This is a genomic window from Lachnoclostridium sp. An196 (assembly GCF_002160135.1).
GTDB classification, from domain to species: Bacteria; Bacillota; Clostridia; order Lachnospirales; family Lachnospiraceae; genus Hominiventricola; species Hominiventricola avistercoris.
This window is the reverse complement of record NZ_NFJZ01000001.1, coordinates 230,686-288,356: the sequence shown is the minus strand read 5'-3', so window position 1 is coordinate 288,356 and position 57,671 is coordinate 230,686. Positions and strand designations below refer to the sequence as shown.

44 protein-coding genes and 1 pseudogene (2 of these 45 only partly in view) are annotated in these 57,671 nt (G+C 41.9%); 3 read left to right on the top strand and 42 right to left on the bottom strand.

The window, feature by feature from the left end:
- The 25 genes and pseudogenes from B5F29_RS01275 to B5F29_RS01160 form a co-directional block, all read right to left on the bottom strand.
- Positions 1 to 700, bottom strand: the beginning of a protein-coding gene (locus tag B5F29_RS01275) for a polysaccharide biosynthesis protein (RefSeq protein ID WP_087152862.1). 1,157 nt of this gene lie to the left of the window's left edge; the window shows 700 of its 1,857 coding nt (coding positions 1–700); the start codon lies at positions 698 to 700; its stop codon lies beyond the left edge, outside the window.
- Between the two features lie 114 nt (positions 701 to 814).
- Complete coding sequence (locus B5F29_RS01270; RefSeq protein WP_087152861.1) at positions 815 to 1,759, bottom strand: hypothetical protein; 945 nt, start codon at positions 1,757 to 1,759, stop codon at positions 815 to 817.
- Positions 1,756 to 2,655 carry an ATP-grasp fold amidoligase family protein gene (locus tag B5F29_RS01265; RefSeq protein WP_162608329.1) on the bottom strand — a complete coding sequence of 300 codons (900 nt, stop codon included), beginning with the start codon at positions 2,653 to 2,655 and terminating at the stop codon, positions 1,756 to 1,758. The genes B5F29_RS01270 and B5F29_RS01265 overlap by 4 nt, the downstream gene beginning before the upstream one ends.
- A 5-nt stretch (positions 2,656 to 2,660) precedes the next feature.
- Positions 2,661 to 3,806: a glycosyltransferase family 2 protein gene (locus B5F29_RS01260; protein WP_087152859.1), complete on the bottom strand. Its 1,146-nt coding sequence runs from the start codon at positions 3,804 to 3,806 to the stop codon at positions 2,661 to 2,663.
- A 24-nt stretch (positions 3,807 to 3,830) separates the two neighbouring features.
- Positions 3,831 to 4,802, bottom strand: coding sequence for a glycosyltransferase (locus tag B5F29_RS01255; RefSeq protein WP_087152858.1), 972 nt, complete (start codon positions 4,800 to 4,802; stop codon positions 3,831 to 3,833).
- A complete protein-coding gene (locus B5F29_RS01250; protein ID WP_087152857.1) occupies positions 4,799 to 5,770 on the bottom strand; it encodes a glycosyltransferase family 2 protein in 972 nt (323 codons plus the stop codon). The genes B5F29_RS01255 and B5F29_RS01250 overlap by 4 nt, the downstream gene beginning before the upstream one ends.
- Positions 5,771 to 5,773: 3 nt before the next feature.
- Positions 5,774 to 7,000: a hypothetical protein gene (locus B5F29_RS01245; protein WP_143449100.1), complete on the bottom strand. Its 1,227-nt coding sequence runs from the start codon at positions 6,998 to 7,000 to the stop codon at positions 5,774 to 5,776.
- 9 nt (positions 7,001 to 7,009) lie between these two features.
- Positions 7,010 to 8,662, bottom strand: a complete 1,653-nt coding sequence (locus B5F29_RS01240; RefSeq protein ID WP_087152855.1) for an ArnT family glycosyltransferase — start codon at positions 8,660 to 8,662, stop codon at positions 7,010 to 7,012.
- 2 nt (positions 8,663 to 8,664) lie between these two features.
- Positions 8,665 to 9,960: a hypothetical protein gene (locus tag B5F29_RS01235; protein WP_087152854.1), complete on the bottom strand. Its 1,296-nt coding sequence runs from the start codon at positions 9,958 to 9,960 to the stop codon at positions 8,665 to 8,667.
- Between the two features lie 150 nt (positions 9,961 to 10,110).
- Positions 10,111 to 13,509, bottom strand: coding sequence for a GH25 family lysozyme (locus B5F29_RS01230; protein WP_162608328.1), 3,399 nt, complete (start codon positions 13,507 to 13,509; stop codon positions 10,111 to 10,113).
- A gap of 176 nt (positions 13,510 to 13,685) precedes the next feature.
- Complete coding sequence (locus tag B5F29_RS17120) at positions 13,686 to 13,880, bottom strand: SEC-C metal-binding domain-containing protein (RefSeq protein ID WP_242955546.1); 195 nt, start codon at positions 13,878 to 13,880, stop codon at positions 13,686 to 13,688.
- A 101-nt stretch (positions 13,881 to 13,981) separates the two neighbouring features.
- On the bottom strand, positions 13,982 to 15,529 hold the full coding sequence (locus B5F29_RS01220; RefSeq protein ID WP_143449099.1) for a hypothetical protein: 1,548 nt from the start codon (positions 15,527 to 15,529) through the stop codon (positions 13,982 to 13,984).
- Between the two features lie 583 nt (positions 15,530 to 16,112).
- Positions 16,113 to 17,399, bottom strand: a complete 1,287-nt coding sequence (locus B5F29_RS01215; protein ID WP_087152851.1) for an IS110 family transposase — start codon at positions 17,397 to 17,399, stop codon at positions 16,113 to 16,115.
- A gap of 331 nt (positions 17,400 to 17,730) precedes the next feature.
- Positions 17,731 to 18,894 carry an SIR2 family protein gene (locus B5F29_RS01210; RefSeq protein WP_162608327.1) on the bottom strand — a complete coding sequence of 388 codons (1,164 nt, stop codon included), beginning with the start codon at positions 18,892 to 18,894 and terminating at the stop codon, positions 17,731 to 17,733.
- Between the two features lie 156 nt (positions 18,895 to 19,050).
- The gene (locus tag B5F29_RS01205; protein WP_087152849.1) at positions 19,051 to 20,127 is read right to left on the bottom strand and encodes a hypothetical protein; all 1,077 of its coding nucleotides are present in this window, start codon (positions 20,125 to 20,127) and stop codon (positions 19,051 to 19,053) included.
- Positions 20,128 to 20,157: 30 nt separating this feature from the next.
- Positions 20,158 to 20,323 (bottom strand): annotated as a pseudogene (locus tag B5F29_RS17115) (AAA family ATPase); the annotation flags it as partial.
- A gap of 180 nt (positions 20,324 to 20,503) precedes the next feature.
- The gene (locus B5F29_RS01200; RefSeq protein WP_087152848.1) at positions 20,504 to 23,443 is read right to left on the bottom strand and encodes a hypothetical protein; all 2,940 of its coding nucleotides are present in this window, start codon (positions 23,441 to 23,443) and stop codon (positions 20,504 to 20,506) included.
- A complete protein-coding gene (locus B5F29_RS01195; RefSeq protein WP_087152847.1) occupies positions 23,424 to 26,564 on the bottom strand; it encodes a hypothetical protein in 3,141 nt (1,046 codons plus the stop codon). Before B5F29_RS01195 ends, B5F29_RS01200 begins: the two co-directional genes overlap by 20 nt.
- A 114-nt stretch (positions 26,565 to 26,678) precedes the next feature.
- Positions 26,679 to 26,984 carry a hypothetical protein gene (locus B5F29_RS01190; protein ID WP_087152846.1) on the bottom strand — a complete coding sequence of 102 codons (306 nt, stop codon included), beginning with the start codon at positions 26,982 to 26,984 and terminating at the stop codon, positions 26,679 to 26,681.
- A 135-nt stretch (positions 26,985 to 27,119) separates the two neighbouring features.
- Positions 27,120 to 28,046, bottom strand: a complete 927-nt coding sequence (locus B5F29_RS01185) for a CBASS cGAMP-activated phospholipase (RefSeq protein WP_087152845.1) — start codon at positions 28,044 to 28,046, stop codon at positions 27,120 to 27,122.
- Positions 28,047 to 28,058: 12 nt separating this feature from the next.
- Positions 28,059 to 29,990, bottom strand: coding sequence for an N-acetylmuramoyl-L-alanine amidase family protein (locus B5F29_RS01180; RefSeq protein ID WP_087152844.1), 1,932 nt, complete (start codon positions 29,988 to 29,990; stop codon positions 28,059 to 28,061).
- Between the two features lie 22 nt (positions 29,991 to 30,012).
- The gene (locus B5F29_RS01175) at positions 30,013 to 30,540 is read right to left on the bottom strand and encodes a hypothetical protein (RefSeq protein ID WP_143449098.1); all 528 of its coding nucleotides are present in this window, start codon (positions 30,538 to 30,540) and stop codon (positions 30,013 to 30,015) included.
- A 190-nt stretch (positions 30,541 to 30,730) separates the two neighbouring features.
- On the bottom strand, positions 30,731 to 31,048 hold the full coding sequence (locus B5F29_RS01170) for a DUF6618 family protein (protein ID WP_087152842.1): 318 nt from the start codon (positions 31,046 to 31,048) through the stop codon (positions 30,731 to 30,733).
- Positions 31,045 to 31,863, bottom strand: coding sequence for an ExeA family protein (locus tag B5F29_RS01165; protein ID WP_087152841.1), 819 nt, complete (start codon positions 31,861 to 31,863; stop codon positions 31,045 to 31,047). The genes B5F29_RS01170 and B5F29_RS01165 overlap by 4 nt, the downstream gene beginning before the upstream one ends.
- Positions 31,856 to 33,265 carry a DDE-type integrase/transposase/recombinase gene (locus tag B5F29_RS01160; protein ID WP_087152840.1) on the bottom strand — a complete coding sequence of 470 codons (1,410 nt, stop codon included), beginning with the start codon at positions 33,263 to 33,265 and terminating at the stop codon, positions 31,856 to 31,858. The genes B5F29_RS01165 and B5F29_RS01160 overlap by 8 nt, the downstream gene beginning before the upstream one ends.
- Before the next feature lie 312 nt (positions 33,266 to 33,577).
- On the opposite strand from B5F29_RS01160, the gene istA (B5F29_RS01150) reads away from it, so the two are divergent.
- Positions 33,578 to 35,140: an IS21 family transposase gene (gene istA, locus B5F29_RS01150; protein ID WP_087152838.1), complete on the top strand. Its 1,563-nt coding sequence runs from the start codon at positions 33,578 to 33,580 to the stop codon at positions 35,138 to 35,140.
- Positions 35,137 to 35,913 carry an IS21-like element helper ATPase IstB gene (gene istB / locus B5F29_RS01145; protein WP_087152837.1) on the top strand — a complete coding sequence of 259 codons (777 nt, stop codon included), beginning with the start codon at positions 35,137 to 35,139 and terminating at the stop codon, positions 35,911 to 35,913. Before istA (B5F29_RS01150) ends, istB begins: the two co-directional genes overlap by 4 nt.
- On the opposite strand, the gene B5F29_RS16595 is transcribed toward istB, so the two are convergent.
- The 17 genes from B5F29_RS16595 to B5F29_RS01055 all read right to left on the bottom strand — a co-directional run bounded on the left by B5F29_RS16595 (position 35,901) and on the right by B5F29_RS01055 (position 55,785).
- Positions 35,901 to 36,437 carry a DUF6431 domain-containing protein gene (locus tag B5F29_RS16595; RefSeq protein ID WP_206414155.1) on the bottom strand — a complete coding sequence of 179 codons (537 nt, stop codon included), beginning with the start codon at positions 36,435 to 36,437 and terminating at the stop codon, positions 35,901 to 35,903. The genes istB and B5F29_RS16595 overlap by 13 nt on opposite strands.
- A 283-nt stretch (positions 36,438 to 36,720) precedes the next feature.
- Positions 36,721 to 37,074: a hypothetical protein gene (locus B5F29_RS01135; RefSeq protein WP_087152836.1), complete on the bottom strand. Its 354-nt coding sequence runs from the start codon at positions 37,072 to 37,074 to the stop codon at positions 36,721 to 36,723.
- The gene (locus B5F29_RS01130; protein ID WP_087152835.1) at positions 37,061 to 37,855 is read right to left on the bottom strand and encodes an ATP-binding protein; all 795 of its coding nucleotides are present in this window, start codon (positions 37,853 to 37,855) and stop codon (positions 37,061 to 37,063) included. Before B5F29_RS01130 ends, B5F29_RS01135 begins: the two co-directional genes overlap by 14 nt.
- The gene (gene istA, locus B5F29_RS01125) at positions 37,852 to 39,411 is read right to left on the bottom strand and encodes an IS21 family transposase (RefSeq protein WP_242955545.1); all 1,560 of its coding nucleotides are present in this window, start codon (positions 39,409 to 39,411) and stop codon (positions 37,852 to 37,854) included. The genes B5F29_RS01130 and istA (B5F29_RS01125) overlap by 4 nt, the downstream gene beginning before the upstream one ends.
- A 788-nt stretch (positions 39,412 to 40,199) precedes the next feature.
- Positions 40,200 to 40,973 carry a radical SAM protein gene (locus B5F29_RS01115; RefSeq protein WP_087152832.1) on the bottom strand — a complete coding sequence of 258 codons (774 nt, stop codon included), beginning with the start codon at positions 40,971 to 40,973 and terminating at the stop codon, positions 40,200 to 40,202.
- A gap of 57 nt (positions 40,974 to 41,030) precedes the next feature.
- Positions 41,031 to 42,476 (bottom strand): flippase, encoded by a 1,446-nt coding sequence (locus B5F29_RS01110; protein ID WP_087152831.1) that lies wholly within the window; start codon positions 42,474 to 42,476, stop codon positions 41,031 to 41,033.
- Between the two features lie 13 nt (positions 42,477 to 42,489).
- A complete protein-coding gene (locus B5F29_RS01105; protein ID WP_087152830.1) occupies positions 42,490 to 44,490 on the bottom strand; it encodes a pyruvate formate lyase family protein in 2,001 nt (666 codons plus the stop codon).
- Positions 44,490 to 45,461: a glycosyltransferase gene (locus B5F29_RS01100; protein WP_087152829.1), complete on the bottom strand. Its 972-nt coding sequence runs from the start codon at positions 45,459 to 45,461 to the stop codon at positions 44,490 to 44,492. The genes B5F29_RS01105 and B5F29_RS01100 overlap by 1 nt, the downstream gene beginning before the upstream one ends.
- On the bottom strand, positions 45,458 to 46,612 hold the full coding sequence (locus B5F29_RS01095; RefSeq protein WP_087152828.1) for an O-antigen ligase family protein: 1,155 nt from the start codon (positions 46,610 to 46,612) through the stop codon (positions 45,458 to 45,460). The genes B5F29_RS01100 and B5F29_RS01095 overlap by 4 nt, the downstream gene beginning before the upstream one ends.
- 18 nt (positions 46,613 to 46,630) lie before the next feature.
- Positions 46,631 to 47,170 carry an acyltransferase gene (locus B5F29_RS01090; protein ID WP_087152827.1) on the bottom strand — a complete coding sequence of 180 codons (540 nt, stop codon included), beginning with the start codon at positions 47,168 to 47,170 and terminating at the stop codon, positions 46,631 to 46,633.
- Positions 47,157 to 47,897 (bottom strand): glycosyltransferase family 32 protein, encoded by a 741-nt coding sequence (locus B5F29_RS01085; RefSeq protein ID WP_087152826.1) that lies wholly within the window; start codon positions 47,895 to 47,897, stop codon positions 47,157 to 47,159. The genes B5F29_RS01090 and B5F29_RS01085 overlap by 14 nt, the downstream gene beginning before the upstream one ends.
- Positions 47,898 to 47,900: 3 nt before the next feature.
- A complete protein-coding gene (locus B5F29_RS01080) occupies positions 47,901 to 48,788 on the bottom strand; it encodes a glycosyltransferase family 2 protein (RefSeq protein ID WP_087152825.1) in 888 nt (295 codons plus the stop codon).
- A gap of 9 nt (positions 48,789 to 48,797) precedes the next feature.
- Positions 48,798 to 49,853, bottom strand: coding sequence for a glycosyltransferase family 1 protein (locus tag B5F29_RS01075; protein ID WP_442911267.1), 1,056 nt, complete (start codon positions 49,851 to 49,853; stop codon positions 48,798 to 48,800).
- 22 nt (positions 49,854 to 49,875) lie between these two features.
- Positions 49,876 to 50,925, bottom strand: a complete 1,050-nt coding sequence (locus B5F29_RS01070; RefSeq protein WP_206414154.1) for a glycosyltransferase family 4 protein — start codon at positions 50,923 to 50,925, stop codon at positions 49,876 to 49,878.
- A 593-nt stretch (positions 50,926 to 51,518) separates the two neighbouring features.
- Positions 51,519 to 53,006 carry a hypothetical protein gene (locus B5F29_RS01065; RefSeq protein ID WP_087152822.1) on the bottom strand — a complete coding sequence of 496 codons (1,488 nt, stop codon included), beginning with the start codon at positions 53,004 to 53,006 and terminating at the stop codon, positions 51,519 to 51,521.
- 12 nt (positions 53,007 to 53,018) lie between these two features.
- On the bottom strand, positions 53,019 to 54,443 hold the full coding sequence (locus B5F29_RS01060) for a sugar transferase (RefSeq protein WP_087152821.1): 1,425 nt from the start codon (positions 54,441 to 54,443) through the stop codon (positions 53,019 to 53,021).
- Between the two features lie 91 nt (positions 54,444 to 54,534).
- Entirely contained in the window at positions 54,535 to 55,785 is a 1,251-nt protein-coding gene (locus B5F29_RS01055) for a nucleotide sugar dehydrogenase (RefSeq protein WP_087152820.1), read from the bottom strand.
- Positions 55,786 to 55,992: 207 nt separating this feature from the next.
- Between B5F29_RS01055 and B5F29_RS01050 the strand changes: the two genes are divergently transcribed.
- Positions 55,993 to 57,671, top strand: partial view of a DUF5722 domain-containing protein gene (locus B5F29_RS01050; RefSeq protein ID WP_087152819.1) — the 5' portion only. The gene runs 2,992 nt beyond the window's last position; the window shows 1,679 of its 4,671 coding nt (coding positions 1–1,679); the start codon lies at positions 55,993 to 55,995; the stop codon falls past the right edge of the window.

Sequence of the window (57,671 nt, the reverse complement as noted above, 5' to 3'; positions counted from 1 at the left end):
GAAGCTCCTGTATCTCCCCATGCGGCGCTGAAGGAATCGCAATCATGATCTCATCAATATCATATTCTTCTGCCAAACGGCAAATATCATTCCGTGTCCCTTCTACAGGTACACCACGTAAGTATTTTCCCTGTTTCCCTGGATCATCATCCACCAGACAGCATACATATTGTTCACTGAAACGGCTATTCTGGAGTTCTTTGAGCAATGTATTTCCCGCTTCCCCAGCACCCACTATCATCGTATTTTTTTTCCCTGTACGAATCAGTCCTTCTTTTTTCTGCTGAACATATCCCAAAATGCGGTACATGAAGCGAAATACAGATATGCCAAAAGTCAGTATAAAAAAATACATAAACGGATAACTTCTCGGATAATCCAGATGCATCAACCACATGCCAACCGACTGTGTTACAGCAGAGACCAGACATGCCACTATAATATTGACCAGATCGGAAGCACTGGCATATTTCCAAATTCCCTGATATAGGCGGAAAACGTAAAAAGTCCCTATCGTAATTATCAGATTGATAGGCAGATATCTAAATATATTTTCAATAAATTCTATAGCACGAGCTTCGAAAAAAAGATTATAACGTACATAAATTGCCAGCGGACCGGATAATGTGATAATCAGCATATCCACCAATATCAACAATATTATCCGATACGTCATTTTTTTACTTCTATTCTTAAACATAAAATGCTCCTAAAGCAATCTGTTTATATTCTGTATTAGTTTAGCACCTTTATTACGGTTTTACAAGCATTGTAATAATTGCACTATTCTGTCTGGAATACTATCCACAACTCTTTATCTGTTCATTCTCATTAACACTTTACATTCTTCTTTTAAAAATCTGTCTATACTAGGGTACTGATCCAACATATTCTTAAACTGAATCCAAAACAAACCTTCTCCCCGATCATTATTGCTGGACAAAGTCGGTCCTTCCTGCGTATTTTCTACATACTGAACTTGCGATATATTATTCAAAGGAACATTTACCTTTATTCCATTCAAAACAGCCATCAACCAAAACCAAATATCATCGTTTGTAGCACATATACTCATAAATTTATTTTCTTCGATGACATCCGGATAGAAGCATTTTGGAGGATACAGCACTCCCCCGCATCCCACTAATTTGTAAAGATATGATGCCCTTGGTTTTCTCACATGCTTGCGTCCGGTTGCTTCATACTTGCCCTCTTTTATAGAAAACTCCGTAATAATATGTGCCTGGATGTAAGATGGATTTTTTTTATATTCCTGGTATAAAATATGCAGCCAGTTTCTGGGATAATATATATCATCATCTGCTGTCACGATTATTGACTCTGGATATTCCACTAATGCTGGAACAAGTTTTTTAAACGACTTAATATCATGATACCAGCCAATGGATAGTCCGTTCCTTTTTAATGTTAAAAGCCGTTTCGGCAAATTTTTTTCTTTCTCGGGAAATTGTTCTTCTGCCAACCACAAAATAACCTTGTCCGGCTTTTCCGTCTGCGATAGTAATGACCGGATTGTCCTGTCTACTGTATCAATTCTTGCGGGAAAAGAGGTTAAAGAAACTATTAACTCAGGGGCATGCAAAACTTTTGAAAGCCCGCTTTGCCCCAAAATTTCAAATTTCAAATACCATTTTAGCCTTCTCAAACCTTTAAAAAATTTTTCAGCCAGTCCAAATACCCATCTTTTAAATTTCAATAATACTGTTACTCTTTTTAATCTTTCTATAACCTTTTTCATTTATCCTCCAAACGAAGCCATTTACCCCATTCTATATCCGTTCCTTCTGGTTCTAAATGCATATATCCTCCCGTCGGCACAAAGGTATACTCAGACAAATAAACTCTCCCTTTTACGCTATATAAATCTATCCGTACAAATGGGAAATCCCTGCATAGTTGTGTAGCTATGGACTTCATTTGTTCAAAATTATCCGGCATTTCAATGTCTCCCGGAAAATGGTCATGTCCCATCAAATAAGTCGCCTGACGATTCCATTCCATGTCAAAATAATCATAATATTTGTCATATTCACCATTTTCTCCGTTGGATGAAACATAACATGTTTTGGGGACGCCATTAAAACAATAGAATTTATACGTATGAATGTTATCTCCCAAATATTCTTCAATTAAAATCTTCTTTTTTATATATTTATACTGCGGTTCCGCAAAATAAGTCCAATAGTCAAGACGCATCCATTTTTTCAGCTGTTTAATGGCACTTTTTCTATCAAATTTTTTCTTATCCGGGCATAAGATGTTCAATCCACATCCGTGATTACACTTTACCACAAATTGATCTGGAAGACTCTCCCAGTCAATATCCTCCGGTCGATCATATACTCCATACAATTTTGCTGCCAAATTACCGAATCCAATTTCTTTCAAATATTCTTTTACTTGGTATTTGTCTATACAAGTCGTCACAATTGGATTATTATAATATTGATTCAACTTTAAATATTGTAATTTTTCATTTATTGTAACAGGGTTTTCTAAATCCAACGGTTTAGAGAAGCCCGAATTATAACATTCTGTCACGGCTTTAGTTATATTTATCCTGCACAACCAAGATCTTCGCCAATGTCTCAAATGATGCTTCAGCCTACTGTATGCATTATTTTGCTTATTCATATTTTTCATCCTCTTTTCCAAATTTTAAATTTCATTTTCTCTAAACTCCAAATCAACAAATCACGACCATTTATTATACCATACCCATACTCCAAAAATTTAATTTTTTCTTTTTTGTTCGAAGAGAAATCGTCTGTCCTTTTGCTTGTATCGTACAAATAAATTTCATTACCCTTTATGCCTTTCATAATATTTAGTTCTAAAGGTTTCATGCACATAGAAAACTTCCTTACAGATAAATACGGTCTTTTACAACAAGTCAGTAAATATTTTTTATAAGCGCCTTCTTGTTTCCTTCCCCAAAAGTCACACGTCAAATCTTCATCAGATATTCCAAGAGTTTCCCCCAGCCCTATCGGTTCTCCATAAATATCATATTTTACACCATCCTCGAATTCCGGCATCCGATATTCTTTCGTTCCATAAAACAATACAGACTGAAACGCTGAAGAATCATGATTAAAATGTTCTCCCGCATCTCCAAAATTTGTCGTAAGAGAATCATAACTAAATACATAATATTTGTTCCGCTCCACTACATATGTCTGGTAATACTTTGCCCAGGAAGTATCCGGATAATGAAGAATTGTTAATGGAACATTTACACTTTGGGGCAACGTCTGATTTTGCTCATACCAGCTTTTAAAGTCCTTCCACATCCTCAAATTCCATACTTGTCCCCAGGAAGAAGCAAACTGTTGAAAATATACATCATATCCTGTATGAAGCGGATAAAATGGATACGGGCTTTCCAGAAGTTCCTTTCTTGTATTCAATGAGATTCCGGCAATCTGCGGATGATCCCCATACTTTTCCAAAGCCTGCATCGCATAATTATAAAAGTCTGGCGAAACATATAAATCATCTTCCAGAATCATTACCGCCCCGTATTCTTCTGTCAAATCCCCACAGGAGATAATGTGATTGCGTAGTCCCAAACGTTCCGGGTGATACACAACTTTTTTCTTCCCATAAGTCCATTCAAAATTTTCAGCAACTTTAATAACTTCTTCATTGCCTCCATGATCAATGCTGATCCGAAGCACAATATCTGTATAATTATACGTTGCTTCTGCCAATGACTGCAAAATTCTTTTCATAGAATCAGGACGATTATATCCCACCACAATTATCGCGATTGTACCTTTCATACTCTGAGTCTTCCCTTTCCATGTCTAAAAACTCTTTGGCAACTTTTTAGAAATATCATTTATTTTACAATATAAATGTACATTCAAAAAACAAAGCAAAACACGCATTCGGTTATACACAGTAGCTGCTTTTCCAAACAAAAAACGCTTATCGATGTATTTTCTATATCTTGCCTGGTACATACGTGTTTCATATATCATATTTAGATAACTGTTCAAAACGGCATTCTTCATCCAAAGACACAATTCTCTGTCCTGTTGCTCTGCCAGCACATTTAACTTTTCAAGTGTTTGAAACAAATCCTTAATATTTTTTTCTTTATTTTGTGATGTACTGATCGAATCTCCTCTTACTACATAATGATATAACGTATCCGATATCTCTGCCACTTGATCCGCCGCCAGTATAGCTCTCGGAGTAAATTCAACGTCCTCATGCAAAATTCCTTCTCGAAACCGCAGATTGTTCTTATCCAGAAAATCTTTTTTGTACAAGTACAGGCATGCCTCCACACTCAAAGTTCTGTTCTTATAATGTTCAAGTAAGTAATCTCTGCCAGATACACAGTGACCGCTCAGAGAAGTTTTACCCCGCATGACTTTACAGTTCTTTTCATTATCTTCCATCCCATCAAAAACTATAGCATCTATCATGGGGTATTTTTTTAATGTCTTTTCAAGGGCATTCACTGCCATACATTCTATATAATCATCCGAGTCTACAAACATTACATAGTCCCCCGTTGCCACAGAAATTCCTTTATTCCGGGCAGAGGACAATCCACCATTGCCTTTATGAAACACACGTACTTTGCTGCTTTTTTCTGCTAGATTATCGCAGATTTGACCACTGCTATCTCTGCTCCCATCATCGATTAATATAATTTCCCAAAATCCATTTTCCCCTTTCTGTTCCAGTAAAGATTCAACGCATCTAATCAAATATTTTTCTACGTTATACACAGGAACAATCACAGAAATTCGACATTCACTCATATGCAATACCCTCTATGCAACCTTAAACACGCCACATGAAACTTTTTCATCAGCATTTTTAATGTAATTACTTTTTCCTTCCTGCACTCTTCCCATAAAATTTCCCAAAAAGGATTCTGCAATATATCATAAAACTTTTTCTTAACTTCATAATTATTTTCTTTTTTCAATTGACTCCGATAGATATTCAACGTCATATACATCCGATTCCAAAAAAGCCGTAAATATATAGCTTTGTTCCTTCTGTCATCTACTCCCATAGTTTCCAAAAATTCATTTAAATTTTGGAATATGCATAATTGAATGTCAAATAAATTTTCATGAAAGCAATTGCTTAAACTATTATCCACATTTTCTCTATACCAATATAATGGCGCTTTAATAATACGATATCTTTCAGGCGCCTGTTCAAAATACAGGAGGTTAAAAACAATATCTTCTCCTAAATTCATTTTTTCAGGAAAACGAATTTGATTTTTTCTCAAAATTTCAGAAGAATACATTTTATTCCATGGGACATTAATGTATCCTTTGGAAAACATCTCCATAAATTCCTGAATTGTATATTCTTCCACCGGAGCATTCCCTGTTGTATCCATATCGGTTTGAGAACAACACATTACCACACAATCCGGAGAAAAATATGTCTTATACTGTGATAACAATTCCTGGTGAACCTTGTCATCCGAATCCACAAAAATTAAATATTCTCCCTGAGCTGCTTCTATACCTATATTCCTCGCAGAAGAAACTCCTCCGTTTTTTGTGTGTATTGTTTTAATATAAGAGTATCTTTGAGAAAATGAATCACACATCTCGGGACTTTTATCCGTAGAGCCATCATCCACCAGGATAATTTCTGCCGGCTTATATATTTGTTTCACCAGCGAGTCAACACATTCCTCCAAATAAGCCGCAGCATTATATACCGGCACAATAACACTGATCGATATTTCCCTGTCATTCACTTTCTATTCAATCCCTTCTATCTTCCACCCATTCTCATAGTTTAAAGTCACTACCCTAGAAAATCCTTTCCAGTCATATGAATAATTCACCTGATATTTTATATAGTTATCTCCTTCTTCCAATACTTGCAGTCCTGTTAATGAAGTATATACCATATTTGATGTATCCAGAAGGCTTACCAGGTTAACCGCCTCATCTTTCACATTCTGGTAGATCCAGCTCATCTGATTAGCATCGCTTAAGAGAAGGTCATAATATATTTTTTGAAGCGTTGCCGCTGCTGCACTCTGTTTTGAGAAAAAAACACTGTCCGGATACCATTCCTCATCCATACTGTACAGATCGCAGTACGATAAAGCTTTCCAGATATCTCCTCTCTGTAGATATACAAACCATTTCCGGATCAGCTTCTCCGGATCTTCTTCCGATTCATTCCCGGCGATCAGATAATTGCATGGAAGAATCTGCTCCTGCATATCTTCCCACGGAATCGGGAGTTCTGCTGAAGCTGACATCTCTGCATACTCTGCAATCTGCGGTTCTGTATAATTATAATTATCATATGCACTAAACTGAATAATCTTCCAGTGGCTTCTGTACCGTGCGGCAGTCATAGTCATCTGTCTCGGCACACCATCCACAAGCATCTGAATCACCACATTGCGCGCATCCCTGGCGCCTACAATACTGCAAATATCACGGATATCCTGATAATAATATCCGTCTGCATTCTCCGGTATATCAGCGGCAATACTCACGATTTCCAGGTCAACTTCCGATCCTAATATCCCTATACACTGTTCCACCATATCAGAATAAACCGCTGTCATACGAGCCTGATTGATCTTCATATATGCCGGACTTTCATAATCTGAAGGTGCCAGCATGTCTGTATACGGAAAAGTCTCCAGAACTTCACAATAGCTTTGCAGGAAAAAATTTTGGGCAATCTCTTCAATCGCACATCCCCGCAATGCCAGATCCAAGTCATCCTGGTGAATCCAATACAATACGTATTCAGCCACCTCTTCCGGACTCTCATATCCGTCTATTGTTTCTTCCCGCCGCATTTCCGCCGTTTTCACCGTAGGTTTTCCCTCGGTAACCATCGCATAGAGCTGATATCCTCCTAAGGCTCCAAATGTCGCCAAAAATAATACCAATATTGCAACTATTAAATGTTTATCTGGTATACTTTGCTTTTCTGTGTTATCTGCTTTCTGTCTCATTAAATCCACCTATAGTTTATAGATATCCAGGATATCCAGACCATACGCCTCAATCGTCTGAAAATATTCATAATTCTCTTTGGGTTCCCAATACGTTCCGCCGTCCAGGCCTTCCTCATAAATCCGGGTATCCATCAAAATCCGAGTATGGTTGTATATATGGTAATCTGCTTCCTCGCACTCCTTTGTCTCCGGTTCCGCGATCTGAATACGGTCTTTTTCATCATGCGGAAGCACTTCCCATGCCATTTTGATTCCATAATAAGACACTAAATTATCCGATGAAATCAATATTTTGTCAGAATCATCTTGTTGCAAAATTTGTTTTAAAGCATATTGGAATGCCAACACCCCAGTATCCACTTCATAAGTTTCTTCCACGTTATTTCCCGCCAGGAAATTATAATATACATATTGAAGCGGATGTCCTGAAACCAGCAAATATACACAAAACATCCCCTGCGCTGCCATTACTGCCCACACCGGCCGTTTCCAGGATATCCATTTTACCAGCGAAGCCATTCCCATAACCGCAAGCAATACAAGAGATGGATAAATAAAGTAGAAATGTCTCCACCCATTATATACATTGCTCCTTTTTAACATATAAACCAGTAACGGAACCCATACCATCAGGCCAAGCAGGATACCATATTTGACCGTTTTTTCTCTCCAGTTTCGATTTTTTACCGCGCCGACCATACTTCTCAACAAATTAATCTGGCCGATCAGAATCATCACCACAAATATCACCGGAGTCGTGATTACAATCATCCACATAATATAGTGCCATGGCAAAGGATGTACCGTATACCGATAAAGATCTCCCGCATAAAGCACCCAGTGATCCCATCTTGAGAAGCCAGACGCATTAGATATCGTATAAATCAAATAATCCAGCAATGATGGCCATGTTGCCGGTGTGATCAGGACAAATGCCAATACCGCGCTTCCAGCCGCCGCCAGTCCTGTCCCCAGTCTTCTATAATCTCTCCACCCGTCCTGCAAATACTCAATCAGGTACATTCCTTCAAATAAAACTGCATACAAACCGCCAACCACCCGAAGATTTGTGCAAAACGCAACACTAATCCCCCATATCACACTCCACTTCCACGTCTTTGATTCCATGAAGCGTATACCGAACCATATACAAATAGCTGTGGCAGACAGCATCAATACATCCTTATTGTTAAAAAAAGCTTCAGAAAAAAACCGGGGGTGCAAAAGCAGCATCGCAGCCGCCACAATTCCCCATCTCCTTTGCCCGGTCAAATATTTTCCCGTTAAATATAAACATACAAGCCCTGCCACGAACCAGCACCAGAGGTAATAGTGATAAAACCACATACCCCAGTCCGCATGTCCGATTTCCCGCAAAACAGACACCACGGCCGCCGCCGGATAAATCAATGCTTCCCCATGATCAATCTCCACAGAGTCCATGAGATCTCCGATCTTATCGTCCATAAATTGAAAAATGCCGCTGTCTTCCCCACAGATCACCCGAACATATTCTTTCAAATTCATGCGGGCAATGTCAATCTCTACGTTTTCATCATACCAGATCCCATAATCCCGCACCAGGAACAATCCTAAAACCAACAGCAGCGCAACTGCAAACCCCAGATATTTACATTCCTTCTTCCGACTTATTTCCATATTCAACTTTGCTCCGTCTTTTTAAGAAACATTTTTACTCTTTTACCAAAACCATGCGCCTGCTCTCCTTTTGCAAACGCAGCAAAAAGGAATGGGCTATACGCCAGCTGAAACGCATGATGTTCAAATAATCCGTGCAGTGCCACAAAAGATAATACCAACAATAATATCCAATCCTTTTCCCTGCGGGCATACAGGCATGCCATAGTAAACAAAACCAGCACTACAGCAAGTATTATCAAACCATATAACAAACTGACCTGCATATAAGAACTATCAATATAGTAATACTTGCTTGGCATATTCACACCCCCGCCGCCTCCGGTCATAGGAATATTTCTCCCCCATAATCGAAATCCATAGATTTCGATTCCCTTTTTCACCAACGACAGCCTGCCATTCAGAACACTGTCAAACCACGTCAAAAACTTGTTATCAACAGAATAACAAATGCTTACAATATGAACCCCCAAATTACACAAAAGAGGCATCAAAATCAATACTTTAGACGGGATACCCGACCAAATCTGATCCCATCTCTGCGGATTTTTCACCCTTTTTAAAAAGGACAGGTATATAAACGCGCTGACAGTGACCAGCATCAGCAGCACCGTAGAAAACCTGCCTTTACACCCGAACCATGCGGCAAGACCCAGACTGAAAAACACAAGGATTTCGGGATAATGAAGTTTTTTCCCTCTTATATACCAGTACCCCAATCCCAAAAACAAAAAATGCGCCGCACAGTCTGTAGGATATATAAATCCGAAAGAAGTCCTCCCTTCTCTTGCTGCATACACCAGATTTTCCACCCATCCCAGTTGAGAGCCAGCCACCGTAACCAGCGCTATCCCTACTGCGATCGGGAAATAAATCCGCATCAACGTTCGAAACGAAAAATTTCTGGCTCCAAGCGCTAACAACACATACGCCAATAAGCTGCTCCCACCGTTCGCATCTGTAATCCGGAACATCAGGAAGCCCATGATCAATGCCAGAATATATTCTTTCCAATTATAGTTCCCACTGAAAACATATTGAAAAATGACAATAACTGCAAGAACGATCTGAGGGCTGAACAGCAGCATATATGCTGTCTGATGCCATACATTGTCGCTCTGTGCCAACACCCTCCATGGAATATTAAACTCTGTTGTACTCAAAAATGTTCTTGCCGTCAACACGGCAAACATAACCAAGTAAAGCATATTGGCAACTGTGCAAAGAGTTTTTCTCATACTTTCCAGTACCAGATACACCTTTTTATTTTTTATTTCAATTTTTTTAATTTTGTTCATCCTTATTTTTCACTCAACATTTTCTTTACATAAAATAATAAAAAACCTATTTTATAATATAGTTTTCACCTCCCTTTGTCAACCAATTACACCGAAAAGGAAGTCATGGTATATACTCCTACATACCACGACTCCCTGCATATGATTTTGCTATTTATAATTTTTATAACTTACATTCCGGTCTACGTTTCCGGAAATTCCATCCACACTTCCAGTACTGGTATACTGCCACATGGTCAGATTGCCCGGTCCGCTGTATCCCGGTCCCTGATCTAGACTCCTCCATCTGGCCAGCCAGATATCTACGCCTTCCAGTGCTTCCGGTTCGATATAGTTCTCCAGCCAGTTTTTATTCGCGTACAGCGCAAACTTATACCCGGCACGTTCCACGATCTTCTTATACTCCTGTATAATCTCCGTACGCTTCTCCCGGGTCGTCCGGTTCAGCACCGTGGAATCCTCCAGATCCAGCACAATCGGATACTCCAGATACCGGCCTCCCAGCGCATCCACGATCTCCGTCGCTTCCTGGCGGGCCCCAGACTTCGTCGTGGCGTAGGTATAACGGTATACTCCTACTTTGATCCCTGCTTCTCTGGCATTTCTATAATTATACTCAAACTTCGTATCTTTATCCAGATTTGAAGTTCTCTTTCCGGTAAGGATCCGAATCATGGCAAAGTCAATGCCACTGTCCGCCACTTCCTCCCAGTCGATCGTTCCTTGATAACTGGATACGTCTATGCCATAATACATATCTTTTTCCACTGGAGGTTTTGAAGGCGGGGAAACCAACTTGGGCGGTTTCGTTGCCTGGCCTACCGGTCCCAGAGTATTCGTCTGATAAATTCCTGCAATCGCATACACTTTATAATAATAGGTCGTTCCTGCCTGTAGTCCTTTATCTGTATAGGAAGTCTTCTTTGCCCTGCTGATCTCCACATAATCGCCGTCTGCGCTGTCCGACCTCATCAGGACATACGCCTGCGCACCGCTGACACTCTTCCAGGAAACCTTCAGCTGGTTCGTCCCGGTCTTCACCTTCAGATTTTTCAGCTCGCCCAACACAGGCTTCGCCGAAGTCACATTGGAATATTCCCCATAGAAATAATCCCGGGTCGGCCGCACTTTATAATAATAAGTAACGCCCGTAGTCAGCTTCTTATGCGTATAGCTGGTTCCCCCCTGAGATTTCAGGAACCTATACTCTCCATCTGGCGAAGTGGAATAATAAATCTCATATTTTCTCGTGGAGGGCACCTTGCTCCACTTGATCGTCACGCTGTTATATTTTGTTTTAGAAACATATACAGTCGGGGTTCCCACCAGAACCGTCTTTCCCGATACTGCAGCGCAATAATCACTGTAATATTTCACTTTTCCGATCTTTTCATAGGTCCGAATCTTGAAATAATATGTCTGGCCGCATTTTGCTTTTGTGAACTTATAAGTTGTCTTCTTTGTGGATGTGGCACGTTTGTATCCGCTGTCCGGAGATGTGGAATAATAGACCTCATAAGTTCTGGCGTCTCCCACTGCATTCCAGTTCAGCTGCAGCGTATTATATTTCGTCATCTGCACCCTGAGTCCGGTTACCTGGCTCAGTTTTACCATTCCACTTACAACAGCAGAATCTTCTGAATATACTGTTCTCCCGTTTACAGTATAATACGCGCGGACTTTATAATAATAAGTATTACCCACTGCAAGCCCTGTATCACGGTATTCCGTCTGACCATTGCTCAGATTCGCAGCCAAAACATATCCGCTTCCAGAAGAAATCGAACGATACAGTTCATATCCGCCTGCTCCTTCCACCGCCTCCCAAGACACCGTCAAAGACTGGGCATCCGATGTCCTCACGCTGTCGGCCGCCGGTGCATTCAATACGGTCTGCACGGTCTGCTCTGCGGAATATTCTCCATAAAACACCTGTCCTCCCAGCTGCTTCACCGGACGGATCCGGTAACCATACTGCACTCCCGGTTCTACCGACAGGTCTGTATAAGCCCCAACGCCAGCCTGAATATCTGCAATCTTGCTGTACGATCCATTGTCAGCTTTTCTTTCCAGTTCATAGCCGACGGAAGAATCTGTTCCTTTCCAGGTAAGTACAATCTGGTTCCATGCCGCAGGTGACGCTGACAACGCAACTGCATCCAGAACCGGCGTTTCTGTTCTGACCTCCACAGCGTCCGAATATGCGGAATACGCCGCACCGCTTCTCTGCTTCTGGTATACCGCGCGCACTCGATAATTATAAAAAGCATCATAGTCAAGTTCCTCATGGACATATGATGTTTCTCCGGTACTTCCCAGGAAAGTATATTCTCCGGATGCAGAATCCAGCGCTTCTACTTCATATCCCGTAGCCCCTTCTACCTGACTCCAGGACAGTTCCACCACATTCCCCCCGGCAGATGCATTCAACCCTTCCGGAGCGTCTGCCTCTGCCAGAATTTCTGCCGCTTCTGAAAAGGCGCTCCTGTAAATACGGCCATTCTCCGCGCAAGCAGCTTTTATCTGATAGATATATGTCTTTCCATAAGATACTCCCTGGTCCTTATAAGAAGTCTCCCCGCTGTTCTCTTCTGTCTGATAGATAAGTTCTTCCTCTGCCGCGCCTCCATCCTGAACCTCTGCCCGATACACTTCGTAAGAAGACGCGCCTTCTACCGCGCTCCAGCTCAACTGTATCCCGGTAAAATCGTGAACCTCCGCTACCGCTTTCGGCGCTTCCATAACCAGATAGCTAAAGTCCACCGTCTGTACCAGCCGGGACTGCGTCTTTTCTTCTAAAATATATGTATAAATAACTTCCGGGCGCAAACAGGAACTGTCATACTCCGGCTGCTGAACCATATATTCCAAAAGTTCCTGTACCAGATCCCGGGACAGCGCCGCATCCGACAAATCTACTTGAACCGTCCCGTTCGTCCATGCCTCTGCCACAGCCGTCATCACTCTTTCATACTCTGTGAAATCCGCCGCGACTTCTTCCGCAGGCTGTTCAAACGATAACACAAAGCTGTCAGACAATATCTCCGGCTGCTGTCCGTCTATAGGAAGACTATTTTCTAGTGTTTGGTTATCCTCGGAAAGGCTGTTTTCCGGCGGCTGTTCCACTAGGAGACCATCTGCCGGCTGCTGCACATCCAGCATTCCACCATCCTCCAGATTCTCCCCTGACGAATCATTCTGTCCTGTTCCATCATCCTGCGGGGCCGAATCATTGTCCCCTTCTTCCGGCGTCGTTTCTCCGCTTCCCGGCTCTGTCTGCGTCTGCCCGTCTGTTCCTGACAACTCCTCAGAGCCTTCTTCCGATTCTCCCGTCTGTTCTATATTGCCATCAGGATTATCCGTATCGGTTCCAGTTCCTTCCGAATCTTCTTTCTGATCTGACGATGTATCCGTATCGGTTTCTCCGCCCTCGTCTGTATACATTATTTCACTGTCTCCCGATAATTCCGAAGCTTGCAGAGGCGTCTCAAAAAGCATCACGCATGCCAGTGCACAGGATAAAATCCTCAATACTGTCTTTCTCTTCATCGTTCTCCTCATTTCTTACATCTGTGAAACTAAAACGCCATGGCATACAGTCTGCGCCGTAGCGATACCGTTTTTATTATATACAGGGGGGATATAAATTTCAAGGTACGCAAACCTTAAATTTTCTCCATAATAATCGAAACTAGAATCATGCTGAGCCGCCAGAGTGTCTGACCTTAATCATATTTCCCCTTCCCTTTACAGCATTTTTTGAATTTCCTGCCGCTGCCACAGGGACAGGGCTCATTTGCTCCAATCTTTCGATGTAACCGGACCACGGTCGCCGGTTTTATATCCGGCGGGAGAAGATATTCAAACAAATTATTCTCCTGAAGCCCGCATACGACAGATTTATTGTTCGTGTATTCCATCCACCGCCCGACTTCTGTGGATGTTTTGAGCATTTCGAAGAAATTGCCCAGGATTTTTTTGCTTTTCGGGAATCGCAGCACAAGCGTGTATGCCCTGTCTATCAGATTTCGGGGTACAGAGATTTATATTGTTCTCCGTACGCGGTTTCCCACAGATCAATGGTTTTTTCCGCAAGAAGCTCACTGTCCGGATAACATGCCAGCAGTTCATCCGCCTCTTCTAAATAAGCCGCTGTCATCTCGTCCGTCACAGAATCATCAAAACCAACCTTCAGTGCCCTCGCCCCAACCAAAAGTCCTGCAAAATCCGAGATCATCATATTGTTTTTTATTTCGTCAATCAACCCGTCAATCCATTTTAAAGCGATTTCCCTCATCCCGGCCAGAAAAGCGCCTGTCGCGGTTACTTCTGTACTTATCAGCTTTGCGTGGAGATAATAGTAATGCACTTTATCATTAAAATATATCCCGCGCCGTCCTGCGGCGTAGTCCTCCGCATAATCCTGCAGCGCATCCGTAAACATCAGCAGATGTTCACCGCTCCACTCCAGTGTCTCCTGGCATTTCAGTGCGCCTGAAAACAGAACATATGCATATAATTCTGACTGGCGTTCATTAGAGAAGTTGGTATTCTGAGTGATTTCCTTCTGTCTCTTTTCAATGTCATCCCATTTTTTATAATATACGTCAGATACTATGATTTCTCTCTGAATACTCAGGTACAATTCTTTCTTTTCTTCCGAATCGCCCAGATCAGCCAGAGCCGCTTCTGCCTTTCGTATCACATTCTGCGCGCTGGTCACACAGTCTTTCTCAATAAGATAATGTGCAAACTCCAGTAAATGCTGTACCTTTGTCACACAAAGCCCGCCGACAGCCTCAAAAGACACCACTAAATCAATTGCTTCAAAGCTTTCCTGCCTGGACCATCCAAAAAGCTGTCGCACGCACAAATAGAGTCCTTGCAGACAAAGTTCCGAATTTTCCGCCGTAACGGGCACTTCTTTCCAATACTTATACTCCTCCAAATCTCTCTGCAAGAAGTATCTGGCATCCTCCTCCGAGGCAATGATCTTAAACGCAAGCAGCGATTGCCGCACCGCCATCGCGTTAAGATTTCCATAATCCGAAGATTGTTCACGAATAAATGCAATCAGATGATCCTCATGCTGGAAATCAGTCAGACATCTGCCAAGGAACGCATTATAATCCTCCGGGACGGTATTCCAGAGTTTTCGTGACAATTCCACGATATCATCCCCGTCCAAGTAGTATAGAAACATATATTCTTTGATAATATCCGGATACAGCACATGCAGTTTTTCAGTTCCGGTCAAAATATCCTGTGCCGCATCCTTCAAAAGTCCCGTCAAAAAATCTGTTCTTTGTACACCTGATACCGCATGTTTTTTCGCATAGGAGTGGATCATCCCCCATTCCTCCGGATACCAGTCTTTTATCTCAGCCAGAAATAAGCCGTCAGCAAGCCCTGCACAGATCATGACATGGATCAAGGCGTTAAATACCCTGACATCACCACCAACCAATCCGAGGATCCGTTCCTGCTCACGTTTTACCACGATCTGAATAAGCTGCTTATACCCATTATATTCTACCGCAAGGCATCCATTGCCGATCCATGCTTCCACAAACATCTGCAGAAAAAGCGGGCGATACCTTAACTGTTCGAATTTTCCCGCATAGTCCTCCCTATAAAGTCAAGTGGTTTTTCCTTTAAAATAAAGGATTTTTCGAGTTTCTATCTCAGATGAATGAGCCGAAGGTATGGGTATTTCTCGGTATCTGGTACGAAAATAGCTGGTTCTGGGTACACGAAGTAAAACGTCTTGATTTATCGCTTTACATGGCCTTTGTGTATCCCCATCCATCTACGGCAGCGCACCTCCCGTGTCTACCAGGATCACCCTCGTCTCCGTGGGGTCCCCACTTCCTTCGTTCCGCCTGCCCATAACCAGGGTGTCAGCTTAGCTCCTTCTCAGGGTCGTACCCTCTGGTGATTATTCCTGCCGACTACTGGCTCATTCTTTGTTTTAAGTTTACTGACTTCCTGTATGCTTCCTCGTTCCAGCACCTTGCGGTGGACGTTTCACCGGCGACAATTCCGCACCCGTTTCAGATGCCCTGTCACAGCTGAATTCAACTCACAATGCTTACTGAATGCGCTCAATTCAACCGTGACAGGTTTGGTTATCAAGTTTCTGTTCTCGTCTTCTATGCCGCATGTAATTCCAGCCTACGGATATCCCCCATCATCTTCTCCGGATCATAATCCACGCCCTTTTTCAACATCACATAAAAGACTCGTATCACTTTGCACGCAACCGCTACCAAAGACTGCATTTTCTTCAGCGGATTTTTCTCCCGAGTTCTGTAATACTCGTAGATCTTTCTGAATTCCGGATTCCTTGCGATCAGTGACAGCGCCGCTTCAAACAACACATATCTCAGGCGTTTACGTCCCCTGTAGCTGATCCGGCTTTCTCCTTTGTGCTTCCCGGATTCATTCGCTACGATTGCATATCCTGCCAGCTTTTGCAACTGTTTTGGATCATCGAAACGTCTGATGTCTCCAACCTCTGCTATAAACCCGCTGACCGTAATCTTCCCTATCCCTTTAATCTCCAGCAGTTTATCGATATAGGGAATTTCGCTCAGCTTTGCATCCAACATGCTGAGCAGTTCTTCCACTCTTGACGCGTATACATCTATATCATGCAACAGCATTTTAAGCTCTATCCTGGCTGCTTCCGGCGATTCCTTGCTGCCGACGCTGTGCTCTGCAGCCGTTACCAGGGTCTTTGCCCTCTTTATTCCGGCGCCTCTCAGCTTTGCGTCCCTCCAGATCCGGTTTATACCCTCCACACCCAGCTTCCGGATGTCATCCGGAAGAGGAGCCACCTGCAGCACCATCCGTCCACTGACTGCCTTGATATCCCTGTAAACGTCCTTATACTCCGGGAAGTAGATGGCGAACCATCTGGCAAGCCGGTTTTTGGCTCTGGTAAGCTCTTCCTGTGCCTGAAACCGCAAGTTCGATAAATTTCTGATTTCCGCATAGACGCCAGTCGGTATATAAGGGTACGAGAAACGCCCCTCATTCACAAGACCAGCGATGGTCTTCGGGTCCTTACGGTCATTCTTGTTGGGATTGTTATCGTCCAGCTCTTTCGATTTCTTCACATGATGGGGATTCACATGCACCGGCCTCATCCCGTTATCCTGCAGGAACTTCCCGAGAGCAAACCAGTAATGACCGGTCGGCTCCATTCCGGGAATTACAGCGGTTTTGCCATGCTTTGCTGACAGATCCTCCATCCAGGCTTTGAAGGAATGGAAACCTTCTTCCGTGTTGCTGAATTCAAAAGCCTTCTTTGTGTATTCGTAGTTACGCCAGTAGAATGCACGGGCAAAGTGGGTTTCACTTCCAATATCAATGCCAACAATCAAAGTTTTTTCAGTAATGGATGCAATCTTAGCGTTTTGTGTGTTATACTTCATTTCAGATACCTCTCTGTTCTATAAGATTTGTACTAACCGGCAAAGTCAGTAAATCTTATTTTACTCTGAGGTATCTTTTTATCAACCGCCTTTCTTGGAATTCCCTATATTTGAATTATACAGGAAGCTCCTTTAACTTTCTGTTTCTGTACGCGTCCGCAGGCAGACCACCTTTCTTACAGATCTCTCCTATTAGTTCTTCCACAGAGGCCTCATCCAGATCGTCCAGATACAAAAAACGATGTTTTCTTGTGCTTGGTTCCAGATTGTATTCGGCATCATTAAACTTTGCCCGGTGATATATATCAAATGCAGTTGTCAGACTGTAATGTCACGAGCCAAATTCCGTCGTATTCTCCCTTTCTATAAAAAGGATCCGCAGTTTATACGGCAAATCCGTAAACTTATCAATCAATAAAGAGACGGTATCCGCTATCCTGACTTCATTCCCCTTTACATAATCAACAATCGCAACCGTATCGTTGAACGGCTGAAAGTTCTTTGCACAGTCCAATTCGACTGAACAGTTCAGAAAGAATCCAAAAAAATACGCCGTATTTTTCCGAATAAACTCCAGCACCAGGCGGCTCTTTCCTGCACCCCCCTGCCCCGTGACCGCCCACCAAAGAAACGGCCGATCCGTCTCATAAAAATTCCAAAGCCGGGCCATTTCCACATTCCTGCCGCAAAACTTCAAATATTGCTGCGAGTAGTGGTACTCTGCCAATCCGTACGCATCTGCGACTCTTTCCGTAAAGGCGGTCCTTGAGACTATCGGACTATTTTCGATCCTAGATCTCAAACGTATCTGTGCCACTTCCTCTAAAAAAAGCGGCAGGTCATCGTATTCATCACCATATGGCACGGATTTTATAAACGGAGGCAGGTCATCCGGCGCTTCCCCGCTTCTGCACAAGAAATAATAATCCCGGTCAATGTGCAGCACATCGTTCGCAAAACGTATAAACTGAGCAATATTAGCATCCTCTGTTGTCTGACCGCAACCCACAAAAATAAGCGTCCTTGTACCCAAAATCTGCTGGATAAACTGCGCTCCCCTGTCATTCAGTATCGCCGCATACTGCTCCTCATCTGCTATAATGTTGTCAGTCTCTCCGACAGAGTCATAGATTCCGTGAATATGAAGCACCGCATCGCTTTTGCCGTTATCCAGCATCAGAAACGCCTGGTCTGCCTGTTCGTAGGAAAGCGCCAACAGACCTGTCGCCTGCTCCAGCAGCAGATCATAATTTGTAGTTGCGAAGATATCCTGTGTAATAAGAAGTTTTTTCAACGTTTCTGTCAGAGGGCGGTTCGTTACGCAGTTTGTCTCGAACGAATCCTGCATCCATTTCGAATATGTACCTTCCTTTTTGGTAATCTCAAGGACAGACTTCACTTCTGCCAATAAATTGCCGGTAGAATCATCCGCTTTGATGGATTCCCTGATCTCCTCCGCGCGGGCAGCGTCTGACATATATCCTGTGCCATCCATAATCCACTTCTTCCATGAATATACTTTCCCGGTCAGGCTTGAAGATATCCCTGTTCCGAAGAGATATACCAGTTTATTATTTTGAACAACACTGTAGAAGTTTTTGTAATCTGAAACACTGCATCTCATACCATCGTCACGCTCTTTTCCAAACTGTCAGTACTCTTTCTCCAATTGATTCCGTGCAAATATGTATTTTCCGTTTTCTTCTGTGAACTGATTTTTCAATATTATCTTCTCCGTCCCCTGATAAATAATTACCTCAAGCATATATTTTCCCGATTTCACAGCACTTACTTGAGACAGATCCATGCTGTATTTCCAATATGCAATAGTCTGATCTATTACCGGCGATCCTGTTATTGTTTCAGCACCTTCCTGTACTCCTACATATGCTTCCTCATATGAAGTCATTAAATTTGAAGGCTTAACAGATTTTGTCTCATATATTAGACCGTCAGATTCGTCATATATGAATATTTCTAAATTATCATATCCTCCTGAAGAAATATTGGAAATTTCAACTGTACCATCTTCATGGCAACTGACGTTCGCTGCCGCCGCATTATTCAGACTGAATAATAGCACAATATAATATAAGATAATAGCAATTATACCCCAGCATATAATTCTTTTCCCAACAGATACGACTGTTTCAATTGCTTCTTTCCCTTTTAATATATTTATTCGTCCGCACAAATCCTTTAACTCTAAAGCAAATAACACAGCCATAAATATATAAAAAACATATTTTTCCCATCCCGTTTCATGCCTGACAAGTAATATACCAAAACTAAAAAAAATTGCAATCAAGAAAAAAATATATATCTTTGTGTCATTTAGCAATTCAAAATATCGTCGATCACATATCTTATCATGTTTTTCATACTCCTCATCCAAAAGGTTATAACTCATCATCTCTTCTTTTATATATTGCATTATATCAAGAAATATAAAAATGTATCCTGCAAATGCCAAATAAACGAAAGTCAAAAAAATCTTATATAAATTTTGATTCGGATAAATATTGGTTGCTTTTTCAACTATTTTTAAAAAGAAACTAAAAACCATTCCCAAAACAGCTATTAATCCAATAACCGATGCAATCCTTGCCGTTCTTCTTTGTTCTTTTCTATCATTATCGTTTACCTGGCTGTCCTGCATACTTTGCGATTTTTCTTTGATGATGTTCCTTTTTACAGAGTTCCTTTTAACATGTGTATCTTTCTTCATTTTGGTTCAACTTCCCGAAATATTTTATCATTTTAACATGCTCATATTTAAAAATTTGCCAAAACGCCTGGGGCGGGTAAACAGATTCACCTCGCCCCAGTTTTGCAGAATTCTCTTTAATGAACAGAGTTTTATCCACATAATAAAAATCATTTGTCCTGATTTTTTCGAATCCATCAATTCCCTGCCGTTCGATCTGTCTGGCTGTGGTCTTCGCACTTTTTCCATACCCTTTCCCAGCTTACGGGCAAAAATTATGCGCTCGGACTTCAGATAATTGAAACACAAGATTTTATACTTCAGTATGAAATTTCAACCGGACCGTATCCCGGCAAACTTTTTTCCTGCGTCCGGCAATATCCAAGCATTCTTCCCTTCAACAAAACCTTATTAACGAATCCATAATACCGCTTACCTCTTCCAATAATGTTCCGCAACCTTTTACTTTTGAAATAAAACTCCCATCCATACCATTTTGGCGGATTTTGTCAATCCAATGCAGGATATCTTCTTTCGCACATCCTGCATGTTCCAACGCGTAATAAACATATGCGAATTCGCTTTCCACATTTGTATTAAAAACTGCGGGATCATCTGAATTAATTGTTACCAGAATACTTTTTCCCTGTTCCGCATCCGCCTTTAATGGGCTAAGTCGAAAAATGGGATGTTCCAAAAGTTCTCCCATATCTCCTATATTCAGGTTCGATGTCGGATTGGTTTCTATGTAAATTCCCTTTCTGGCAACTTTCCGCTGCAAATACTCCTGCAGTTCTTCATACAATTCTAGTTCATTGTTTCGAACCGGAACCATCTCCACCTGCTTTCCTCTTTCCTCAAATACCGGACAGTAGATAGTGCTGATCAGGCGTTCAACAGTCCACAATCCTTCATACCCTATGCACTTTGCATTTATTATTTTGCAATATGTTTGTGGCTTTTCTTTCTCATAAATATTTCTGTCCGCAGGCTTCGGTGTTTCATTTTCCTCTTTCTTAAGCTGTGCCAGCCATTTTTTATGAGCAACTGAAAACTTTCTCTCATAAGCCTGGTACAGCAGCCTGACTGATAAGCCCGACAAACTTCCATATATTTTCTCCGCACATTGAAGTATTTTTTCTTCCAGCATTTCTAACTGGACAGATAAGCGGACCTCTCCATGGACGATTTTTCCCCAAACCCAAAGTAAATCCTCCATATATTCCTGAACAGGCATCGCTACCGCTTCTGTTTCCCGAATCCACCGCCGAATATCTGTGCCCAAAGCCAGCGCATGACCGAGACGGTCGCCAGGTTTATAATAAAACCGTTCTATCACTTCATCAATATGCCGCAGTCCGGACAAAATATGCCGGTAGTCTTCTCCCACATGATAAGTAAAACCTATATTTTGGACGCTGGAATACTCCCTGCTTCCTCCATGAAAATATGTACTTATTGGCCGGCTTGTCAATTTTGACCGCATCCTCGTAAACGCTGGAGAAAACATCCACGGTTCCATCGCATTCTCATCGGAAGCCGCGTCCACGCCAACGACATATTCATTCAGTTTTGGGATTTCCTGACGCAGTTCTTCTATTGCAATCCCCAACAGCATCATCCGCTCGCGCAAGATGAACCGATGCTTTGAAACACTTTTGCCGCTATCATCCATATCTCTCCAGCAATGATAGCCAGAGATATTGTCGGTGCTTTCCGTTTTTATAAAATGATAGATAATTCCCAGGACAGGAATCCCCAGCTCTTTTATTTTTTCACCGTACTCATGCAAAATTTTACCTATCGCTTCATGGCGGTATATTTCTTTTTGCCTTTCTTCTTCCCACCGCAGATATAAGGATGTTTTCCCGACCCCCATCACCGATTCCAGAATATATTTTCGATACGACTGAAATAAGGCGAATAACTGTCTGCACAATCTTTGTTTCATTTCTTCTACCGCTTTTTTATCTTTTAAGTTGCACAGATGTTCCAATTCTATATCCGGTGCGATGCGGATTTCTATTTTTTTCAGTCCGGCAATTTTGGACTGTGCACGAAAAACATCCAGCGCCATTTTTTCGCTTCCCGCCGCCCACGATTCTTCTATTATCATCTGATTGAAATATGTTTGAAAATGCCGCAGTCCCGGAACCAAGTCGCTCGGCAGTACTTTCCGTACGAACAGATTTTTAATCCGGATATATTGCAAAAACCCCCTCGAAAAACCAGTATCCCAGGAACGTTCTTTCATATAGCGGCAGCAATAATATAAAAGTATAAATTCTGAAGACGTTTTTAACTCCACATGGGAATTGAACACCGCCTCCAAAAGATAATCCGGTGTTTCTCTGACAATCTCCTCATCCACCACTTCCCAGACCGCTTCTTCCAATTCTTTTCTATCCACGTCGAATATATCCCCAGTATACAATGCGCCTATCACAGAGCAAAAAACGCCCCCGTGGTATCCAACGATCCAGTCCATAAAAGGTTCCGCCTTACTTCCCATCAGAAAAACAGCGCTTAACAGCCGGAACAAGGCTGCCTCTAGATATACTTCCTCTTCCGTGTCCTCTGGAGCAGGACGAAAGCACTCCCGAAGATTCATCTTATTTATCCAGACTGCTTCATAACCAAACGCTGCATTAAAATGCAGATGATTCTCCGCCATTCCTTTTCTCAACACTTTAACCAGGAGCTTATCCGGCAGAGAAATATATGCTTTCTGTTCATACAGCGCTTCCGCTCCAAGATCACATTCAACCATAAAAAGGGCCATAAAAAGATCCGGAGACACATAACTGCTTAACATATTCCATATCTCTACTTTGTCAAATACATGGCCGGTGCAGAAAATGTCCTTTTGGTCAACATTCTCGCTGTTATTCCATGTGCGGATCGCAAGAATGCCGTCCCGATAGGTCAACAGTGATACGGCAATCCTTCGCATCCGTTCCATATAAAAAACCGCCGCATTCTCCTTTCGGTCAGACCCGTTCCCCATTTGCTGTTTCAATTGTTGTCGTTCCTCAATAGAACGCTCCATATCCAGCAGAGGATAATAGAGTTCGCAAAGCATCTGAAGGCTGTCATAAGAGGGAATCCTGCTCCTGCAGGAGTCTGCAAGATATTGCAAGAGCTTCTTTTCTGCTTCCCTGTATCTTTCACTCTTTTGCATCTTTTCTCCAAGTACGCGGGCGCCGTTTCCCTTTACGGCAATCAACGCTTCATATGCCATACAGCGCTCATATAAGTAGTCGTTCTTCTGCAGATCGGGATCCGTTATGGGAAAGAGAAGTACGCCCAAAATCTGATTAATCCGGGAACGATTCATGTTTTACCTCTTGCAATATCTGCTTTATATATTCTTTTTTATATTGAGATGCCGCGCGCTCGATCAGCCTCCGGATCATTTTCCTCTCTTTTGACAGCTTACTATAGTCCTTTTCCACCAGCTGGCACATCTGTTGAAACAGTTGGAAATAGTAAGTGGGCATTATCTCGCCGTCGCTGTCATTTATGCTATATTCTATCGCCTCCGAGGAGTAATCTGGATCCATATTATATTTTTCCACAACAGAATAATACAGGTAAAGCCTCTGCATCCTCACAGCCAGATGCACGCGGACGGCCAGATACAACGCGCTCTGAAATTCTTCCGCGTCATCCGCATTGAAAGATACTTCCAATTCTCGTTCAATCTGCTTTATCTGTTCTTCTATATATTCTGCATCCGTTATATACCTCCCGCGTATACATGCATATTTTACACGGTTCAGACATTCTTTGATTTCTCTGTACAGGGATCCCCCCATCAGATACCAGGAACCTTCCTGCTCCTCATACTCTGCCGGTATATACGATGTCAGACGGGACGCCAGCTTGTTGAATTCTTTTTGATAAGCAGAATCCGTGCTGTCATCGTCCGCCGCCGAATAGATATTCATGATCTCAGAAATGGAAAATGTCCGGGCCGTCATATCCCACTCGGAAATGGAATCATACAGTACTTTCAGGACGGTGAGTATCCCGTTGCCGGTCTGTTCCTGCGAAAGCCCGCTTTTTACCTCTTCTCCCTCTTCATCCGGCAGCAATTCTATGACATAACCAATACTTTTCCCCGCCAGGTCGTTGTTTACCTCCTGTATCAATGCTGTGACTGGTTCCATCAAAAATGTCGGCGCCCCTTCTTCCGCAGTTTTCTTTTCGTTTGAAATGATCTGCGTCTCCTCGGCATGTTCTTTTATTTTCTGGCAAATTCTTTTATGAAATTCTTCTATATGCTCTTCTCTCAACGAATGGGAATCTTCTTCCCCATCCTCCATTTGTTCAAAAAGCTTTCTATGTACCCGGAATTCTTCTTTCGCAGTACCCAGGAGGTAAAATTCATCCAGCGTCTGGTAGATGTCGTCCTCCAACAAATCTTTTATCGCCGTCTGATAGCGAGAAAGAGACTCCCACTCTTCATACAGTCTGCAGTTTTTCAGTTCCCTAGTTCCAATCAGATACAGGTTCCCATATGTCGCCGAGAGCATCCCGCATATCTCCTGCAGCCAGTCCCGGTCTTTTCTAAATGCCCAGGATATGAAATCGTCCGGAACCGTCTCTAGCAAACCGGAAAAGTCGTAAAGATACTCTTTACACAGTTTTTTTTCATGAATCCCTTCTTCCATCAGCCTGCCCAGCCGGTTCAGCAATGTTTTATAATGTGCGAAAAAATCTACCGCCGTCAGATTTCTCTGAAGCTTGGCATCTCCGTGGAACACCTGATCGCACAGAAATTCTCTCAGATTAGAAAGTCCGTGTATCCTTTTGCGCCCTGTGATCCCTCTTTCTGTACAATCTTCCAGAATCAAAAAAATATTTTCCACAAACTGGAGCAAAGAATACAGCTGCAGCGCCATCTTTACACATTCCGTTGCAGAATACACGCTCAGTTTTCTTCTCAGGCAGTCGTCCAGGTAAGTATAATTGATATAAAGCAGCCATCCGTCGTGTTCCATCCAGAAGATCTCATTGATAAAGCTTTCCACATCCTCGATCCTCTCAGCCAGGTCATGGTTTGAATTAATGGAAACATACAGGAATCGCCATGCACTGTGATATACCATTTCCACATATTTTTCATGTCCCTCATCCTGCTGCTGCAAACTTTTTTCATTAAATGACGCTATAGTCTGGACAAGGCTCCCTATGAAATCCTTGATACCAATGTAAACGTTTCCGAGCTGCCTGGAGGTATTGCCAAGGAAATTGAGATAATAGTCTCTGTCAACCTGGTTCTGGACAAGAAAGTTTTCCCGCACTCCGGGATTCTGCAAATATCCAAGCAGCATCCCGACCTGCTCGCAGATCCCTGTCCAGAGTTCCTTATCGTCATCCAGGTAAAACAGCCTTTTTTCTTCCACTGTATTGAACTGCTTCAGGTAATACCTGGTAGATGTGGGCATCACTTTCCCCAGGTATCTTCTTGCCGTCTTTTTCACCAGTTCCCGGGATTCTTCCTCTTTATCATGAGCATTCCCGTTTACATCACGGGTGTTCAGATAATCTCTCCACTCTTTCGGCAAGCGCCCTATGTCACGGTCCAGCCTCTTTTCAATCACCTCCAGAAACATCTCTTCATCCGCCGTCGTGATGACTACGATATTCGGATGGGAAAGATACTTTATGATTACCGAAAGCAGTTCTCCTGCTTTCTGGGGCGCCAGATCAACATCGTCAAAAATAAAGTAAATCAGCGGCGCGATTTTCTCCTGCCCACTCCCTTTCGTCTCATTCATTTCCTTGATCCACAAGATCCACTTATCCCAGAATCTCATGATTTCCTTGGCAAACCTATAATAATTCTGGGACTGCTTCACCGAATTTCCAACCGCAAGATTATAGGACGATTCGTTTGCCGGATTATATTTTGCCGCATAAAACAGTTCCACCAGCCTGTCCAGTTCTTCCGCCAGAGAATCGCCTTTTCTGTCCGCTTTCTCCCTTTTACAGTTTTTCCAGAAATCAGCATATCCTGTCTCGTAGTCCTGCTTTCCAATCACACTCCAATACTCTTTTTCGAAGTCCGATACCTGATCATGCACAATCGCCAGCAGCCATCCCAGCACGCTGCCGTCGTCAGGGATAACCTCCGGTATAATGATCGGAAGAACGACGTCATAAGCATGCCTGCTGTCCTCTTCTATTTTTTTATGCAGCGTAAACGCCACCGATGTTTTTCCAGTTCCGCGTTTTCCAAAAATTGATATGACATTATCGTACATCAGATTATACTGGTAGTGGGTAAAACTCTGGATCTGATGGTCTACCAGCCATTTGCGGTGCTTCTCTATACGGCTGACCGCGCTTGCATAGTCAGGAAACACATTCATCATCTGCGTATCGTTCAGTATCTTGATTCCCACTTTATGGTCCGGGCTGATAATTTTCTCCTTATCTCTGTAATCCATCTTTCTCTCCCTTTAACCGCTTTCCGTTTTATGAAAAAAGCAGCTGCACATCAAACTAGCAACCACTTTCTTCCAAACTTCTTATGCAATTATTCGTTCCTTATCAAAGATATCCTATGCTTCCTTGCCTCTGCGGGGAATGCTGATACTGTCCAAATTCACCGCGAGCGCTCTGCGCATCCGGTTTTTGGGATAGACTGCATTCCTTTGCTCCAGTATCCTTTTTTGGTGCCCTGTTTTTACTGCTTTTCTTGAACTCCTGCCCGCAGCCTTCCCTACCTTGGAATACCCGACAACAACCCCTTTTTTCCGAACCGGAACTGCAACCGCCACCTGTCCAGACACAGCCGCAACGACCGCTGCGCTTAGCGCTGGCTTCGCCGTATTTCCAATCAGGCGTTTCCTCTTAATAGACGGCATTCTTTTCCCTCCATATAGTCTCTGTAGTATATTATATGCGTCTCTGACAATTTTACCATATCAAACGGAAAGTCTTCTGTCAAGGAGCAAATCCCCAAATGCACGCCCTGCAATGGTTCGTGCAATATTCGCTTTTCAACTATTATCTAAATTGTAAAATGTTACGTCTTCAATTTCGTCCGTAAAAAACATATTTTTCACGTCGGCGATGCAGTTCATTGCAGCATTTGTCCCCCAGTCTTTTAACTTTTCCATACTCTTACCTGTTGCTTGATCAAGAGACGCCTCTCCAGGCAGTACTTGCTGTGTAACCCGGATATATTGTCCCTTTGGCAGCATAATGTTACAGATGTTTTCAGCATACCGGCTCTCCGCATTCATAAAGCAATTCAATATTTTTGCCGCATCCAGCAATCCCATTTTCTCATCACCGGTTGTGGGGCTTAACTCATTCACACTTCCAACGCTTAACAGGGAAATATCTGAAATGTCCCAACCGCACCTGGTAATCCCTTCCACAAGAGCGATCAGGGACGGATTGTTTGCACCGACTCCCCCATCAATAAAAACTCCGCCTTCCATCTTATGGGGAGAAAAATATGTAGGCGCAGCCGTTGTCGCCAGCAAGCAATCCACAATTTTCAAGTTTTTGTCAAAATACAAATCCTCAGCATGAGGCGTCTTGAATACTCTCACTTTCCTGCTCGTCAGATTGTAAGCCGGTATCAATAATCTTGTTTTGCAGTCTTTTATGCAACTCGACTGAAAAACCTCATCAAGCGCCTTCTTTAACGGCTCCGACCCGTATTTTGCTTTCAGCAATGGCAATCTTCTTTTCGGGGGGAAAATTTCTTTCCCTTTTTCCATATACATATTCAAGATCGTTTTCGCAGGGATTCCCATTGCCAGGGCGCTGGCTATAATCGCACCCGTTGACGTCCCGCAAACCAAATCGAAGTATTTGCAGATCGGCTTTTTACAATGGCGCTCTAGCCCAGCCAGAAAGCTTGCTGCAAATATTCCTTTCATCCCGCCGCCATCAATTGATAATAATTTTTTCATTGTAGTATTTATTTACCTCTCTGTATATATTCTAACATCCAAGAAAACTGTATTTATGCATTCTGCCTGTTCAGTTCCAAAAAGTTCTATTAACAGTTCTATTTTTCGGGCACTATTTAACGGCAGGGATAAAATACGCCGTGCCTGCATTGTATCGACAGGAAACGGAAAAATATCATGTCTAAGCGATTCATTCAAGACAACCAAGCCTGCAAATGAGTGGACTGATTCATCGTTTCCCATAGCGCGAATAATATATACATATATTGTCGCAAGTAAATATAAATCATCATCTGCTATGTTTAAATCCGAATGTTCAGCTGCCCGAACCGCATATGCAAATTCTCTCCGGGCAAATATAAGGGAAATTTCTTTTGCAATCTTATCAAAATCTTCTCTCTGATACCGTATTTGTTTTTGAAGGCTTGTAGATAATTGATAATATAGTTGTTCATAACGCTCGGGAGTATTTAAAGTGTCTCGCATATTGATTACACAGTCAAGAACATTTAATTGATTTAACACTAAAAATAAATCAGCAACACTAATTCCCTCCCTGGGGACAGCGGTCAGACGGTCTTTTCGGGCAATGGCATCTATTTCATGTTGCCTCAGGCCCATCTTTAAATAACCATCCATGTAGCAAATAGACTGTCTCCTTACATACAACATAAATGCATGTGCCAGAGCCGGTCTCAAAGTACTATCTTTGGTCAACACACTCGTACTTGGTATACTGTTCCACAACTCAAAAAATGACTGGTATCCGCTTGCAAAAAAGTATACGAATTTCTGTTTTTTAATTATAAAATAACTAATTACTAGTTGTACAAGACAACAAAATACCCCTACAAGAACACAAATGAAGAGAAAATATTCCCTATGCATATCTGAAACCACATCACTATATGATAAAATATCTTCAGAAATGAAAGTGGGATTCAGATCCGTAATTTCAGATACAACTGCAACTGGATATGATTCTGAAAAAAGATCATAGCCATTGTATATTCTAAATTTTAGTTCGTCTGTATTAAGTTCCGCGGGGGCCTCTAATGTGTATAATTGAGGCGTTGCTAGATCGGAATACAAAGGAAAAAGTTCTGACCATGTTTCTTCCGAAGCTGCAGCATATGAATAATATGTTAACGTACTGTCTGTTTCTTTTATGTCTGCTTGAAATACCCAATTATCATTAACAGTCCCTTTATAATATATCTTTAGTATTTCAGGCGGAGTACTATCTGGCATAATACTCGAAATTAGTTCCGAGGCTTTGGGCCCCTGGTCAGCAGAGTTTAGATACTCAATAATCCCTCTTGCGTCTGCTCGTGCCAGGGATTCTAGTGCCTCATATGTACTCCAAAAGGAAATATCCCGTTCATGATCTAAGAAACAGTGTTCTACAAGGATTGTGGGCAGTCCCCGGGATGTCCCTTCGCGTATAATACCATAATAATCAACGTTTTCCTGATTGAGTTTAATTTTAATTCCCCGGCTCAGTAGTCCAAGGGATTCCAGTTCTTCCTCTATATGGCTGGCAATAGGAAATGCGGTTTTAAAATATGTTTCACTGGACGATATCCATAATTCAGTCCCATATAATGTATGCCGTTCTGAAGCATTAAAATGCAAGCTGATAATGAACCGGGCATTTCTTTCACATGCATATTCAGCCCGTTCAGCTAACGACATATCTACATCTTCATTTCTGGTCAGGAATACTTCTACTCCTTCTTTTTCCAATTCAATTTTAATTAGTTTCGCAAGTTCAAGTGTGAGATCCTTTTCCAACATTTCAGAGTCAGTATTTACAAGATAATCAGCGCCTTGATTGGAGCCGCCATGGCCGGGATCCAGGGCAACAACTGATCCCGCAAATACGTTAAGCGGGAAGAAATGTATGCACATTATAGTAGATACTACCAAAAAAAGTTTACCCATTTAAATCCCTGCTTTCTTTCTGTTACCATGAAACATAATATTCACTGTATGGAATATACTTTGAAGTTGAATGGGAAAAAGAGCACGACATGTATATCAAGGTCACCATATAAGTCTTCAGACGGTACTCCTCTTCTTTAACTTGCTGGTATGTAATATAGTCAGGATATTCATCAAATAAATATGCATCAAATTCATCTTCCTTGAGTTGTTCCTCGTAAGGGAATGAAATATAAAGTGTGTTGATGGCATTTTGATTAAATTCTATAAGTATATAGCCTATTTCATTTTCCTGGATCAAACCCGTAATGATACATATTTCATCTTGATTTTCATCGACAAGATATCCATTTGTAAAATAATTCAAATAGTAATTTATATATTCTTCTTGTAGTTCCCCGATGGCAACTGTCTGTTCTGGACTATAGGAAGCTATCCATATGAACAAGCCGTCTTCTTGCCCTGCAAAATAACGGACTTCTCCCGGATTGTACAATGGACAATTTATTTGTGATTCTTCATATGCAAACAATGTTTGGGGATAACGCAATTGTATGTTTTCTTCATTAATGGTTTCGGAAAATAATGTATAGTTTTCTATAAGAGAGGCACTGCTATAGTGTTAATGCTCTCCTTGGCTGTCATGATCTCGCTCTGTCATGCTGACATGAGATTGCCCTGATATCTGTCATGGAATGTCCCCTTTGCTGGGGCGGATAGCCGCCCCAGCACGGAAGAACTTAGTTCATACATCCATGCTCTGCCAGCACCTTAAGCGCCGAGACAATGGTACAGGCATCTGCCTTTTTCATTCGGCTGTAATACCGGAGGCGTTCCTCATTCCAGAAGATATCTGTCAGTGATGAGAGTTCTGTACCAACATCCCAGTTGGGAATACACAGATAGTTCCCGTAGGAATGCTTTCCTACGATCAGGTGGTAGCGGCTTCCCCTGGCACAGAGTTCTGCCTCACACGGGTTCCCGCTCTGCAGGATCTCAAGGCTGCCTTCCCACTGGCGGGGCGAGCATCCATTCCCTTTACAGGTAAATGTGATCATTGGCGTGTGTCACCTCCCAGCATCTCATGTTCCATGATGTAGCGGACAAGGTGTTCATCGATCAGACGCTTCCCCTGCTGGCTGGCATACATCAGGCTCTTTTCACAGATCCGGTTGATCCGGCGCGGAATCCCCGTGGACTCCTTATAGATATCATCCAGTGCTTTATCCGTGAAGATGTCCTGCCTGCCGCCGGCATAAGCCAGATGGGACTGGATGTACCGCTCTGTCTCCGAACGGTCCAGGTGGGGAAGGACACAGTTGATATCGATCCTCTGCCGGACAGCAGCGTATCGCTGCATCCGGAGTTTATCCCACAGTTCTGTCTGCCCAACAAGGACAAGCGCCATCGGACTGATGGAATCAAAGCGGTAATTCAGCAGAAAGCGAAACTCCTCAATTGTTTCCTTTTCCAGAAGATGGGCCTCATCCAGTATGCAGGCCACTTTCTTTTTCTGGACGCCGCGGATGATCTCTACTTCCTTCTGGAGCTGCCGCTTCGCGTCACCGCGGTAAAACTTTGACTCAATCCCCAACTGATCCAGCATCCCTTTATAGAACCACCTCGGGGTCAGTTTGGAATCCGACAGATAAAGGAACAGGTATTCCTCTTTGGGCAGGCTGGTCACAAAACGGCGGATCAATGTAGACTTTCCACATCCGGCATCCGCAGTGACTACGGCAAAGAGCTGGCGGTCTGCCGCATAGGTGAGTCTCCCCAGGGTATCCGCCATAGCAGGCGATTCATAAAGGTCGGCAACCGGCGTGTTCCTTGAAAATGGAGTGTGATCCATCCGGAAAAATGTTTCATACATCGCTGCCACCATCCTTCCTGTACTGGCCGAAAGAGATCGCGTCAGCTACCTGCTGTCTGCTCTGTGTATGTTTTTTCTCCAATGCGGAAAGGAACCGGGAAGTTTCCGTTTCTTGTTCCTGCATAGAGACCGGCAGCGCCGGGGTTCTGGAACAGAATTCCCCGATCTTCACCGGTTCCGCCTCAAAAGGCGGCATCCCCGGATAGGATACCCGGATTACTTCCGGAGACATCGGGTCATAGGAAATCTCCACTTTACAGCCGATCAGGGAAGGTTTCGTCTCATATTTCCTGCCCTGGAAGCTGATACATGCCCCTTTATCTACCAGCCGAGTCTCGTGGTGGAGAAATGCCTCTGCCACTACACCGGTATCCAGGAATGTCAGGGGACGGCTGTCCCTCCCCCATTCCTGCAATGGTGAGATTCCCTGGGCGGGAACGGGGCTGCCCAGGCTTTCATAGTACTCACGGATTCCTTCATGGGGCATCTTGTGGTAGTATTCTTCCAGAAAGATACTCCAGTAATGGTTCAGCTGTTCCAGCGTCCGGATCTGATGTGCTTTTGCCTCCCTCAGATACGAATCTACAACCTGATGGAATTTTTCACATTTGCCCTTGGATTTTCCACTGGCCCTGGGAGCATGGCGGATCGTGATCCCGAGCTTTCCCAAGGAGAGTTTCAGCTGTTTTGCGATGTACTGTGATCCGTTATCAAAGTAACAGGCATCAAATTTCCCGGCTTTGAGGACCACTTTTCGGAAAGTATCCTCCACAATGGATTCTTCCTGGCTGGCATAGAATTCTGACTGGATCACATACCGGGAATGGTCATCGATCGCGGAAGAAAGGTAAGTCTGCACCATTGCCCCATTCTTGCCGATGGGAAGCTTTATGCCATATTTAATATCGCCCTGGATCAGCATCATCCGGTGCGGTTTACAGAACCGTTTTGAGGAACTCTTCCGGGCATCGTTGTACATCTGCATCTGACGGACACCGAATCCGGCTTTATAGAGATACCGCTCCATCGTGGAACGCTTCAGGACTCCCGGGGCTACACGGCCCTCCAGTTCCAGGATATAGATGATCTGACGGACAGAACGTTTCGGCACTTCCCGCTTCAGCTGGATTGCCTGTTCCAGAAGTTCATCAAAGTTTTCCGGGAGCTTCGGGGAGCGCTTTGTTTCCCGGTCCTGCGGCTTCAGCCCGGGAAACCCGCCCGTTCTGTAAGCTGCTTCATAGCGGTACAGGGTACGTGGGGACAACCCGTTCTGCTCTGCAATCGTCTCCCTCAATTGGATCCGCTTTGCATTATCCAGTGATTCATCCAGCAAGGGAGAAATCATCTGGTACCGCTGCAGTGCCTGCTCTTCCTGCCACTTTATGGTTTCGTTTGTTTTCATTGGCTATAACCTCCTTTTGCAGGGAGGGTACCACAGGGCAGTGGTGACAGCAAAACAAAGTCGGTGCAAAGCCAGGGCATTAAACAGGGACGAGAAAACCTCCGGAATTATAAAGGAACCGGAGCAGTGTTTCCAGCTGATTATTCCGGGGCTCTTTGAGCCACCTGTCCGGACTTTGAGAGCCACCGTTCCGGAGAATGAGATCCGCATATTCCGGTAATTCAGAGCCACATTAGGCTCTATTACATAGATTTCCTTTATACTGTAAGAACACATCAGTAGATGTGAATACAGTTAGAGGAGGTCACCATTATGACCAAATATCGAGAAATCCTTCGCCTGAAAAGCTTAGGATTCAGTGAACGGAACATCGCACACAGCTGCGGCGTATCCCGTAACACAGTTGCCAAGGTCGTCAAACGGGCTGCGGAAATAAATCTTTCCTGGCCACTGGATCATGACATGACCGACAGCGCACTTGAGGAAATGCTTTTCCCCAAGGTAAAATCAGCAACCAATAGAAGGATGCCTGATTATGACTACGTCCGCAGGGAGCTCCTGCGTAATGGAGTCAACAAGAAACTCCTATGGGTAGAATACTGTGAGGAATGTCGCATGAACAATGAAGAACCTCTCATGTATTCTCAGTTCTGCTACTACATCCAAAAAGATGAAGAAAAGCGCAGGGCAACCATGCACATCCCACGGAAACCGGGTGAGCAGATCGAAGTAGATTGGGCCGGTGATCCGGCACAGCTCATCGATCCAGACACCGGTGAGATCACGGAGGCATGGATATTTGTAGGAGTCCTTACTTACAGCCAGTATGCCTTTGTAAAAGCATACCTGAACCAGAAGACGGACAACTGGATCAAAGCACATATCCAGATGTTTGAATTCTTCGTCGGCGTTACACCGATGCTTATTCCTGATAACTGTTCTACGGCAGTGAATCATTCGAAAAGCGACTGGTATACGACCGCACTGAATACTACTTATCATGAGATGGCAGAACATTATAATGTCGCCATTATTCCGGCAAGAGTCCGGAAGCCCAAGGATAAACCGAATGTAGAAGGTTCCGTTGGCAAGATCTCCACATGGATCACAGCAGCCCTTCGCAATGAACAGTTTTTCTCCCTTGCAGAATTAAATGCTGCGATACGTGAAAAACTGGATGCCTACAATGCCAAGAAGTTCCAAAAGAAGGATTGCAGCAGGCTCAGTTTATTTCTTGGGGAAGAAAAGCCATTGCTGGCACCGTTGCCTGCCACACCCTTCGAACTGGCTGAGTGGAAACAAGCCACTGTCCAGTTCAACTACCACATCGCAGTAGACAAGATGTACTACTCCGTGCCTTATCAGTATATCAAAGATAAGGTCGATGTGCGCATGACAGAAACAACGATTGAAATATTTTATCATCACAATCGGATCGCTTCACATCGTCGTCTCCATGGCAGGAGCGGCCAGTACTCCACAGTAACGGAGCATATGCCGCCAGACCATCAGAGATATCTGGAATGGAATGGTGACCGTTTCCGCCGATGGGCAGATTCGATTGGAATCAACACAAGGAAGGTGGTTGATGCAATACTGACCTCCGGCAGGGTGGAACAGCAGACCTACAGAAGCTGTATGGGGCTGCTGAAGCTGGCTGAGAAGCATTCTCGCGCAAAACTGGAAGAGGCTTGTAATAGAGCACTTCTGTATTCCAGTACACCCAGTTATAAAAGTATCAAAAATCTATTAGCTGCCATGAAAGAGGATTCCCAAAACGTATTCCGAAATCCGGAATCTTCTTCACCAGAGACACAATCACAGACACATGGCATTACCAGAGGAGCCAGATACTACGGAGGTAAAAGATCATGACCAATCAGAGTACCATTGATAAACTTATCGAAATGCGCCTGTCATCCATGGCGGATGCCTTTCGGATCCAGATGGATGATTCAACGATGAAGGAAGTCCCGTTCGAAGACCGCTTCGGCATGCTGGTTGATGTTGAATATGCCAACCGTAAAAACAACCGCCTGAAAAGGCTGATCCGTCAGGCAGAACTGGAGCAGCCAGACGCTAGCATCGCAGCCATCGACTATCAATCCGGCCGGAAACTGAACAAAGCTTTGATCAGCCGCCTGGCAACCTGTGAATACATCTCAGAATACCGCAACATTTTTATTACCGGTGCCACCGGAAGTGGTAAGACTTATCTGGCATGCGCTTTTGGTATGGAGGCATGTAAACACTATTACACTGTAAAATATGTCCGCCTTCCGGATATGTTGCTGGATCTACAGGCAGCTAGGGATTCCGGTGCTTTTACCAGTGTACTAAAGAAATACATCAAGCCAGTCCTGCTGATCATTGATGAATGGCTCCTGCTCAAACTGACCGAGTCCGAAGCAAGAAATCTTTTTGAGCTGATCCACAAACGCAGGAAAAAGTCATCGACCATCTTCTGTTCCCAGTTCCGGGAAAGCGAGTGGTACCAGCAGATCTGCAGCGGTGAGAGCACTCTTGCAGATGCCATCATGGATCGTATTTCTTACGATTCATATAAAATCAACATTCAGAGCATCGATCCATCAAAAGACCTTTCCATGAGGGAAGTATATGGCTTGGATCCCGCTCAGGCTGAGTAACTATCAACAGGTGGCTCCGTTAGTCCGGACAGGTGGCTCTCGCCACACCGGACTGGCGGCTCCGCCGCACCGTAATATTCATCCAGCCATTCCGGCTGTGAACTTCGCAGTTTTTCGAGCAGCGGCACCCGGGATTCCAGAAGTTCTGTGGAGAATCCCAGCAGACGGTATCCTGCGGATTTCAGATATCCGTTTATCCTAAGCCGGTTGAATTCCAGCCAGCATTGCCAACGGCGCATTGTCCTTTCACAGGGATAATCTGCGGAATCGTCGTCCTCCGGTGTGACCATCCCATCCAGGACACCGGAGATCACTTCAGAAGCATAGTGCTTGTAAGGGACCAGGCAGTCCGGCAGTTCCCGGTGGAGTCTCCCGCAGCAACAGCATTTCAGCCTGCGGATCAGGAATCTCCGCCTTATGCCTCCCTCCAGCCGCATGATCCTGACGCAGGAATCCCGGTAAGAAAGCGGCTCTCCACAGACCGGGCAGTAGGATATGGCACTGCTCTCAACAAAAAATATCATTTTCGTGATTGTAAGTAACCGTGTAATCTGATACAATAACCATGGTTTTAATGCCAGGTGTATATTACGCGTGAATAGATCATCGTTCACGGATAAATAGATCACTTGTCACGGAGATTTAGATCAGTGATCACGGGAACGAGACCGCTGATTCCCACTTCCGTGTTTGCCCTATTATGTTAAAGAGCAGCAAATCAAAAAAGTATTGTGATATCATCTGCGGCTATGCCGCCTGGAGAATGATTTCGACATTCCCCAGAACGGCCTCCGCTTCAATGATAGATTAGTGCCAACATGGCCATTCGCCTTTACAGGCTTTTTGTACCTTGACAAGATAGTCGCGGAATTCCATAGGATCCCCGCCGTCATACAGAAGTTCTTTAAACAACTGATATGCCGGACTGTCATAGTGCCGACGTCCCAGATTTTCCAGGATGTCGCTGCGCAGAAGACTTCCCTGTTCTTCATCCATATGCCGGCTCAGCAGATACCTTGTACTGATGCATTCCAACTCAAGGTGCTGGATATCCTTCAGCAATTCATCGATTAACTCACAGAGTGCGGTGACTGCTTCACAGGAATCAGCACAGTTGACTTCATCCAACAGGTCATAGATGGTGTTATCAGCCATTGCCATTCACCTCGCTTCCTTCATCTGAAAATGCGTGGCGTTTTCTCATGGAGATGCGGCCTTTGACCTCAATGCTGTACTTATTGTTAATAATGCGGTCCAGAATACCTTCGGCAACGGCACTTCCTTCGTCTTCGGCCCGGTCGCAGTCGATACGATAATACCAGTCATCCACGTCATACTGGGTACAGAGGATCAGCGCCCCTTTCTGGCTGCAGGCATCGATCAGTTCCAGAAGATCATAAGCTTCCGATTCGGGAAGCGGCCGAAGAAGCCATTCATCAATGATAAGCAGGTCAAACTTGGAATAGGCCTTTTTCACCTTATTCTGCGTATTCATGCTTTTTGCAACTGCATATTCATTCAGCAGATCAGGCATACGGACGTAGCGGACTTTATAAAGCTGCCTGCATGCGGCAACACCAAGTGCGTTTGCGATATAAGATTTTCCCGCACCCGTTGCCCCCTTCAGGACTACATGGTGGTTGTCACGGATATATGTGCAGGTTGCAAGCTTTGTGATAAGCCTTTTATCCAGTTCACGGTCTTCATGGTATTCAATCGCTTCCACACAGGCCTGACTTTCACTGAGTCTGGCTTCATGGATCCGGCGCCGGATGGTGTTCTTCCTGCGGGAAACGCTTTCTGCGTCTACGAGAAGTGCCAGACGGTCCTCAAAGGAAAGCGCCTTATAACGCTGGGGATCTTCCAACTGTGATTCCAGTTCCCGAGCCATACCGGGAAGTCTCAGGGCACGCAGTTCTTTAACGGTTGAGAGGTCGATCATTTTTCATCGCCTCCTTCCCGGAACTGTTCTGCGCCACGGGTAAAGCCGCGGCTCCGGTGGCGGTTCGGCCTTTGGGTGGATGGTGAATCTGTCTTTCCATCTCTCTTTACCGGGGATTTCAGCAATGCCTGGATCCCACGGATGGAAGGAGCGCCGCTGAACATGAGAATCTGACGGCATGCTTCTTCGATCCGTTCAGCTTTGTATCGATCTGCGTATTTTTTCAGGCTGACACAGGACTTAAAGCCCTGCTCAGGAGCCTTTCCGGATTCCAGGAAGAAGCGGACGACTTTTTCTGTATTGGGGCCGATCGTGGAAGCCCAGGACTGGAAATCATCTTTCGTGTAGGTAAGATACTGCCGATGGTTCTCCGGCATATGCGAGGTTATCATGACCGGATCCCGCTTGCGGCTGGCCTCTCTTGGATGGACAGCCACCCGGTTCCCGTGGAAGAATACTTCCACTGTATCGCGCGTCACACGGACGCTGACCGATTTCCCAATCAGGTCATATGGGACAGAATACTTGTTTAATCCGTCAGTTACGGTATAATCAAGAAGAACTGTCTGATCCGACCAGAGAGACGGTTCATAGGGATTGGCAGGGAGCGGCTGCATGAATTCTTTTTCCTCATGGATATAAGCATCGCGGCGGTTCCCTTCCCGTTTCTTAAAGGCATAACCATTAAGCTCTTCCAGCTTTTCAGCAACGGCTTCTTTTGCATCGGCCAGGGAGAAGAAGGGTTCGTTCCGCAGTGCCGCCAGAATCCACGTAGACGCATAGGAGACACTGCCCTCGGCATGGCTCTTGTCCTGCGGACGGCGAACGCGGGCAGGGACGACTGCAGTGCCATAGTGGTCTGCGAGTTCTGAATAGCTGCGGTTAAGGACCGTTTCCATACGGGTGTTTTTCAGCACGCCGGTGCGGAGATTGTCCGGGATCGTCAGCCTGGGCACACCGCCGAAATACTCATAGGCATGTACATGGCAGAGCAGCCAGTTTTCAGACTTCATGTCGCTGCAGAGTTCGGCATAAACATAGCAGCTGCAGGGAAGAACCCCTACAAAAAGGTATGCGGGAACAGTTTCTCCAGTAACAGGATCTTTGATTGGCAGTGTCCCGCCTGCCCAGTCCACTTCCATGGCATCTCCGGGCTTATGATGGATCCTCATCGTAGCTTTGGATTTTTTTACCCATGCCCGGTAAATGTCACAAAACTGTGTATACTGGTATGGGACACGACCGACATTGGAGCAATTGACTTGATATTCTTTCCAAAGCAGTGTCAGGTTCACTCCTTTTTTCGCCAGTTCGCGGTGGATCCAGGCACAGTCCGGTTCCAGATAAACATTTGCTTTTTCCTGTCGTTCCGGATAAAGCAGAACATAAAGCTGTGGATTTGTCACCTCCTCTTCAAGCGGCCACCGGATGCCTTTCTCATCCGCAAGCCGTTCTACTTCTCTTACGGTGTTGCGGGAGCTGTGCAGCGATCCGGCGATCTGAGTGATGTTGTGTCCAAGGCTCTGGAGCCTCAGGATTTCGCGATAATCTACCATGATCATCGTCCTCCTTAAATGATAGTCACACGAATGTGTGCCATCATCATTATAAGAACGACTTTGACCGCCGACTATCCCTCTCCGAGATCAGTGATCTGAATCTCCGTGAAAGATGATCAGATTGACCGTGAGGGATGGTCAGTTCCTCTGAAATATACACCAGGGTTTCAGAGTACACGACTTGCTACGGAGGGTGCTCTGGAACCCTTTCTCTTTCTGTATACTGATGACAGTATACAGGGCAATCCAGAGACATGCAAGCGGAGCAGCGACATGCTAAACTATGAGGGCAAAAACAGGTAAGCCCGCTGGATCTGCACTGGGTGATCAGATTTAACCAATGTTCATCATTTAAAGTTGTACTCACTTGATTCATCTCCTCCAACGTGAGATTTTGGAGTAATCAGGTACAACAAAAGCGACTCAAGATGTGAGATTAAAGCGTAGCTTTTGCAACTCCGAGAACCGGATAGGAAGTGAATTACTCCAAGTATCTGAAGTATCTCACAAAAGTTGGAGTTTGACTATCCGGTTGGTTATAAAGCGCTTACGATTGAAGTGTAGCTTTTTCAGTTCTGAGAACCAGATATGAAGTGAATTACTCCAAGTATCTGAAGTATCTCACAAAAGTTGGGGATCTGCTATCCGGTCGATTATAAAGCGCTTACAAATAAACCTCCAAACTGGTAAGTTTATCTTACATCAGTTTGAAGGTTTACACAAACTTTGGGATACTCCCGTATTATTTGGCGGTTACAATAAAAATATTGCCAATATGCATTAACCTATATTCTACATATATCGACGGGAATGCCTGTTTCGAGTTCTAAATTTTTCTTATATTCTATCATTAGTTCATCACTGACTCCTTTATACATGGGAACTTTCAAATCAAGAGAAATATATTTTGGAATTCCTAGATTATGTTCTTTTATTAGTTCCACCTTTGAAACTATATGCTTATACTTATTCAACATAGTTGCAATAAGCATCCTGTTTTCAGTATCATCAGTAAAATTGCCAATAACCGGAACTCGAACGATAATCTTACGATTTCTTTTTGCAAGAAGATCAAGATTGCTTATATAAAGATTTATATCTCCCTTAATTATACTTTTACATCTGCTTTCTTCTATTATTTTCATATCAACATAAAAAAAATCTATGTATGGAAGTAACCTATTAAGATTCTGTGTAGGCACAAAAAGGCAGGTCTCTACCGCAGTAGTGATTTTTAAATCTTTAATCTTTTTTAAGATCTGCAATATTTCTTCAGATTGCAACAAGGGTTCACCCCCTGAAAATGTTACTCCTCCTTCTGCACCATAAAATTTTTCATCTTTCATCACCTCAAAAAAGATATCGTCCACAGAATATAATTTCCCATACGTTCCTTTTTTTCCATCCTTTTTATACATTTCAGGATAAGGATTGATATTTTCCGGATTTGCGCACCATGGGCATCTAAGTAAACATCCTTTCAGAAAAACAGTCGTGCGAATTCCTGGTCCATCATGGAGTGAAAATCTTTGTATATTTGTCACCAATATTTTACCCATTGATGTGTACTCCCATCTGCCTAGACTATTTTAAAATTCCACTAACACATGTTATATTTATTTCAGTTTATTAATCACTTTTGATAAAACTGCTTTTAAATTTGAAATTAAAAATTCATCCTTCATAATTATTAAAATTCCAAAATAAATAAACGCTCCTACCACTATCATGATCACTGTATTTAAAAAAGATGATGTCAAGAATCTTTCTATAATATATAATAAAATAGCCATAGCCGCCCCCGCACAATAATAATGTATTCCCTCTTTTAAGACCATCATTGGCTTTAGTTCATGTCTAACAAATACCAATTGTACAATTGCAATTACTGTTTCTGCTACAACAGAGGCAACTGCGGCACCTATTGATTGGAATATTCTTATCAAAACACAATTTAATATAAAATTTACTACAGCGCCAATAGCCACTGTCAAAGTAAATAAGTTTTGTCGTTTTGTTGGAATTAGATATTGCATGCCCGTAACATTATTTATTCCTATTGCCAAAATCAAAAATGAAAGAACTTTAAGCAAATCAGAAACTCTTTCGTATCCCGTTCCAAAAAACCAAGGTACAAAATTACTTGAAATCATTACAAGGCCTAAGCATAATGGTGTTCCTATACACCATACAAACCTATATCCTCTATACATAAGTCGTTCAACTTCATTGATATCTTTTCTTTCAAAGTGATACCCAATTCGTGGAATCATTACGGTTCCTAATGCTGTTACAGTTGTTAATACCATTCTTGATATTTTTAATGCTTGTTCATAGTATCCATTTTCATAAGTGTCTTTTGTTATAATTCCAATCATCGTTTTATCTAGAACTGTATATATAGATATTGCAATTGTTGGAATAAATAATGATATTACAACCGGAATTTCTTTAAAAGGATTTAACTGCTTAACTGATATTCTATCAACATATTTTGGTAAATATACCCATAATGACACGTTACTTACAAATGTAAAAAAACACAGCCCAAAGGCATATAGATTTACATCATTTGAACTTCTGATCACCAAGAAAAGATAAGCAATATTTAATATTTTAACTATAATATTTCTTAGAACGATTTTACCAAATTCTTCTAGTCCTTGAAACAACCATGTAACGTCAACAAAGACTGCAAGAATATTCAATGTAAAAATCAACGATAAGTTTACATTTTTTTGGTGAAAGGAAAAAATCACATACAAAATGATTGCTATTGTAGACGTTATAAATTCTAAAACTTTAGTATTCCAAAAAACAACACTTCGTTTTTTCCTGTTCTCCTGGACATATGATATTTCACGCTGTCCATAGGTTGTAATTCCTAAAGTTGCAAAAAGGACAAAATATGATGCAACCGATTCTGTAAAGCTTACTTCTCCTATACCGTCCGCACCAAGAACACGTGAAATATAAGGGGTTGTAATCAACGGAGTAAACAAAATCAATACTTGATAACTAAGATTGTATATATAGTTTTTCTTTATACTTTTTTTGTTCATAGTTAACCATCCGCTATGCTTTATATGATCTGTTTTCGCTTTCTATAGCTCTCTTTATTAAAATGTCCTTGTATTCGTCAGTTAAGTCATTAAAGTATGCACTAAACCCCCATACACGCACTATTAGATTAGGATATTTTTCCGGATTAACTTTTGCCTCTATCAATTTTTTTGAATCTAACACATTAAATTGCATTTGAAATATTCCAATTTCGATAGATGATTTCAAATATTGAACAAATTTATCTTGATTTTCTAATATAATATTTGGATGCAACATAATATCTATAACATTTCCATTAAATGAGTCCTTGAAATAATCAATTTGTCCAGCAAAAAGTACAATTTCTGTTATTGAATCATTGCTATCATTTGATATATGAGTAGTAAAAGCATCTCCATTTTTTCTTCCATCTAGAGTCGCAGCCACATTTTTCCCACTCATGATATATGCTGGAGAACTAAGTCCAAATTTAATTTTTCCTCCGAATCTATTACGATAGTTATTTGTAATAGAATAAATCTGCTCAATGATTTTATTTGTATAATAAATTGACTCTTTTGTGTCTGTTCCAAATTTAAAATTATTGTTTTTCAAACTCTCCAACAATTTATTATGATCTTGATAATTACTCTTTGCCGCATTAATCAACTCTGAAATGGTGTATGTTTTAGTTTTAAATACAAGTTGATCCACATTTATCAACATGTTCACTACCGACGAGATTCCGACAGTTAAAAAGCCATAATTTACATTTTTTGTTCCTCCTTCGGAAATTAGTTTTCCACTATTTCTGCATGTTTCAGAACAAAGACTCATCAAAGGATCTTTATTCCATATAATAGAATCGATATAATTTAAAACATTTGTCAATTTTGACTTAAGTTTTTCATAATATAAATCAAGCAATTCTGCAGAGGATTTTATTTTATACACCCGATCATCATTAATAACATCAATTAGAATTTCACCTAAGACAAGTGTTATAATATTATTTTGCTCCAGGCAGTCTTTCGCAGGTAGTGGCTCCCAACATGCCGAAACAGCATAATCATATGAATCCTCTATATCATATCCAAATGCTTGAAGCGCAGGGATAATAATGTCATCGTTTGATAGAAGAGGACTGCCTATTCCCGAAGCAATTGATTTGATTGATAATTTTAATAAAGAATCCGGTGTTTTATGTGAAACTCTTAGTACAATTTTGGGATCCGGTAAACCGAGTTTAATGATTTCGTTTAAAATAATAAATGTGTATTTATTGCAGAAATACTCATCATTGTTATCATTTCCGCCAAGCACTATAACTTGTCCTGTATCCCCTGGCATGGCCGAACTTTTATATACATAATGTTCATGCAAAACAAGTAAGAAATTGTGAATTTCTTTATTTGCCTCTTTCTCATTTTCAAATTGGCCAAGTATTTTGTCTAATCTGCCCAATCCAACAAGCCGATGATTTGTCTGCCATAAAATTTGATTCCAGAAAAGTATCCTTTGTAATGCTTCTTTCAAATTATAAGCGGGATAATGGATCATATCTTCAATGATTTTTGCAACATCGTTTTCATGAACTTTTTTTAGCTCCGAACTCACCCTTAAAATAAACTTTTCAATACAATCTAAATATTTGCCATTGGAAATAAGCGTTTCTCTACAACCAATGCATCTCATTTCGTCTATAGAATGTGTAATTAAAAAATTATAATCACATGGCATATTGTCGATCACGATACCCGAATTGTACATGTAAAGCATTTCATCAATTGAATAAAAATAGCCATGTTTTAATTCCGTTTCAATTTTTACAATATTTAATAGTTTTTCAATTTGTTCTATTTTCGCTTTGTTAGATATATTTCTTTCTTTTACAACTTTAAATTTTTTCAGCAATCTTAATTTTTCAAATTTGGTTACATTTTTTATAAAAGATGCTCTTCTTATATACTCATCAAAACTTTTTTTATATTGGAATAGATATGTTTTTTTTAACCGTGCTTTTATTGCCATCACTTAAATTCCCTTCTTGATGTGCCTGGTGCAACAAGTTTTCCCAAGGTATCATTCACTCCATCTTTATAGGCTCTTTTTATTAAATTAATATTACTAAATTTCCCTCTTAAAATTGCCCTCATAATCAGATCGATATATAACAACCGCGGCCTTAATATTTTCACAAAACGATTTAATCCATAATGTCTATCAAACCAAATTTGATTACGATATCCATAATAATTTTTCCAATTCATAAACTCGTCCTTGCCCGAATGGGGAATAATTTGTTTGTGTAGTATAGCATCTTTGCAATATAAAATTTTTGTAACTTTACATGCTCTTGCTGCATATTCACTATCATCGAAAATAATAAAAAAATCCTTTTTGGGCAAGCCGATTTCCTCAATTAATTTATTCTCAATTAATGGGCCTTCAAACGGCATATCAACCACTTCTATAGCATTGCCATTGATATTCTCGTTATAAATCATTTTTTTTCTAGACACTATACTAAATTTAAAAGGATTTGACATATTGACATCTATAATTGCATAGTCTCTATAATTTTTATCTGTTCTACTGGGAATACAAATCCTAACAGCATTTGACATATGTAACATTAATTTTTCTAGACATTGTTTTTCAGGGAGTACGTCATCATCCATACACCACAGGAATTCATATCCTAATTTTGATGCAATTTTTATTGCATCGTGAAAACCACCTGACCCACCCAAATTCTCATTATTTCTGTAAAATAATATATCTATACCATTATTCTTCGCTGAATGTAACATTTGCATTTCCACCGAATTACAATACCCATTTTCTTTAAGAATGCTATCTGTACCGTCAGTAGAACAATTATCAAATATCAAAATCGCGGATAGCGCATATGATTGTTCTTTCAAGCTTTTTAATAATTTTAATAAATATTTAATTCTATTATACGTTACTACAACCGCACATACTTTTTTTAACTTCATGAATCAGATATCGCCTCCTGCCCTTTGTTAATCCAAATCATATATAATAACAAATAAAAATACACTAATCCAATATAAAAATCCATAATCGAACATAAAACAAATGCCGATAATGTAGTTAAAAGAATTTCTGTGCCATTATTATGCTTTCTTATTGTTCCACGAAAAACTGCAATGATAAATTCACAAAAAAATAATGTGCCCATCAATCCAACGCTAAATGGGAATTCCAATAATATGTTATGTGTATGGTTTGCTCCCGCAAGTATCCAAGTACTAGCTTGCTCTGTTGTCAACCCACCATACCCGATAAGAGGCTTTTTAATAATTGCATCTATTGCTAAAGGCCAAATCATATTGCGTCCATTAAACCCCGTTTTATTCATAGCCCCCAAGACGTTTGCCATAACTTCATCCAGATTCGAATAACTCACCAGGAGAACAAAGACTACTCCTATTAGCATTATTTTTTTCCAGTTTAGCATCTTTATAATCGTATAAAATTTACTAAATATAACCATCATCAAAAAAAATACATAGCTTATAATTCCCATAAAAGAAAATGGGATTATTAGACTAAGCAGGCCAAAGAGGTTGTATATCCAAGTTTTTGCTCTAATCTTCTTTAAATATTTGACATCATAAAAAAACATTAATCCAGATAAAACTATCAAAATAAATGCAGAGTAATTATCTCCTCCTAGGAAATTTGCATTATCATCCAGTTCCATTCCTTCAGCAAAGAACGGATAACCTTGTATCGCTGTAATGCAATTTAAAATCATGTATGCAGCTCCAACTGTATAAAACATTTTGGATAATTGCATTTTGATTTTTTCATTGTTTACTTCTTCAAAAAAAAGCATTATTGCAATAATGGATAAAATATTATTTATATAATCCTCAATCGGCCCACGGTTGATTACAAGACTGATTGTCCAAACAGCGCAGAACATCAACAACCAAATTGATTCTTTATGTAATCTAAATGGCCCTTTAAAAAATATTACAAGAATATAGAGCGTGGATATCAGCTTCCAAATTTTGAATATATTATCAAGCATGGGTATCAACGTAACATTATATGGTTTCAAGAAAGGCATCAAAACCATAAACAATATAATTTCATTTTTTTTTAATACAAATCTCATCACACACCTTCAACGCCTTTATTCTATATAGCCGCATCTTATGCTTAGTTCTTCTTTCATTTTTTGCTTATTTTCCTCTGAGATATTACCTATCTTATATTTTCCATCATACACAATAGTATTCTTAATATTTTGCTTTTCTTTCTCAATCCATTCTTCATAGGAATATATTTTTTTTGCAGGGTTACCAACATATACTCCCCCTCCTAAAAGTGAGTATGGCACAACACTACCAGCACCGACTACTGTATTATCATCGATTCTAACATTTGGAAGTACGATTGTACCAGCGCCTATAAATACGTTGTTTCCTATAGAAACTCTTCCTATCTTAGCATAACCAAGACTTTTTTTCATGCTTGCATCGTGTGCTAAGATGTGCACTCTAGGTGCAAATGTTACATTATCTCCAATTTCAATTAACCAACAATGCCCAGGATCAATTATTGTTCCTTCTTGAGCATTAAAATTTTTTCCGACCGTTAACCCCTCTCTTTTTAGTTGTTGAAGATTAAGAGTTCCTCTAAGTTTCGCCTTTAGAATATCAAGTAATTCCATTTTGCTTTCTCTTTTCTCTTATAGTGTTCAATATCTTCTTGTAATTATTAACTCCAACTATTTTCTTTAAAATATCCTGTAATCTGATTTTGAGTGATGGATTTGACCATGATCCTAAATAATGGTGCCAGCAAATTGTTTTATCTGTAATCTCAGGTTCGCGAATATCCGTATTATATCCGCAGAAATATTCTGAAGGGAAAATATGAAATCCGTCCACCACTTGGTATTCATTATTTTTCACTAATCCCATCTCTACCAATGCATTTGTTATTCTTGTGTTAATTGTTTTATATATTCCGTTTTTATTGTAATAAAAGTGTTCTCCCTCATAAGATTCTAAGACTTGTTTTATAAAAATGTCCTCTTTTTCCACTCCAAATATAAGTCCAGGGGCGATAGTTTTTGTATGTTCAAACCCCATAAATCCTCTATAATTCAGAAATTCCTCAGGCAAACATTTTATAAACTCAACATCAACGTCAAGATAAATACCGCCATATCTATATAAAACATCTAATCTCACTAAGTCAGATACAAAAGCCCATTTTTTTAGTTTATATGCATCATCTATATAAGGAATAGAAGTTAAATCATAGTTGTCTTCATTCCATTCTATGATTTCCCATCCGGGGAAAAAATGTTTCCAAGTTTCAATACAGTCGACTGCTATTTGTGGTTTTTTATTTTTTCCAAACCAGCAATAATGTATTATTTGGGGTATCATAATTCAATCTCCTATACTTTTTTTCCACTTATGATTAAAATATATTCCAGGTATCTTGAAAATGCCAACAAGTATTTTTTCTCTATTACTTAGTCTTATAGATTTAATATTATTGGATTTACTTTCTATCTTATAACAATTAAATATTATTGCCCCTCGTATATTTGCCCTGATGCCACATTCCTTAGACATCAATTGTTTGCCGCGCAACATCGAACCAAGAGGAGAAGCAAACTTCATTTTTTTATCATTAGCACTTAATCCACTCGGTTGATACTCGCAAATATAAATAACTTTATCAATATATACCGAATCTGAATGTTTTCCTATTTCTATCCAGACGATGTCCTCGCTAAGAAATTTTTCGTTATCAAATACTGGAAAAGTATGTTCCTTTAGATATTTTGTTACGAATACCTCGGCCATATCCCCCGGTTTATGATTTTTAATTCTGTAATTTATATAATTTTCTACAAACTCATTTTTCTCTATTGATACGATCTTTCTCCCATCGCTGTATCCTCTCAAAAATGTATACATACTTATATCGTTTCTGTTTGAATATTTTTTATGAACGTCAAAAATGCTCTGTACAGCATCATTGGTCAAAGTATCGTCACTATCGACAATCATTGTAAGCGCCGTTTCAATATTGCGTATTCCATAGTTTAGAGCAGCATGTTTTCCGCCATTTTCTTGTTTTATGCAAATTATTTTGAATGATGCATTATTCTTCAGCCTGTTAACAACTTCAAATGTGTTATCCGTACTTCCATCATCAACAACTAACCAGCAAAAATCTTTGTTTGTTTGATTTTCTAACGACTTATATAAATTTGATATAAGACCAGCTCGATTATATACCGGGGTTATAATTGTCAATAAATCCATTATTTCACCTCACAAAAGAGTTTTGTAAAATTCTTCCAATTTTTTCCCTTCAATTGCAATGTTATACCCTTTTCTTTCGAGCTCATCAATTGCATTTGGGTTTCTTCTGGTTGTTGTAGCAATTATTTCATTCTTCCAACTGTTCACGCCAGCTTTCAAATCTAGCATTTTTATGTTTTTAGAAATCTTGACTTCCCTTGAAATATTGCTAGATACAATACAAGGTAACCCATTCGCCTGTGCTTCTATACTTACAACGGGTAGGCCTTCGAACAAAGAGGGCATTACAAATACATCCATAACCTGATACAATTGATCAATATCGTCGCGATCAATAAGCAGTGATACAGATTCTTCTAAATGAAGTTGCTTAATCTTGTTTCTAATTTTTTTTTCATCTTCGCCTTTACCAATCAGTAAAAGATGAGCATTTTGTCGATCTTTTTTTATTTCAGAAAAAACATCTAAAAGGAAAAGTTGATTTTTGATATAACAGTAACGACCAACGTGCCCCACAACAAACGCATCTTTTAATCTTAGTTCTTTTCTTTTGTTATTTCTTATGTCATTATTGAAAGAAAATTTTTTTACATCAATAGCATTTCTTATCACTGTAAATTCACGTTTTTGAAACATGAATTTTCCTGCTACCTCCCCACAAGCACAAAAGTGATTGGCGACATTCGGAATAAGTTTCAATGCCATAAATTTAATTGGAAGCTTTAGATCCTTTTCTAATTTTGAACTATGACTATGCGCTATTCGGTTTGGAATGCCAGCTTTTTTTGCTGCCAATAATGGGAAATAACTCATGGTATCTATGTGTGAATGTACTATCTTATATTCCGAGTGCTCTTCAAAAAAATTCTTCATCCATTTAAAATACATCGGGTAGTTTTGCGGATATAATCTTGGTGCATGATATACTTTTCCGCCAAGCATTTCGATTTCTTCATCATATGCGCCTCTGTCGGGACGATGCGTCAAAAAATCGAATTGTATTTTATCTCTATTAATATTTCTATAATAGTTCATGAGCATATTTTCCAGACCTGCTCGATCCATTATATTAACGCACTGTAAAATCCTAATCATTTTTCTTTCCAGCCACTTGACAAAATATCAATGACATTTCCTTTGCTATAACATTCCAATCATATCTGCTCAAATTATATTTTCTCTTTCGTGGTGCCTTAAGATGTTCCGTAATCTTATTTGACAATGTTTTAAAATCTCCTTTTTTGAAATAATCTTCTTTATTCAAATCAACTAAACGAGTTGCTGGTATGTCTGAAACCAAGACATCCAATTCATATTTCATTGCTTCTAATAGAACTAGTGGAAATCCTTCATTATACGATGCCAAAACATACAAAGTTGCATGTGAATAAAGTTGATAAAGATCGTCGCCAAAAGTATAACCAGTAAAAATCACATTTTCGTTTTTACTAAGTTCTTGTAATTCTTTCATGTAGCTGTTTTCAAACTCTGTCCCCCCGGCAATCACAAGTTTAAATTCGTCCTTTTTTGCCAATTTATATGCCTTTATTAAAATATCAAATCCCTTCTCAGGTGTAATTCTTCCAACACTAAGAATATAACGTTCTTTTTCAACGCCAATCTTATTTAAGAAATCTACATTACTTGAGCGCGGTAGCTCATTGACACCATTAGGTATATATACAGATTTTTCCCTTATATTTTCTGTATATTTTTCCATCTGATATTTATTCACAAATATAATTTTATCTGCAGTTTCTAAAGCGACTTTTTCCGAAAAATGAAGTAATTTACGTGCAAATATTCCCCATTTTTCGTGTTCATAATTAGCACTATGGTATGTTAAAATCACTGGAATTTTTCGCACTTTAACTATAGGACTGAAAAGAGCTGGCCCTATATTATGGTAGTGAACTACATCAGGTTTTTTAAAAAATGCATCTATAGACGCAATAAAAGAATGGAAAAATGTTTCAAAACCCTTGATTTTCGTGGAGGGTAAATCAATGAATGAAATATGTTCATACTTTCCGTTTGATTTAACATATAATTTTCTTCTGTACACCGTAATGTCTATATCACTATTCAACTTCGGATAAAGAGATTCACAATGCTTTTCTACCCCTCCTTCAATCATCGGAAATCCTCGGAGTCCAATTACACTTAACCTCATACACCTACTCACAGCCTTTTCTCTTTCTTCGATTATCTTTTTGACGTATACAATATAATCATCCGGCAATAACGAAAGTTCGTTTCATCAGTCAGTGATTTTATAGATTAATTTTTATATATATTTGACATTTGCACTTCTTGTAATATGTGTTTGTTGTAGTTCCTTGTGTAACACAAACGAAGCCGCTCCCGATTCCCTGGCACAAACTTTTGACTCCTTTCTTAATTTACTTTCACACACTTTGCAACTCAAACAGAGTCAACTAAGAAGCCGTATTTTTTAGAGTCCTATTTCCTATAACTGATTGGATGTTATACTATCTAATATATTTTTTCGTAAGTCAGGAGGTTGAGAACCATTTATTTTCAGCCAGCTTTAAATTGGAAGAGGCTGTCCTTGTCCACTATTCTTAAATTCACTAAATATTTAGGATAGTCATTACCCTTTCCTTAAACTTTTGTAAAAATATTTCATAATATCCATCTCTACTCTAATAGGCTCTTTTTTACAGTTCTCTATCAATTTTCTTTAATACGGTCTATAGAAGTCATTATTTAAGAAACCACCACAACACCCTTTACAACCACATTCTGCATCCGGCTGATCTCCAACTCTCTTTCGATCTCCGCGTAATTGGTTCCACCAATTTCCACTGCAAGGATGACACCATCACTCTCTTTCGCATCTGCCACCAGATCGCCATTTTTGTTTAACGCTTCCGATCTCTTTAAGCATTTTGCGTAACTGCAGATTTCATCCGCCGCCGTTTCCAACCGCGGTCCATTGCCTTCCACACAGAGAATTACCTTGGACAAATCCATAGCAGTGATCATATTTCCGATATTCTCCGGTGTATCTCCAGAGCCCCAGCTTCTGCTCCGCATTCTGTCCAGCCAGCCATCCAGGCCTTTTCTGGCATACTCCTCTGTCCTTACAAAACCAATCAAAGGCAGACGGTAACGGCTGCGCATTTCATCCGGGGTCTTGATCTTTTTATCCAGCAGATATTTCACCAGGTAAAAACCGCCCCATACAACACACATCAGGAAGATACCGATTACCAGCCATTTTACCAGACTGACCGGCTCTGCCTCTATCGTTGTTTCTCCTGCAAGTTCCGTTTCCTCCGGTTCTTCCTCCTGCTCATAATCTCTCGACAGATACACCCGATTGTAATATACCAGTTCCTCTTCCGTGAAAGCACTTTCCAGATTTGTCATGGTATTCCGGTATGTGTTCAACTGATCCGTATTGGATTTCTGCCTGCTCAGATAATCACTGCTGGCCACCAGATTGACGCTGTCATTTACCGGTATCATCTCATAATCTTCATAGTTTTCCCGGCACTGCTGATCCAGTTCTGCCACCTTGTCCCGAATCAACTGCAGCATCTGCTTACAATCCGCTTCTGAAGCGGCATTGATCGTAAAAGTGACCGTCGCATTTTTATAAACCAGGCTTTCGCCATTGTTTACATTGATCGTAGAATCATTTTCCCGGCTCACGCTGCATCCGATCAGTTCCCGGATATACTGCTCCTGATAATCCAGGTCTGCAGCTTCTTTCAGTTCCTCCAGGATGCCGTTGCTGTTCAAAATATTCTGGTAAAGCAGCGCGATCATTCCCGTATCATATCCGGCAGAAATATAGTATTCCAGTTCACCAGAATATACTGCGCTGGGGTTCATCTGCATAATCGGAGAGTTCTGATTATACTCCAGCTGTTTCCGATAAAGCTGACGGTACTGATATGCCAGCTCCATATTTGTTTCCACGTCTTCGCTGATCTGATAATTTTCCCTCAGTTCTGCCACAGTCTGTTTGTCCTCCACTGTGGTCTTTGCCTCTTCCATCTGGGCTGTCAATTCTTCTGCCGCACGATCTGCAGAAGATTTCTTTACCACATAAATACCCCCGCCGATCACTGCGCCGATCAGGACTGCCGCGATCAGTGTCTTCCACTGTTTCAGCAGATAAAACACCAAATCGACCAGGTTGATCTCCGCCTCATCTTCATAGGAATAGTTATAATTTTCGTTCATCATTCTCTCCTTCTATCTCGCTCCGCTGCCGCGCAGCACCACCAGAACCGTCTTAAAAATAATCTTAAAATCCAGAAGCAAAGACCAGTTGTCTATATATTCCAGATCCAGTTTGACCACCTCGTCAAAATCTTTGATATCGCTCCTGCCGCTGATCTGCCAGAGTCCTGTGATCCCCGGCCGGAAACTGATCCTTCTCTTCTGATAATAATTATACTGCTGGTACTCATCCAGCGTCGGCGGACGGGTTCCCACCAGACTCATATCGCCTTTCAGCACATTCCAGAACTGAGGCAGCTCATCGATGCTGGTCTTCCGAATAAAGGCGCCAACTTTCGTGATTCTGGGGTCATTTTCCATCTTAAACATCAGCCCCTGCATCTCATTCTGCTTCATCAGTTCTTTTTTACGTTCTTCTGCGTCCGCATACATGGAACGAAACTTATAAAACTCAAAAACCCTTCCATTCACGCCTACCCGTTTCTGTTTAAAGATCAGAGGCCCCGGCGATTCCAGCAATAAAAACGGTGCCAGGATCACCCCCACCACCAATGTAATCACCAGTCCCACACAGGCGCCAATGATATCGATCAGCCGTTTAGCCAGCACCATGCGGTAGTCAAACAACCGGCTGGAAAAAGCGATCACATGATACTGCTCCAGGTTATAAATACGTTTCTCTCCGATCTGTCCAAGGTCAAACAGATCCAGATTCAGGTTTACTACCACGCCCATGTTTTCGAATTCCAGGATCATATTTTTCAGGAAATTCTCTTTTTCATGCATTTCATTGACCTGGATAAAAACCTCATCCACCACATGCTGCACGGCATATTCCAGATAGGCGTCCTCTTTCTCCGAAACCACCGGGATCCCCTGCACTGTCTCGGGTACTTTCTCTTTTCCCAGCAGCACGATTCCTGCCACGTTCCATAAAGTTTCTTTCGATCTTCCAAAACGGTCCAGGATCTCATCCAGCCGCTCCCCGGAGGTAACGATCAGGATATTGACTTCCTTTTTATGACTCCATCGGAAGACCTTTTCCCAGTTTCGGATAAAGAGATGCACCAGCCAGACCAAAAGTACATTCAGTACAAAGAAGTACCCCATCACCAGCCTGGATACAAACACCTCGCTTTTCAATCCAAATCCCAGCAGCGTCGCCCCCGCCGTCAATATAAAATTATATTTTAGTGAAAGAAGAAGTTCCCGATAACGTCCCCGTTTAAAGAACCCTTCATAGACTTTCATAAAGTAAAACGCGGCCACGTGAGTGACCAGGATGATGCTGCAAAGCGTCCGGATATTTTCCGCCTGAGCTAATCCTTCCAATGTCTGGTAGCGCAGCACTCCCGCCACGCACAGACTGAACAGCGCCGCACAGGCATCCACCAGGCACACTGCGATCTCCATCAACTGGTTTCTCTTTCGATACATAGAATCAGATTTCTCCAATAATAAAACATATAATTCAGTGCTATTATACCATAAAAAAGCATGTACGCAACCGGAAAATCATGACTCCATGCTAATCTCTCCGAAAAAGATCCCTCGTATACACCTTCTCTGCAGTATCATCCAGCTCTGTATGATACCTGTTCGCAATGATCGCGTCGCTCTTCTTCTTGAACTCTGCCAGATCATTTACCACAAGACTGCCGAAAAAACGGCTGCCATTCTCCAGTGTCGGCTCGTAGATGATGACCTCTGCCCCCTTTGCCTTGATCCGTTTCATGATTCCCTGGATAGAACTCTGACGGAAATTATCGCTGTTGGCTTTCATGGTCAAACGGTAGATCCCCACAGTCACCTGTCTGCCAGGCAGACCGTTGCGCCCGTTGGCGCCATCATAGTAGCCTGCCTTTTCCAGTACCCGCTCCGCGATATAATCTTTCCGGGTGCGGTTGGAATCCACGATCGCCTGAATCAAATTTTCCGGTACATCATTGTAATTGGCCAGCAGCTGCTTGGTATCTTTGGGCAGGCAATAACCTCCATATCCAAACGACGGATTGTTGTAATGGCTTCCGATCCGCGGATCCAGGCATACACCGTCGATGATGCTCCTGGTATCCAGACCATGTACCTCCGCATACGTATCCAGTTCGTTAAAGTATGCCACCCGCAGCGCCAGATACGTATTGGCAAAAAGCTTGACTGCCTCCGCCTCCGTCGTCTCCATAAAAAGTGTGGGAATTTCTTCTTTCAATGCCCCTTCTGCCAAAAGCCCTGCAAAAATACGGGCTGCCTCCTGGAGTTCTGCATCACCATCCGGCGCGCCTACAATGATCCGGGACGGATACAGATTGTCATACAGCGCTCTGCCCTCTCTCAAGAATTCCGGTGAAAAAAGGAGCCTTGCCTTTGGATACCGCTCCTGCATCTTTCTGGTATAGCCAACCGGCACAGTGGATTTCACTACCATCACTGCTTTCGGATTGCATTCCTGTACCAGTTCCATTACCTGCTCCACGGATCCTGTATCGAAATAGTTTTTTACAGGATCATAATTGGTAGGTGTGGAAATAATCACAAAGTCTGCCTGACTGTAGGCGCTCTTTCCGTCTACGGTCGCTGTCAGATCCAGGTCTTTTTCTGCCAGATATTGCTGGATCTCTTTGTCAATGATCGGCGACTCTTTCCGGTTGATCTTATCTACCTTCTCCTGCAGGACGTCCACCGCCTGCACCTGCTGATGCTGGGCCAACAGGATCGCGTTGGACAAGCCCACGTACCCGGTGCCGGCGACCGCGATTTTATATTTTTCTTTTCGCTCCATTATCCACATTTCCTTGTGCTTTTATTTTATTAATGAAGTTTATTTTATCATGCTGTCTTGGAAATGGCAAGATTGCTCTCTGTTTCAGCCCCTGCTTAAGCATATTTTAAGCTTTTTAACAGCTTCTTCCGTTGACTTTCTTTTCTGGTCTGATTATGATAATAGACAGCATAAGCTTGTTACTTTTAAAAAAAGGAGCGACGAAGATTGACATCCTCAAAAAACATTTTTTCACGGCTGCTGGCCTTTAGTCTCGCGGCCGCCCTATTGATCAGCGACCAGACCATCCTGTACGCGGCGGAAGCCGGCGCGCTCCTCAACGCTGCAGCGGACGGAGAATCCGACAATACGACAGACAGTGAAGGAACGGACGTTGACGGTGAAACGGCCTCTGGCAAAGAAACGACATCCGAAGGCAGTACAACGACCGAAGAAGGTTTACCCTCCGGAAATGACAATCCTTCCGGCAGTGAATCCGACTCCGGCGCAGAATCCTCTTCCGGTAATCCGACATCAACAGAAGAACAGCCACCGGCAAATGATACTGAGGCCACCGACGCTGGAACCACGATCCCCGGCGGCATGCCATCGGATACCGTAACAGTTTCCGATGACCAGTCATCAACCGGAGAGGAATCTTCCTCCATCAGCCAGACTGAAAATGGCAGCGAATTACCCACGGGTGATGAAATACCGGCTGAAGACCCGGCCTCTCCTGAGGTTACAAATCCGATCGAGAATCCGGAGACATCTGCCGGCGAAGTCACGGCATCAATGACTCTCTCAGAATCCTGGAATCCCAAACGTATGGACGAATCCTTCTCAGAAGAAGCCTTCGCCTTTGATCAGGAATGGATCGGACAGGACATAGACAGTGAATATACCTATCAGGATTCTTATGGCTCTCAGCTGACCGACGAACTCGCCCAGAAATTTTATCAGGCGCTATCCGATTGTATGGAAGCGCTTCTCTCGGAGGAAACGGCTGACGAAGAGGACGCCGGTTCTGCACTCTCCCTAGGCACCGTCGCCACGCCTGCCGAAGTCCTGGAAGGAGACGATTACCAGACGTTCCGCACCACTTACGAGACAGCCGCTCAAAATGCATTTGACGCCTTCTGGTTTGACGAGGCGGATGCCGCATTGCTGAATACTCCGGCATGCGCGCTTACCGTTACATACACCGGAACACAGCAGGAAGATCAGACCTGGTCCTGGAATGCAGAAGCGGTATGGACGCTGGAGCTCCTGGAGCCGGCGGAAGCAGAACAAAACGAGGAATCCGATACTGAAGAGACTCCTGAAAATGCAGATGATCTTTTATCCGCAGAAGCTTCGGAAGAAACGAATCCTCCGTCTGAATCCGACAACACTGCTTCTCAGGAAAATCCTCCGTCTGAAGACCTTTCCCAGGACAGCACCTATCTGACCGTATCCGATCTCTACGATCAGGCTGCTTCTTATATGGAAGAAACCCTGGCGTCTCAGGATCTTCCAACCGACGAAAGCACTTCTATGGAAGAGGAATCCGACAACACTGCGGCAGAGACAGAGCCTGCAGCAGATACCGGTACTAATGAAAATACAGCAGATGAAAAATCTCCCGTTCTTCCGGAAGGAGAGATTTATGCCCGCTATTTTAAAAAGCTCTGTGACGAAGCGGATATTGAATCTGTACTGGTAACCGGAATCGTCGGTGAGCGAATCTCCACCTGGAATCTTGTACATATGCCGGATGATCAGTGGTATGCTGTAGATATCTTCCGAAGTATTTTCCTGGCGGATGCAGGAGACACTGCAGATGAAACCAGTTTTTCCAATACGCATACCCCGTACGGCGATATTTCCAACAGCCATCTGGGGCAGTTCGCCTACCCGGCGTTGAG

What these genes read in the sequence shown, in the direction of transcription:
- B5F29_RS01270 (WP_087152861.1), bottom strand. Translation starts at nt 1,759, where the DNA reads ATGAAAAAGGTTATAGAAAGATTAAAAAGAGTAACAGTATTATTGAAA.
- B5F29_RS01265 (WP_162608329.1), bottom strand. Translation starts at nt 2,655, where the DNA reads ATGAATAAGCAAAATAATGCATACAGTAGGCTGAAGCATCATTTGAGA.
- B5F29_RS01260 (WP_087152859.1), bottom strand. Translation starts at nt 3,806, where the DNA reads ATGAAAGGTACAATCGCGATAATTGTGGTGGGATATAATCGTCCTGAT.
- B5F29_RS01255 (WP_087152858.1), bottom strand. Translation starts at nt 4,802, where the DNA reads ATGAGTGAATGTCGAATTTCTGTGATTGTTCCTGTGTATAACGTAGAA.
- B5F29_RS01245 (WP_143449100.1), bottom strand. Translation starts at nt 7,000, where the DNA reads ATGAGACAGAAAGCAGATAACACAGAAAAGCAAAGTATACCAGATAAA.
- B5F29_RS01240 (WP_087152855.1), bottom strand. Translation starts at nt 8,662, where the DNA reads ATGGAAATAAGTCGGAAGAAGGAATGTAAATATCTGGGGTTTGCAGTT.
- B5F29_RS01235 (WP_087152854.1), bottom strand. Translation starts at nt 9,960, where the DNA reads ATGAACAAAATTAAAAAAATTGAAATAAAAAATAAAAAGGTGTATCTG.
- B5F29_RS01230 (WP_162608328.1), bottom strand. Translation starts at nt 13,509, where the DNA reads ATGAAGAGAAAGACAGTATTGAGGATTTTATCCTGTGCACTGGCATGC.
- B5F29_RS17120 (WP_242955546.1), bottom strand. Translation starts at nt 13,880, where the DNA reads ATGGAATACACGAACAATAAATCTGTCGTATGCGGGCTTCAGGAGAAT.
- B5F29_RS01215 (WP_087152851.1), bottom strand. Translation starts at nt 17,399, where the DNA reads ATGAAGTATAACACACAAAACGCTAAGATTGCATCCATTACTGAAAAA.
- B5F29_RS01210 (WP_162608327.1), bottom strand. Translation starts at nt 18,894, where the DNA reads ATGGATGGCACAGGATATATGTCAGACGCTGCCCGCGCGGAGGAGATC.
- B5F29_RS01205 (WP_087152849.1), bottom strand. Translation starts at nt 20,127, where the DNA reads ATGAAGAAAGATACACATGTTAAAAGGAACTCTGTAAAAAGGAACATC.
- B5F29_RS01200 (WP_087152848.1), bottom strand. Translation starts at nt 23,443, where the DNA reads ATGAATCGTTCCCGGATTAATCAGATTTTGGGCGTACTTCTCTTTCCC.
- B5F29_RS01195 (WP_087152847.1), bottom strand. Translation starts at nt 26,564, where the DNA reads ATGGATTACAGAGATAAGGAGAAAATTATCAGCCCGGACCATAAAGTG.
- B5F29_RS01190 (WP_087152846.1), bottom strand. Translation starts at nt 26,984, where the DNA reads ATGCCGTCTATTAAGAGGAAACGCCTGATTGGAAATACGGCGAAGCCA.
- B5F29_RS01185 (WP_087152845.1), bottom strand. Translation starts at nt 28,046, where the DNA reads ATGAAAAAATTATTATCAATTGATGGCGGCGGGATGAAAGGAATATTT.
- B5F29_RS01180 (WP_087152844.1), bottom strand. Translation starts at nt 29,990, where the DNA reads ATGGGTAAACTTTTTTTGGTAGTATCTACTATAATGTGCATACATTTC.
- B5F29_RS01170 (WP_087152842.1), bottom strand. Translation starts at nt 31,048, where the DNA reads ATGATCACATTTACCTGTAAAGGGAATGGATGCTCGCCCCGCCAGTGG.
- B5F29_RS01165 (WP_087152841.1), bottom strand. Translation starts at nt 31,863, where the DNA reads ATGTATGAAACATTTTTCCGGATGGATCACACTCCATTTTCAAGGAAC.
- B5F29_RS01160 (WP_087152840.1), bottom strand. Translation starts at nt 33,265, where the DNA reads ATGAAAACAAACGAAACCATAAAGTGGCAGGAAGAGCAGGCACTGCAG.
- istA (WP_087152838.1), top strand. Translation starts at nt 33,578, where the DNA reads ATGACCAAATATCGAGAAATCCTTCGCCTGAAAAGCTTAGGATTCAGT.
- istB (WP_087152837.1), top strand. Translation starts at nt 35,137, where the DNA reads ATGACCAATCAGAGTACCATTGATAAACTTATCGAAATGCGCCTGTCA.
- B5F29_RS16595 (WP_206414155.1), bottom strand. Translation starts at nt 36,437, where the DNA reads ATGATATTTTTTGTTGAGAGCAGTGCCATATCCTACTGCCCGGTCTGT.
- B5F29_RS01135 (WP_087152836.1), bottom strand. Translation starts at nt 37,074, where the DNA reads ATGGCAATGGCTGATAACACCATCTATGACCTGTTGGATGAAGTCAAC.
- B5F29_RS01130 (WP_087152835.1), bottom strand. Translation starts at nt 37,855, where the DNA reads ATGATCGACCTCTCAACCGTTAAAGAACTGCGTGCCCTGAGACTTCCC.
- istA (WP_242955545.1), bottom strand. Translation starts at nt 39,411, where the DNA reads ATGGTAGATTATCGCGAAATCCTGAGGCTCCAGAGCCTTGGACACAAC.
- B5F29_RS01115 (WP_087152832.1), bottom strand. Translation starts at nt 40,973, where the DNA reads ATGGGTAAAATATTGGTGACAAATATACAAAGATTTTCACTCCATGAT.
- B5F29_RS01110 (WP_087152831.1), bottom strand. Translation starts at nt 42,476, where the DNA reads ATGAACAAAAAAAGTATAAAGAAAAACTATATATACAATCTTAGTTAT.
- B5F29_RS01105 (WP_087152830.1), bottom strand. Translation starts at nt 44,490, where the DNA reads ATGGCAATAAAAGCACGGTTAAAAAAAACATATCTATTCCAATATAAA.
- B5F29_RS01100 (WP_087152829.1), bottom strand. Translation starts at nt 45,461, where the DNA reads ATGAAGTTAAAAAAAGTATGTGCGGTTGTAGTAACGTATAATAGAATT.
- B5F29_RS01095 (WP_087152828.1), bottom strand. Translation starts at nt 46,612, where the DNA reads ATGAGATTTGTATTAAAAAAAAATGAAATTATATTGTTTATGGTTTTG.
- B5F29_RS01090 (WP_087152827.1), bottom strand. Translation starts at nt 47,170, where the DNA reads ATGGAATTACTTGATATTCTAAAGGCGAAACTTAGAGGAACTCTTAAT.
- B5F29_RS01085 (WP_087152826.1), bottom strand. Translation starts at nt 47,897, where the DNA reads ATGATACCCCAAATAATACATTATTGCTGGTTTGGAAAAAATAAAAAA.
- B5F29_RS01080 (WP_087152825.1), bottom strand. Translation starts at nt 48,788, where the DNA reads ATGGATTTATTGACAATTATAACCCCGGTATATAATCGAGCTGGTCTT.
- B5F29_RS01075 (WP_442911267.1), bottom strand. Translation starts at nt 49,853, where the DNA reads ATGGATCGAGCAGGTCTGGAAAATATGCTCATGAACTATTATAGAAAT.
- B5F29_RS01070 (WP_206414154.1), bottom strand. Translation starts at nt 50,925, where the DNA reads ATGATTGAAGGAGGGGTAGAAAAGCATTGTGAATCTCTTTATCCGAAG.
- B5F29_RS01065 (WP_087152822.1), bottom strand. Translation starts at nt 53,006, where the DNA reads ATGAACGAAAATTATAACTATTCCTATGAAGATGAGGCGGAGATCAAC.
- B5F29_RS01060 (WP_087152821.1), bottom strand. Translation starts at nt 54,443, where the DNA reads ATGTATCGAAAGAGAAACCAGTTGATGGAGATCGCAGTGTGCCTGGTG.
- B5F29_RS01055 (WP_087152820.1), bottom strand. Translation starts at nt 55,785, where the DNA reads ATGGAGCGAAAAGAAAAATATAAAATCGCGGTCGCCGGCACCGGGTAC.